The 57,671-nt window shown below is 34.1% G+C and carries 57 protein-coding genes, 2 tRNA genes and 1 riboswitch (2 of these 60 cut by a window edge); of the genes, 31 read left to right on the top strand and 28 right to left on the bottom strand.

Going from position 1 to position 57,671, the window contains the following annotated elements; translation table 11 throughout:
* Both ACHRWY_RS22570 and ACHRWY_RS22565 read left to right on the top strand, forming a co-directional pair.
* A protein-coding gene (locus ACHRWY_RS22570; protein ID WP_395357648.1) for an aldehyde dehydrogenase family protein crosses the window boundary here: on the top strand, positions 1-1,131 show its 3' portion. The gene continues 285 nt to the left of window position 1, outside the view; 1,131 of the gene's 1,416 nt are visible here — the last part of the coding sequence; the start codon falls outside the window, past its left edge; its stop codon occupies positions 1,129-1,131.
* A 64-nt stretch (positions 1,132-1,195) separates the two neighbouring features.
* Complete coding sequence (locus ACHRWY_RS22565; protein WP_395357647.1) at positions 1,196-2,005, top strand: helix-turn-helix domain-containing protein; 810 nt, start codon at positions 1,196-1,198, stop codon at positions 2,003-2,005.
* Positions 2,006-2,078: 73 nt separating this feature from the next.
* Here the strand turns inward: ACHRWY_RS22565 and ACHRWY_RS22560 are convergent.
* Positions 2,079-2,149 (bottom strand) — tRNA-Gln (locus ACHRWY_RS22560).
* A 96-nt stretch (positions 2,150-2,245) separates the two neighbouring features.
* Positions 2,246-2,316 (bottom strand) — tRNA-Gln (locus ACHRWY_RS22555).
* Positions 2,317-2,561: 245 nt separating this feature from the next.
* Here ACHRWY_RS22555 and ACHRWY_RS22550 point away from each other — a divergent pair.
* Together ACHRWY_RS22550 and ACHRWY_RS22545 are read left to right on the top strand one after the other, a co-directional pair.
* Complete coding sequence (locus ACHRWY_RS22550; RefSeq protein WP_395357646.1) at positions 2,562-5,843, top strand: DUF2723 domain-containing protein; 3,282 nt, start codon at positions 2,562-2,564, stop codon at positions 5,841-5,843.
* Between the two features lie 92 nt (positions 5,844-5,935).
* On the top strand, positions 5,936-6,571 hold the full coding sequence (locus ACHRWY_RS22545) for a polysaccharide deacetylase family protein (RefSeq protein ID WP_395357645.1): 636 nt from the start codon (positions 5,936-5,938) through the stop codon (positions 6,569-6,571).
* Between the two features lie 28 nt (positions 6,572-6,599).
* On the opposite strand, the gene ACHRWY_RS22540 is transcribed toward ACHRWY_RS22545, so the two are convergent.
* The 8 genes from ACHRWY_RS22540 to ACHRWY_RS22505 form a co-directional block, all read right to left on the bottom strand.
* Positions 6,600-6,902, bottom strand: a complete 303-nt coding sequence (locus ACHRWY_RS22540) for a co-chaperone YbbN (protein WP_068844990.1) — start codon at positions 6,900-6,902, stop codon at positions 6,600-6,602.
* A 74-nt stretch (positions 6,903-6,976) separates the two neighbouring features.
* The gene (locus tag ACHRWY_RS22535) at positions 6,977-8,212 is read right to left on the bottom strand and encodes a metallophosphoesterase (protein WP_395357644.1); all 1,236 of its coding nucleotides are present in this window, start codon (positions 8,210-8,212) and stop codon (positions 6,977-6,979) included.
* 176 nt (positions 8,213-8,388) lie between these two features.
* Positions 8,389-8,577 carry a hypothetical protein gene (locus tag ACHRWY_RS22530; RefSeq protein ID WP_395357643.1) on the bottom strand — a complete coding sequence of 63 codons (189 nt, stop codon included), beginning with the start codon at positions 8,575-8,577 and terminating at the stop codon, positions 8,389-8,391.
* A 100-nt stretch (positions 8,578-8,677) separates the two neighbouring features.
* Positions 8,678-10,021 (bottom strand): sensor histidine kinase, encoded by a 1,344-nt coding sequence (locus ACHRWY_RS22525; protein ID WP_395357642.1) that lies wholly within the window; start codon positions 10,019-10,021, stop codon positions 8,678-8,680.
* Positions 10,022-10,031: 10 nt separating this feature from the next.
* Positions 10,032-10,706 (bottom strand): response regulator transcription factor, encoded by a 675-nt coding sequence (locus ACHRWY_RS22520; protein WP_395357641.1) that lies wholly within the window; start codon positions 10,704-10,706, stop codon positions 10,032-10,034.
* A gap of 189 nt (positions 10,707-10,895) precedes the next feature.
* The gene (locus tag ACHRWY_RS22515) at positions 10,896-11,087 is read right to left on the bottom strand and encodes a hypothetical protein (protein ID WP_395357640.1); all 192 of its coding nucleotides are present in this window, start codon (positions 11,085-11,087) and stop codon (positions 10,896-10,898) included.
* A gap of 50 nt (positions 11,088-11,137) precedes the next feature.
* Positions 11,138-11,335 carry a hypothetical protein gene (locus ACHRWY_RS22510; RefSeq protein ID WP_395357639.1) on the bottom strand — a complete coding sequence of 66 codons (198 nt, stop codon included), beginning with the start codon at positions 11,333-11,335 and terminating at the stop codon, positions 11,138-11,140.
* A gap of 50 nt (positions 11,336-11,385) precedes the next feature.
* Positions 11,386-11,634 carry a hypothetical protein gene (locus tag ACHRWY_RS22505; RefSeq protein ID WP_395357638.1) on the bottom strand — a complete coding sequence of 83 codons (249 nt, stop codon included), beginning with the start codon at positions 11,632-11,634 and terminating at the stop codon, positions 11,386-11,388.
* Between the two features lie 293 nt (positions 11,635-11,927).
* Here ACHRWY_RS22505 and polA point away from each other — a divergent pair, with 293 nt between their 5' ends.
* The 3 genes from polA (at position 11,928) to ACHRWY_RS22490 (ending at position 18,071) form a co-directional block, all read left to right on the top strand.
* A complete protein-coding gene (gene polA, locus ACHRWY_RS22500) occupies positions 11,928-14,768 on the top strand; it encodes a DNA polymerase I (RefSeq protein ID WP_395357637.1) in 2,841 nt (946 codons plus the stop codon).
* Between the two features lie 208 nt (positions 14,769-14,976).
* The gene (locus ACHRWY_RS22495) at positions 14,977-16,110 is read left to right on the top strand and encodes a DUF2931 family protein (RefSeq protein ID WP_395357636.1); all 1,134 of its coding nucleotides are present in this window, start codon (positions 14,977-14,979) and stop codon (positions 16,108-16,110) included.
* 2 nt (positions 16,111-16,112) lie between these two features.
* Positions 16,113-18,071 carry a phospholipase effector Tle1 domain-containing protein gene (locus ACHRWY_RS22490; protein WP_395357635.1) on the top strand — a complete coding sequence of 653 codons (1,959 nt, stop codon included), beginning with the start codon at positions 16,113-16,115 and terminating at the stop codon, positions 18,069-18,071.
* A gap of 1,029 nt (positions 18,072-19,100) precedes the next feature.
* On the opposite strand, the gene ACHRWY_RS22485 is transcribed toward ACHRWY_RS22490, so the two are convergent.
* The gene (locus ACHRWY_RS22485) at positions 19,101-20,126 is read right to left on the bottom strand and encodes a LacI family DNA-binding transcriptional regulator (RefSeq protein ID WP_395357634.1); all 1,026 of its coding nucleotides are present in this window, start codon (positions 20,124-20,126) and stop codon (positions 19,101-19,103) included.
* A gap of 193 nt (positions 20,127-20,319) precedes the next feature.
* On the opposite strand from ACHRWY_RS22485, the gene ACHRWY_RS22480 reads away from it, so the two are divergent.
* The 6 genes from ACHRWY_RS22480 to tsf all read left to right on the top strand — a co-directional run bounded on the left by ACHRWY_RS22480 (position 20,320) and on the right by tsf (position 25,021).
* Positions 20,320-21,066: a ferritin-like domain-containing protein gene (locus ACHRWY_RS22480; protein WP_395357633.1), complete on the top strand. Its 747-nt coding sequence runs from the start codon at positions 20,320-20,322 to the stop codon at positions 21,064-21,066.
* 26 nt (positions 21,067-21,092) lie between these two features.
* On the top strand, positions 21,093-21,905 hold the full coding sequence (locus tag ACHRWY_RS22475; RefSeq protein WP_395357632.1) for a ferritin-like domain-containing protein: 813 nt from the start codon (positions 21,093-21,095) through the stop codon (positions 21,903-21,905).
* Positions 21,906-22,099: 194 nt separating this feature from the next.
* Positions 22,100-22,555 (top strand): 50S ribosomal protein L13, encoded by a 456-nt coding sequence (gene rplM, locus ACHRWY_RS22470; RefSeq protein ID WP_026983738.1) that lies wholly within the window; start codon positions 22,100-22,102, stop codon positions 22,553-22,555.
* The gene (rpsI, locus tag ACHRWY_RS22465) at positions 22,555-22,941 is read left to right on the top strand and encodes a 30S ribosomal protein S9 (RefSeq protein WP_099710716.1); all 387 of its coding nucleotides are present in this window, start codon (positions 22,555-22,557) and stop codon (positions 22,939-22,941) included. The genes rplM and rpsI overlap by 1 nt, the downstream gene beginning before the upstream one ends.
* Before the next feature lie 176 nt (positions 22,942-23,117).
* Positions 23,118-23,921 (top strand): 30S ribosomal protein S2, encoded by an 804-nt coding sequence (rpsB, locus tag ACHRWY_RS22460; protein ID WP_140507788.1) that lies wholly within the window; start codon positions 23,118-23,120, stop codon positions 23,919-23,921.
* 137 nt (positions 23,922-24,058) lie between these two features.
* The gene (gene tsf, locus ACHRWY_RS22455; protein WP_395357631.1) at positions 24,059-25,021 is read left to right on the top strand and encodes a translation elongation factor Ts; all 963 of its coding nucleotides are present in this window, start codon (positions 24,059-24,061) and stop codon (positions 25,019-25,021) included.
* Between the two features lie 303 nt (positions 25,022-25,324).
* On the opposite strand, the gene ACHRWY_RS22450 is transcribed toward tsf, so the two are convergent.
* Positions 25,325-27,442, bottom strand: a complete 2,118-nt coding sequence (locus ACHRWY_RS22450) for a M3 family metallopeptidase (RefSeq protein WP_395357630.1) — start codon at positions 27,440-27,442, stop codon at positions 25,325-25,327.
* 180 nt (positions 27,443-27,622) lie between these two features.
* Between ACHRWY_RS22450 and ACHRWY_RS22445 the strand changes: the two genes are divergently transcribed.
* The 11 genes from ACHRWY_RS22445 to ACHRWY_RS22395 all read left to right on the top strand — a co-directional run bounded on the left by ACHRWY_RS22445 (position 27,623) and on the right by ACHRWY_RS22395 (position 36,745).
* Positions 27,623-28,285 carry a queuosine precursor transporter gene (locus tag ACHRWY_RS22445; protein ID WP_395357664.1) on the top strand — a complete coding sequence of 221 codons (663 nt, stop codon included), beginning with the start codon at positions 27,623-27,625 and terminating at the stop codon, positions 28,283-28,285.
* 15 nt (positions 28,286-28,300) lie between these two features.
* The gene (locus tag ACHRWY_RS22440) at positions 28,301-28,978 is read left to right on the top strand and encodes a hypothetical protein (protein ID WP_395357629.1); all 678 of its coding nucleotides are present in this window, start codon (positions 28,301-28,303) and stop codon (positions 28,976-28,978) included.
* Positions 28,978-29,547 carry a DNA-3-methyladenine glycosylase I gene (locus tag ACHRWY_RS22435; protein WP_395357628.1) on the top strand — a complete coding sequence of 190 codons (570 nt, stop codon included), beginning with the start codon at positions 28,978-28,980 and terminating at the stop codon, positions 29,545-29,547. Before ACHRWY_RS22440 ends, ACHRWY_RS22435 begins: the two co-directional genes overlap by 1 nt.
* Positions 29,548-29,646: 99 nt before the next feature.
* A riboswitch (TPP riboswitch) is annotated at positions 29,647-29,743 on the top strand.
* A gap of 85 nt (positions 29,744-29,828) precedes the next feature.
* Positions 29,829-30,035, top strand: coding sequence for a sulfur carrier protein ThiS (thiS, locus tag ACHRWY_RS22430; protein ID WP_395357627.1), 207 nt, complete (start codon positions 29,829-29,831; stop codon positions 30,033-30,035).
* A 150-nt stretch (positions 30,036-30,185) separates the two neighbouring features.
* Positions 30,186-32,009, top strand: a complete 1,824-nt coding sequence (gene thiC, locus ACHRWY_RS22425; protein ID WP_395357626.1) for a phosphomethylpyrimidine synthase ThiC — start codon at positions 30,186-30,188, stop codon at positions 32,007-32,009.
* A gap of 40 nt (positions 32,010-32,049) precedes the next feature.
* The gene (locus ACHRWY_RS22420; protein ID WP_395357625.1) at positions 32,050-32,640 is read left to right on the top strand and encodes a thiamine phosphate synthase; all 591 of its coding nucleotides are present in this window, start codon (positions 32,050-32,052) and stop codon (positions 32,638-32,640) included.
* Positions 32,607-33,362 carry a hydroxymethylpyrimidine/phosphomethylpyrimidine kinase gene (locus tag ACHRWY_RS22415; RefSeq protein ID WP_395357624.1) on the top strand — a complete coding sequence of 252 codons (756 nt, stop codon included), beginning with the start codon at positions 32,607-32,609 and terminating at the stop codon, positions 33,360-33,362. Before ACHRWY_RS22420 ends, ACHRWY_RS22415 begins: the two co-directional genes overlap by 34 nt.
* Complete coding sequence (locus tag ACHRWY_RS22410; protein ID WP_395357623.1) at positions 33,352-33,990, top strand: thiamine phosphate synthase; 639 nt, start codon at positions 33,352-33,354, stop codon at positions 33,988-33,990. Before ACHRWY_RS22415 ends, ACHRWY_RS22410 begins: the two co-directional genes overlap by 11 nt.
* Positions 33,971-34,747: a thiazole synthase gene (locus ACHRWY_RS22405; RefSeq protein ID WP_395357622.1), complete on the top strand. Its 777-nt coding sequence runs from the start codon at positions 33,971-33,973 to the stop codon at positions 34,745-34,747. Before ACHRWY_RS22410 ends, ACHRWY_RS22405 begins: the two co-directional genes overlap by 20 nt.
* Positions 34,748-34,845: 98 nt before the next feature.
* Positions 34,846-35,967: a 2-iminoacetate synthase ThiH gene (gene thiH, locus ACHRWY_RS22400; RefSeq protein WP_395357621.1), complete on the top strand. Its 1,122-nt coding sequence runs from the start codon at positions 34,846-34,848 to the stop codon at positions 35,965-35,967.
* A 67-nt stretch (positions 35,968-36,034) separates the two neighbouring features.
* On the top strand, positions 36,035-36,745 hold the full coding sequence (locus ACHRWY_RS22395; RefSeq protein WP_395357620.1) for a HesA/MoeB/ThiF family protein: 711 nt from the start codon (positions 36,035-36,037) through the stop codon (positions 36,743-36,745).
* On the opposite strand, the gene ACHRWY_RS22390 is transcribed toward ACHRWY_RS22395, so the two are convergent.
* The 4 genes from ACHRWY_RS22390 to ACHRWY_RS22375 form a co-directional block, all read right to left on the bottom strand.
* Positions 36,726-37,535: an MOSC domain-containing protein gene (locus ACHRWY_RS22390; RefSeq protein WP_395357619.1), complete on the bottom strand. Its 810-nt coding sequence runs from the start codon at positions 37,533-37,535 to the stop codon at positions 36,726-36,728. The two genes, ACHRWY_RS22395 and ACHRWY_RS22390, sit on opposite strands and share 20 nt — an antisense overlap.
* Positions 37,535-38,176, bottom strand: a complete 642-nt coding sequence (gene aat / locus ACHRWY_RS22385; protein WP_395357618.1) for a leucyl/phenylalanyl-tRNA--protein transferase — start codon at positions 38,174-38,176, stop codon at positions 37,535-37,537. Before aat ends, ACHRWY_RS22390 begins: the two co-directional genes overlap by 1 nt.
* 178 nt (positions 38,177-38,354) lie before the next feature.
* Complete coding sequence (locus ACHRWY_RS22380; RefSeq protein ID WP_395357617.1) at positions 38,355-38,726, bottom strand: DUF3127 domain-containing protein; 372 nt, start codon at positions 38,724-38,726, stop codon at positions 38,355-38,357.
* Positions 38,727-38,741: 15 nt separating this feature from the next.
* Entirely contained in the window at positions 38,742-39,632 is an 891-nt protein-coding gene (locus ACHRWY_RS22375) for a flavin reductase family protein (RefSeq protein WP_395357616.1), read from the bottom strand.
* Between the two features lie 160 nt (positions 39,633-39,792).
* On the opposite strand from ACHRWY_RS22375, the gene ACHRWY_RS22370 reads away from it, so the two are divergent.
* Entirely contained in the window at positions 39,793-40,941 is a 1,149-nt protein-coding gene (locus ACHRWY_RS22370) for a sensor histidine kinase (protein ID WP_395357615.1), read from the top strand.
* 136 nt (positions 40,942-41,077) lie between these two features.
* On the opposite strand, the gene ACHRWY_RS22365 is transcribed toward ACHRWY_RS22370, so the two are convergent.
* Together ACHRWY_RS22365 and greA are read right to left on the bottom strand one after the other, a co-directional pair.
* Positions 41,078-41,464 carry an HIT family protein gene (locus tag ACHRWY_RS22365; RefSeq protein WP_395357614.1) on the bottom strand — a complete coding sequence of 129 codons (387 nt, stop codon included), beginning with the start codon at positions 41,462-41,464 and terminating at the stop codon, positions 41,078-41,080.
* A 68-nt stretch (positions 41,465-41,532) separates the two neighbouring features.
* Positions 41,533-42,009: a transcription elongation factor GreA gene (greA, locus tag ACHRWY_RS22360; RefSeq protein WP_017497969.1), complete on the bottom strand. Its 477-nt coding sequence runs from the start codon at positions 42,007-42,009 to the stop codon at positions 41,533-41,535.
* A 155-nt stretch (positions 42,010-42,164) separates the two neighbouring features.
* On the opposite strand from greA, the gene ACHRWY_RS22355 reads away from it, so the two are divergent.
* Positions 42,165-42,578 (top strand): Rieske (2Fe-2S) protein, encoded by a 414-nt coding sequence (locus ACHRWY_RS22355; RefSeq protein ID WP_395357613.1) that lies wholly within the window; start codon positions 42,165-42,167, stop codon positions 42,576-42,578.
* Positions 42,579-42,584: 6 nt separating this feature from the next.
* On the opposite strand, the gene ACHRWY_RS22350 is transcribed toward ACHRWY_RS22355, so the two are convergent.
* From ACHRWY_RS22350 to ACHRWY_RS22310, 9 genes are all read right to left on the bottom strand, one after another.
* Positions 42,585-45,254 carry a carboxypeptidase-like regulatory domain-containing protein gene (locus ACHRWY_RS22350; protein ID WP_395357612.1) on the bottom strand — a complete coding sequence of 890 codons (2,670 nt, stop codon included), beginning with the start codon at positions 45,252-45,254 and terminating at the stop codon, positions 42,585-42,587.
* A 1-nt stretch (position 45,255) separates the two neighbouring features.
* Positions 45,256-45,651, bottom strand: a complete 396-nt coding sequence (locus ACHRWY_RS22345) for a hypothetical protein (protein ID WP_395357611.1) — start codon at positions 45,649-45,651, stop codon at positions 45,256-45,258.
* Between the two features lie 117 nt (positions 45,652-45,768).
* Positions 45,769-46,470: a GLPGLI family protein gene (locus ACHRWY_RS22340; RefSeq protein WP_395357610.1), complete on the bottom strand. Its 702-nt coding sequence runs from the start codon at positions 46,468-46,470 to the stop codon at positions 45,769-45,771.
* A gap of 74 nt (positions 46,471-46,544) precedes the next feature.
* Positions 46,545-46,850 carry a hypothetical protein gene (locus ACHRWY_RS22335; RefSeq protein WP_395357609.1) on the bottom strand — a complete coding sequence of 102 codons (306 nt, stop codon included), beginning with the start codon at positions 46,848-46,850 and terminating at the stop codon, positions 46,545-46,547.
* A gap of 193 nt (positions 46,851-47,043) precedes the next feature.
* Positions 47,044-49,233 (bottom strand): TonB-dependent receptor, encoded by a 2,190-nt coding sequence (locus ACHRWY_RS22330; protein WP_395357608.1) that lies wholly within the window; start codon positions 49,231-49,233, stop codon positions 47,044-47,046.
* Between the two features lie 257 nt (positions 49,234-49,490).
* The gene (gene arfB / locus ACHRWY_RS22325) at positions 49,491-49,895 is read right to left on the bottom strand and encodes an alternative ribosome rescue aminoacyl-tRNA hydrolase ArfB (RefSeq protein WP_395357607.1); all 405 of its coding nucleotides are present in this window, start codon (positions 49,893-49,895) and stop codon (positions 49,491-49,493) included.
* Positions 49,895-52,009, bottom strand: coding sequence for a DUF4301 family protein (locus ACHRWY_RS22320; RefSeq protein WP_395357606.1), 2,115 nt, complete (start codon positions 52,007-52,009; stop codon positions 49,895-49,897). The genes arfB and ACHRWY_RS22320 overlap by 1 nt, the downstream gene beginning before the upstream one ends.
* Positions 51,970-52,593: a nicotinamide riboside transporter PnuC gene (gene pnuC / locus ACHRWY_RS22315; RefSeq protein WP_395357605.1), complete on the bottom strand. Its 624-nt coding sequence runs from the start codon at positions 52,591-52,593 to the stop codon at positions 51,970-51,972. Before pnuC ends, ACHRWY_RS22320 begins: the two co-directional genes overlap by 40 nt.
* Positions 52,594-52,629: 36 nt before the next feature.
* A complete protein-coding gene (locus ACHRWY_RS22310; RefSeq protein ID WP_395357604.1) occupies positions 52,630-53,358 on the bottom strand; it encodes a geranylgeranylglyceryl/heptaprenylglyceryl phosphate synthase in 729 nt (242 codons plus the stop codon).
* A 94-nt stretch (positions 53,359-53,452) separates the two neighbouring features.
* Between ACHRWY_RS22310 and ACHRWY_RS22305 the strand changes: the two genes are divergently transcribed.
* From ACHRWY_RS22305 to ACHRWY_RS22295, 3 genes are all read left to right on the top strand, one after another.
* Positions 53,453-54,049: a Crp/Fnr family transcriptional regulator gene (locus ACHRWY_RS22305; RefSeq protein WP_395357603.1), complete on the top strand. Its 597-nt coding sequence runs from the start codon at positions 53,453-53,455 to the stop codon at positions 54,047-54,049.
* Positions 54,050-54,130: 81 nt separating this feature from the next.
* The gene (locus ACHRWY_RS22300) at positions 54,131-54,418 is read left to right on the top strand and encodes a hypothetical protein (protein WP_395357602.1); all 288 of its coding nucleotides are present in this window, start codon (positions 54,131-54,133) and stop codon (positions 54,416-54,418) included.
* Complete coding sequence (locus ACHRWY_RS22295) at positions 54,415-54,822, top strand: group III truncated hemoglobin (RefSeq protein ID WP_395357601.1); 408 nt, start codon at positions 54,415-54,417, stop codon at positions 54,820-54,822. Before ACHRWY_RS22300 ends, ACHRWY_RS22295 begins: the two co-directional genes overlap by 4 nt.
* Positions 54,823-54,996: 174 nt before the next feature.
* Here ACHRWY_RS22295 and ACHRWY_RS22290 read toward each other — a convergent pair whose 3' ends face one another.
* Positions 54,997-55,647, bottom strand: coding sequence for a 4'-phosphopantetheinyl transferase family protein (locus ACHRWY_RS22290; protein WP_395357600.1), 651 nt, complete (start codon positions 55,645-55,647; stop codon positions 54,997-54,999).
* Positions 55,648-55,944: 297 nt separating this feature from the next.
* On the opposite strand from ACHRWY_RS22290, the gene ahcY reads away from it, so the two are divergent.
* Together ahcY and ACHRWY_RS22280 are read left to right on the top strand one after the other, a co-directional pair.
* On the top strand, positions 55,945-57,261 hold the full coding sequence (ahcY, locus tag ACHRWY_RS22285; protein ID WP_395357599.1) for an adenosylhomocysteinase: 1,317 nt from the start codon (positions 55,945-55,947) through the stop codon (positions 57,259-57,261).
* Positions 57,262-57,470: 209 nt separating this feature from the next.
* Positions 57,471-57,671: the 5' end (the start) of a patatin-like phospholipase family protein gene (locus tag ACHRWY_RS22280; protein WP_395357598.1), read on the top strand. 2,118 nt of this gene lie beyond the right edge of the window; the window shows 201 of its 2,319 coding nt (coding positions 1-201); its start codon is at positions 57,471-57,473; its stop codon lies off the right edge, out of view.

Raw genomic sequence — 57,671 nt, 5'->3', positions numbered from 1 at the left:
TTACAATTTGCCACTATCAGCTATGACTATATGCTAAAAAGCTTCGAATCGGCAATCAACCTGCTAAATACCTATGCCTTTACCAAAACAATGGGAAAATCCGAAGTTCAAATGACACCGCTTGGTGTAGTTGGAATCATCATTCCATGGAACTCAAGCAATGGTTTTATTTGCAGCAAATTATCAACTGCAATAGCCGCAGGATGCACCACCGTAATAAAACCCAGCGAGATGAGTGCACAACAAACACAATTAATTACCGAATGCCTTCACGAAGCAGGATTACCAAAAGGCGTTTTTAATATCGTTAACGGATTAGGAGAAATTGTCGGAGCAGAAATAAGCCATAATCCGGATATTGCAAAAATCTCTTTTACCGGATCTACTAATGTTGGTAAAATTATTGCAAAAGAAGCAGTAGAAACCATGAAACGCGTTACGCTCGAGCTTGGAGGAAAATCACCTAATATCATCCTTGACGATGCTAATTTTTCAGAAGCAATTCCGCTTGCTATAATCGCCGCTTACATGAATAGCGGACAAGCATGCATTGCAGGAACAAGATTATTAGTTCCCGAAAACCGACTGGAAGAAGCAAAAGACCTCATCATCAAAACGGCATCAAATACTATTGTTGGTGATCCAAAAAACGAAACAACTGCAGTCGGACCAATGGTCAGCGCAAAACAATACGAACGTGTTCAGAATTACATCCGGATCGGTCTTGATGAAGGGGCCGAAATTCTAATTGGGGGCTTAGGAAAACCCAAAGGCCTGGAAAAAGGAAACTTTGTAAAACCAACCGTTTTTATAAATGTAAACAATCAAATGCGAATCGCAAGGGAAGAAATTTTCGGTCCCGTTTTATCTATTATAACATACAAAACCGAAGAAGAAGCAATTGAGATCGCCAACGACACCACATACGGACTACAGGCCTATGTAAGCTCTTCAGATGAAAAAAGAGCCCACAAAGTCGCTTCTCAAATAAATGCCGGACGCGTGCAAATAAACGGAATCGGACACGATCCCATGGCTCCTTTTGGAGGATTTAAACAGTCAGGAATTGGAAGGGAATTTGGAACAATCGGCCTTGAAGCTTATCTTGAACCAAGAGCACTAATTCGTTAAACAAAAAGACAGGGATCCGAAAATCTTTACCCCAAAAGATTTCCGGATCTTTTAGTAACTTTACATGATGACAGCAAAAGCAACCACAAAACCCAAAATATTATACTCCTGCTACTTCGCGCGAAGCCGTGAAGGAGAACACTTTATACCGGAACATGTATTTAGCTATCAGATTGCAGGCGAAATGATCGCTTCAGACAGTAAAAAAACCTATCATTCAAAAGAAGGGGATTTTCGCTTTAGCAGAAGAAATCATTTAGCCAAATTTGTTAAAATTCCACCAGAAGGAGCAGAATTCAAAACAATATCCCTTTTCTTAGATCAGGAGATTTTACGAGAAATAAGCACTGAATACAATTTCAAAATTGACAAAAGATCAGATTTAGATGCAATGATTTCATTGTCCCCAAATTCACTTTACAAATCTTTCATGGAATCCCTTATTTCTTATCTGGAAGTAGAACAGGAAAACAATGAAACTTTATTTAACTTAAAAATCAAAGAAGCCATACATCTTTTACTAAAAGTAAACCCCGAATTAAAAGATATTCTGTTTGATTTTAACGAGCCCGGCAAAATTGACCTCGAAGCCTTTATGAACAAGAATTTCCATTTTAATGTACACCTCACCCGCTTTGCCTATCTCACAGGCAGAAGCTTAGCCACTTTTAAAAGAGATTTTCAAAAAGTTTTTCAGGAAACACCCGGGAAATGGCTTTTAAATAAAAGATTGCAAGAAGCTTATTATTTAATCAATCAGGGAAATCCGCCATCTGAAGTTTATACAGGAGTAGGCTTTGAAGATCTATCTCATTTTTCATTTTCATTTAAAAAGAAATTTGGAGTCGTTCCTTCTTCTTTACTTGCAAAATAAAAAAGCAAAGTAAAAACATCAATACGAAAGCTTATCACATAAAAAAAGCCTCCCGAATGAGAGGCTTTTTATGTTGGTCTACAAGGACTCGAACCTTGAAAGACTGCACCAAAAACAGTTGTGTTACCATTACACCATAGACCACTAAAAACGCTTAAGCGAGCGCAAATTTAAAGTTTTTTTTATTCTACGCAAACTTTTTAAAATAAAAAACCTCTCAAATGAGAGGCTTTTTTTTTGTTGGTCTACAAGGACTCGAACCTTGAAAGACTGCACCAAAAACAGTTGTGTTACCATTACACCATAGACCAGCAAAGCGTTTAAGCGAGTGCAAATTTAAAGCTTTTTTTAGTTTGCGCAAACTTTTTGATAAAAAAAATTCGTTTTTTTTCGTTTTTTCTTTTCCCGAAGTCATAATGATTTCACAAGTATTTCACAAACAACGCATTAATCCCAATAAATACTTTTGAAGAATTTTATGTTAATGCTCTTCTCTTTCAACAAAAAAACATTTTCTTTGTAAGATAGAAAACATACATAATTATAACACCTAAATATGGCACAATTCAATTTCAATAAATGGAATACAATTATTGGTTGGTTTGCATTTGCAATCGCTTTAATCACCTATACATTAACCGTTGAACCTACCATGAGCTTTTGGGATTGTGGCGAATACATTGCCACAGCCGCTAAATTAGAAGTTGGTCACCCACCCGGAGCACCTTTATTCCAGATGATGGGCGCCTTTTTTGCCATGTTTGCCATAGATGCGCAACATGTAGCTGTAATGGTAAACATGATGTCTGTTTTTTCAAGTGCCTTTACTATTCTATTTATGTTCTGGTCATCTTCTATTATTTTGAAAAAAATTATAGCTCAATTTTCTGAAATCAATCAAAACAATTCAATTGTTATATTAGGAAGCTCTTTTGTCGGAGCTCTTGCCTACACCTTCTCTGACAGTTTTTGGTTTAATGCTGTTGAAGCCGAAGTATATGCAATGGCCTCTTTATTAATCGCATTACTTTTCTGGCTAGGTCTTCGTTGGGAACAAGACATGGACAAACCTAAAGGAAACAAATGGTTATTGCTTATTTCGCTTGTTGTAGGTCTTTCTTTTGGAGTTCACTTTATGGCTTTACTGACGATTCCTTCAATAGGTTTTCTGTACTACTTTAAACATTATGAAAAAGTTACTCTTAAAAACTTCATCATTGCCAACCTTGTCGTAGTTGGAATTTTGTTGTTTATCTTTATTTTACTTTTACCACTAACCATGGCTTTCTTTGGTAAAACCGAAATTTTCATGGTAAACAGTCTTGGACTACCTTTTAACTCAGGAACTCTTTTTGTTGCTTTAGCCCTAATTGCATTCTTTTATTTTGGATTAAAATACACCAAGCAAAAAGGATTAATTTTCTATAACACTATCATTCTTTGCATCTTATTTATTTTTATTGGATTTTCAACCTGGATGATGCTGCCTATTCGCGCTAATGCGAATACCGTAATCAACGAAAACAAACCATCAGATGCCGCAGAGGTTTTAGCTTACTACAATCGTGAACAATATGGAGTAAACCCATTGTTCTACGGCCCTCAATACACGGAAGTTTTTGCAGGTCTTGATGCAAAAAACCCATATTCAGACAAAAAGCCTAACTACGAAAGAGATTATAAAACCGGTAAATATATTATTACCAATAATTATAAAAATGCAGAACAAAATTCTGATGACAATCAAAAAACGATCCTGCCAAGAATGTGGAGTACAGAAACAGGACACATTCAAAACTACATCAGTTTTACAAATCCTCCTAAATTCAGAATAAATCCTAACTACGATTATGAACAGGATTTAGGAAAATACGGAATTGATCCAAGTCAATTAAGCGAAGAGGAATATAACAAAGCCACTGCACAATTGCGTAATGAAGTTGAAAAAACAATTACAGAATTCAGACATGCCTATGCTCAGAAACAAATTGACAACGAAGGCTACGTTAAATTTCTAAATAGTTACAAGGATTATTTAATCATAGAAAAACCATCAACTGCAGACAATTTCAGCTTTATGTTCGAATATCAATTTGGATACATGTACTGGAGATATTTGATGTGGAATTTTGTTGGACGTCAGAGTGATGTTCAGGGAAAATATGACAACCTTGACGGAAACTGGATTAGCGGAATCAAAGCACTTGATTCACTACATCTTGGATCTCAGGACAATTTACCATCAGACGTTTTAAACAATAAAGGGCGAAATGTTTATTTCTTCTTACCATTTATTTTAGGCCTTATTGGGCTAATGTATCATGCAAACAAAGATCTTAAAAGTTTTTATGTGCTTTTAGCGTTATTCCTATTTACCGGAATTGCATTGAAAATCTATCTAAATGAGCGACCATTCGAACCCCGTGAAAGAGATTATGCACTTGTAGGCTCTTTTTATGTATTTGCGATCTGGATAGGTTTTGGAGTTTATTCGCTATACGAGAGCATTCAAAAATACATTGCACCTAAAATTGCAGGTCCAATTATCATTGGAGCAAGTTTACTGGCCGCTCCTTTTTTAATGGCGTCTCAAAACTGGGACGATCATGACAGATCAGGCAGATACACTGCAGTTGCAATGGCAAAAGCTTATCTAAACTCTTGCGACAAAGATGCTATATTGTTTACCATTGGAGACAATGATACTTTCCCATTATGGTACGCGCAGGAGATCGAACACATAAGAACCGACGTTAAAATTGTGAATACAAGTTTAATTAATACTGACTGGTATATTGATCAAATGAAAACAAAAGCTTACGAGTCTGATCCGTTACCAATATCTTTTACACACGATCAATATGTGGGTGATAAACTAGATTATGTCGCTTATATTCCAAAAATTGAAACCCGTTGGAATATTACTGATTTTATTAACTTTATCAAAAACCCAAAATCAACTGTAGGTTTGCAAAATGGACAAACTATTCATTTTTATCCAACAAATAAAATCAGGGTTAATGTTGATAAAAATATAATTATCAAAAACAAAGTTGTTAATCCTAAATACAACGATTCTATCGTGCCATATATGGATATCGACATCAAAGGAAATGCATTATACAAAAATCGTTTAATGATGCTGGACATCCTGGCTAACAACAATTGGAAAAGGCCAATTTACTTTAGCGGAGGTGCTTTTGATAACGAAGATTACTTATGGCTAAAAGATTACTTACAGCTAGATGGCATGGTTTACAAATTAGTTCCAATCAAAAACACACCATCAAAAGATGGAGGACCAATGGATATGGGGCAAATTGATGCCGATAAATCTTATGACATTATAATGAAATGGGACTGGGGAAATAGTGATAGTGATAAAATTTATCATGATCCTGAAACCAGAAGAAACAGCATCACTTACCGTACAAATTTATCACGTTTAATGACCCAGCTTATTGCTGAAGGTAAAATTGATAAAGCAAAAAACATTATCAACTTAGCGATGACAAAAATGCCAATTGACAAATATGGCTATTACTCATTGGTTGAGCCTTTTGCCGGAGGATATTATCAAGTTGGAGAAACCGAAAAAGCTCATGATTTGCTTAATAAACTTGTTCAGAAATACAAAGAAGAATTAAATTATTACGCAACATTATCACCTACAGACCAAACTGATTTGGCTATTGATATTATTACTGATATTGAACGCTACAGAAGCTTGTTGCAAGTAATGAAAGACAATAAAGATCTTGCATTCTATGAAAAGCATAAAGTAACTTTTAACACGTATGTAAATGTTTTCGAACGCTTTGGCAGAGAAAAAGAATAATATACGAAAAACATAGCAATTAAAAAAATGCAGCGCTGTTTGATTAATAGCGCTGCATTTTTTATTTTTACATATCTGTAAATCAATTTAAAATGAGCTTTTATTGGGTAAAAACAAATTCATTCATAAAAAGGGTATTTTCTAAATATTGTTGGGACATTCCAAACAACGAAAAGAAAATATACCTAACCTTTGATGACGGCCCAACTCCGGAGATTACCGACTGGGTTTTATCTGAATTGAAAAAGTTTGATGCAAAAGCCACTTTTTTCTGTATTGGAAAAAACATAAAGGCCAATCTCGCTTTATTTGAAAAACTAATTACCGAAGGACATTCCATAGGAAACCATACCATGAACCATGTTAATGGATGGAAAAGCAATAATAATGACTACATCGAAAATGTAAAAAATTGTGCGGCTGTTTTAGAAGAAGAGAAAACATGCAATCTGATATTTCGCCCTCCTTATGGAAAAATTAAAAAAGCACAATCTAAAATTTTACGCAAATTAGGGTACAAGATCATCATGTGGGATGTTTTAAGCGCTGATTTTGACCAGAGCATTACTCCTGAAAAATGTCTTGAAAATGTTACTAAAAATGTAAAATCCGGCAGTGTAATTGTATTCCATGACAGTATAAAAGCTTCGCCAAATTTAAAATTTGCGTTACCTAAGACTTTACACTTTTTAAAAGAAAACGGATATACTTTTGACATTATTCACTAAATAATGCCTATTAAAGAGAAGTAATATTTTATAGATTGAATTGCTCCTGGACAATTCCGATGATTGTATTGGCATCCAGTTCACCTGATTGCCTCCAGATCATTTGCCCTTCTTTATATATCATTAAAGTAGGAAGACCTTTAATACGTAGCGCTTCTGCTAATTCCTGATTTTTATCCACATCGATTTTAATAACTTTGGCTTTATCGCCTAGCGCAGCCGCAACATCCTTAATAACAGGATGCATCGATACAGATGATTCGTTCCAATCTGTGTAAAAATCAATTAACACTGGAACCTGAGCATTTATAAGTTCTCCAAATTTTGACATAAAACCAAAAATTTAATTCTTTTTTAATCTGTTAAAAAGAGATATTTATATACAAATGTAGCATTTTTAACGAATTAAGCCACATTGTTCCCTTTTTTTAGTTCAATCACTGTTATTTCGGGCATAATACCCACTCGCCCGGGATAAGCGTGAAAACCAAATCCACGATTTACATAAACGTATCGGCCAACATTTTCGTATAATCCTGCCCATTGTTTGTAAATGTATTGTGCCAGGCTCCATTTAAAATAACCCGGAATTTCAATTCCAAATTGCATACCATGTGTATGACCCGCTAAGGTCAAATGGAAGTTTTTAGGATGATTTTTAATCTCATATTCCCAATGACTAGGATCATGACTCATAAGGACCTTAAAATCGTCCTGATGTACATTTTGAGAAGCTTTATTCAGATCTCCCGCCTTTTTGAAATTCTGCCCCCAATTCTCTACTCCAATTAGTGCAATTTTATCATCGCCTTTTTGAATATAAGTGTGTTCGTTTAGCAAAAGCTTAAATCCAATTTGGCCGTAAAGATTTTTAATGGCCTCAAAATTCTCGTCTTTTTCTTTTTCAGAAGGCCAGGTTACATATTCACCATAATCATGATTTCCTAAAACTGAGAATTTACCGTATTTATAATTTTTTATTCTATTAAAAGTTTCCAGCCACGGATTCATTTCTTTAGCATGTGTATTCACAATATCACCCGTAAATAAAATCATATCTGCCTCCTGCTCGTTGATCAAATCGATTGCATAGCTGATCTTATCGGGATTATCAAAACTTCCGCTGTGTACATCTGAAATCTGAGTGATCTTAAATCCATCAAAAGCATCCGGTAAATCAGGAAAAAATACTGTTTGTTTAATTACTTTAAAATTATATTTTCCTTCAAAAATCCCATAAATCAATGACAAAAATGGTACAGCCGCTAATCCTAAAGCAATCTGACTAATAAACTTTCGTCTGTCCGGCATTATTTCTCCCCTTGGGGCATTATACATGAAATAATTTAAAATTCCCGCTCCTAATCTAAAGATATCTTCTCCTAATAAAACCAGCGTAATTACAATTTTTGGAACATAAACCAATAACATTAAACCCATTGTAAACATGGTTTGCCTGGTTTGTCCTACCGAACGATCAAATTGTGTAAAAGAATAAATGATAAAAATTAAAAGCAGTACACTTATAATCTGATAACTTACGAGAACCCATCTTAATTTGATTAAAGTACGGAAGGCCTGATAAGAATAGAACTCAATAAATAAGAAAAGAGCACATAGAATTACAAAACGTAGGATCATTATTTATAGTTTTAAGCAAAGTAACAAAGAAAGGAAATTTTATAGCTTTTTATTATCAAAAATTTAACTCAAAAATGACAAAAGCTGATAGATTTCTCTACCAGCTTTTTCTCTACCAAATTTTTTAAAACCTTTATAATCCACAACACGGTTTACATTTATAAACCTGCGTTGTTTTATTTTTTAGCTTCTGGTTTAGCTGCTTCTGTTTTAGCTTCTGCCTTTTTAGCTTTTTTGTCTGCTTTTTTGTCTTTTTTAGGAGCTTTAGCTTCTTTTGCCGGAGTTGTTTGTGCTGGAGTTGTTTGAGCGCTTACCATTGCAGTTGTTCCTAAAACAGCTACTGCTAACATCATTAATTTTTTCATGATTTTGAGTTTTTATGATTATTACTATTTTCATTTATTATACCCCAAAGATATATTCGTTAAATGAAGATGAAATGAAGATTGCTCTTACTAAAAAAAATTAACTTTTAATTGTGTTTTGTACCTCCGGAAACACCAGCATAAAGGTCGTCCCTATATTTATTTTAGACGTAACTTTTATTTCGATATGATGAAAAGAAGCAATACTATCAGCAATAGCAAGGCCTAAGCCCTGACCTTCCTGATCCGAACTAATTCTGGCAAACCTGTTGAATATGTTTTCAATTTGAAAATCAGTCATTCCAATGCCGGAATCTGTTATGGAAATAAAGTAACTATTTTCCAAAAAACCATCCGCAACCGCAATAGTCCCTTTTGGCTTATTGTATTTTAAAGCATTGGTAACTAAGTTATAGATTAGAATATGAATTAGTGTTTTATTGCCCCTAAAACTAAAGTGCTGTTGCATTTTATTTACGAACTCAATTTCCCTGTCCTCAATTCTATCTTCTAAATCTTCCTGAAGATCATTCACAATTTCATGAAAATTTATATCTTCATTTGCCTCATATTGATTGTTATCAATTCTCGAAATCAACAATAAATTATTGATGATTTTTTTTAGCATATCCAATGTTCTGAGAGAACCTGCAATTTTATCAAAAGTATGATCATCTAAGGAATCATTTTGCAGTAAATTTTCGAACTTATTTTTAAGTAAAGCAATTGGAGTAAGCAATTCATGAGAAACATTCGAAATAAATTGTTTTTCTTTTTTAAAAAGCTCTGCAATTCGATCCATCATTTGGTTTAAAACAAAATCAAGCTCTCTAAAATCCCTTGATCTTGCCTTTATAGGAGTATGATCAAAAGCTTCAGGTTCGTTGACCCGCCTTATTTTTGTGTCGATTATTTTATAGAAAGGTTTCAGTAAATATTCGATGTAAAAAGTATCTGCCAGAAAAGTAATAAAGAGTATCACAACAAAAACAATTATAATAAAAAACTTAATGATAAAGACAAGATCTTTTACCTCGTCAAGACTGCTTCCTATTTCTAACTGATATCCCTGATTGTCATAAATAAAATGATATTGCAGGATTCTGTATTCATTTTCTTCTCCTTCAATAACCCGATACTCATTAGTAAAAACAGCTTTCTTTTGATTTGTCTTTAGCGGAGTTCTGGAAAGCACCAAAAATTCGCTATGTAAAGTCGAAAATTGCGAATATGTTTCAGTCGAATCATCTGAGTTTTCAATAAAATCGTTAATTTCATTTCGATCTAAATGGTCGATAAATTTGTGTTTTTTCTCGAGTAGTCCATTATTAATATGTCTGTAAACAACACTTTCGACCAAAATTGGCAGCATAAGCCATAATACCAATATTACCAGCAATCTGGTTAATGCATTAAAAATGGCCAATTGGTGTTTTATCTTCACAGTACTTTATTTACTCATTAATGCGATAGCCCACATTTCGAACGGTTTCAAACCAATCGATAGCGGTATGTTTGTCTAATTTTTTTCGAAGATTTCGAACATGCACATCAATAAAATTAGAATCTGAATTTACTTCGAGAATATCTCCCCAAATATGCTCTGTTAATTGCAATCTGGTAATTACACGATTTTTATTCAGAACCATGTACTGAAAAATATCAAATTCTTTTTTGGTTAAATTAATGGGCACATCATTATAACTTACTTTATAATCCTGAAGCTGCAACAAAAATCCATGGATACTGAGATTATTCATGGTAAAACCATGAATCCTGCGAATAACGGCAAATAATCGGGCACTAAGTTCAGTCAGAGCAAATGGTTTCGTCAAATAATCATCGGCACCAAGATGTAAACCGTTAATTCTGTCGTCTAATTCCCCTCGGGCTGTAAGCACAATGACAGCAATTTTAGATTTTGTTTTTCGAACGGTTTTCAAAACTTCAAAACCATCTCCGTCAGGCAAACCTAAATCAAGAAGCATGGCATCATAATCGTTACTACTCACTTCCTCTAATGCATCACTGCAGTTATGGGCAATTTTGCAAACGTAGCCTGTATTGCACAAAAAATCGTAAACTTCGACAGCGAGTTCCTTATTATCTTCAACAATTAGAATATTCATAACACAGCGTTTAAGCGCAACTAAATTTAAGCAATTCCAAAAAATTTCATCACGCATTATTAAAAAATTAACGAATCAAAAAAAGCTGATAAATTTCTTTACCAGCTTTCTCCATCTGCATTCTCATAATCATTACTTCTGTTTTGCCTCCTTTGCACTTCTTTGAAAGCAAAACAAAAACAAATCTTATTATTTCATTTTAGTAGCATCTGCTTTTGGAGCTTCGCTTTTTTCTGATTTTGCTTTTTTATCTGCTTTATTTTTGTGATGTTTAGTTGCTTTAACCTCTTTGGCAGGAGCTGCCTGAGCCGGAGTTGTCTGAGCACTAACCATTACACTTGTTCCTAAAACTGCTGCTAATACGATAAATAAATTTTTCATGACTTTTAAATTTTAAATTAATGACCTTTTATATTATGATACCCTTTTTCTTATTTTTTTACTTTAGTAGTTTCTGCCTTTGGAGCTTCACTTTTTTCTGATTTTACTTTTTTATCCCCTTTATTTTTAGGGTGTTTTACAGCTTTAACTTCTTTTGCAGAAGCTGTTTTAACATTTTTTGCAGGGAATGCGCTTACCATTACACTTGTTCCTAAAACTGCGACTAATAACATCAATAAATTTCTCATGATTTCTATTCTTTTAAATTAATACCTTTTATTTTATAATACCTTTTATCTTATTTTTTAACTTTAGGAGCTTCTGCTTTTGAAGCTTCTGCTTTTGAAGCTTCTGCTTTTGAAGCTTCTGCTTTTGTTGATTTTACTTTTTTATTAGATTTGTTTTTAGAATGTTTGGTCGCTTTAACCTCTTTGGCAGGATTTACTTTAACTTCTTTGGCAGGACCAACTTTCACAATAACAGGAAATGCATTTACCATAGTACTTGTTCCTAAAACTGCAACTAATGCTATCCATAAATTTCTCATGATTTCTAATATTTAAATTAATACCTCTTATTTTACAGATCAAATGTACCCCTGTAATATGAAGAGAAAATGAAGAAAACCCCTTACATAAATATTTTAACGAGACATTAACGCTTTGCCGGTTTTCTGCTATATACGCTATATAGGTACATTTCAATACAGCGCAATGCAATGTCCTAAAATGTCACGCATATTCATAAAGAGTAAATGAACTTATTATGGTGAAAAAAAAATGTTGTTAGTCTAATTTTTGAGGACCCAATTGTTTATTTTTACAGACTAATATTTTTTTTATGTCAACTCAAAAACGTCTTTTTCTTCTCGATGCTTACGCTTTAATTTTTCGTGGTTATTATGCCTTTATAAAAAATCCCCGAATTAACTCTAAAGGAATGGATACATCAGCGATTATGGGATTTATGAATTCGCTTTTGGATGTCATTAAACGCGAAAAACCAGACCATTTGGCTGTCGCTTTTGATAAAGGCGGAAGTCATGTTAGAAGCGAAATGTTTACTGAATATAAAGCCAATCGTGATGCAACACCTGAAGCAATTAAAATTGCAATACCTTATATTCAGGATTTATTAAAAGCAATGCATATTCCGATTATTGAAATAGAAGGTTGCGAAGCCGATGATTTAATTGGAACAATTGCCAAACAAGCTGAAAAAGAGAATTACAAAGTCTACATGGTGACACCAGATAAGGATTTTGCACAATTAGTTTCTGAAAACATATTCATGTACAAACCAGCCCGAATGGGAAATGGTATTGAAATCTGGGGTGTTCCTGAAGTTTTGGCAAAATTTGAAATCGAAAAACCCGAACAGGTAATTGATTTTCTTGGCATGATGGGAGATGCTGTCGACAACATTCCCGGATTACCCGGAGTTGGTGAAGTTACGGCCAAAAAGTTCCTGAAAGAATTTGGATCGATGGAAAACCTTTTAGAAAACACCCATTTACTGAAAGGCAAAATGAAAGAAAATATCGAAGCCAATAAAGAAAAAGGAATTTTATCTAAAAAACTGGCTACTATTATATGTGACTGCGATGTTGTTTTTAACGAAGACGACTACGAACTTTCGCGTCCTGATATCGAAAAAACCGACGCTATTTTTCAGGAACTGGAATTTAGACGAATGGCGGAACAATTTGATAACTTATTTAAAGCAGGTGGCGGAAATGAATTAGCAAACAAAGGTGATGAAGCCAAATTATACAAAAAACCACAACCCAAAAACGAAGATCAGTTTGATCTTTTTGGAGGTGGCGCTACTACAGATGAAAGCTCAGAAGAAAGAACTTCGTTTTACAATACTTTAGAAAACACCCCTCACTCCTACCAGGCCGTTGAAGGCGATTTAGGAATTAAATTGCTTTTACAGAATTTACAAAAACAGACTTCGGTTTGTTTTGATACCGAAACTACAGGTTTAGATGCTTTGCATGCTGAATTGGTCGGAATGTCTTTTGCTTATGAAAAAGGAAAAGCATTTTATGTTCCGTTTCCGGAAAGCCAGGAAGAAGCTCAGACTTTAGTCGATAAATTTAAACCCTTTTTTGAGAATGAAAACATCGAAAAGATTGGTCAGAATTTAAAATACGATTTGAAAATCCTTTCTAATTACGGCGTTACTGTAAAAGGAAAACTTTTTGACACCATGATTGCGCATTATCTGATTAATCCGGATATGCGTCATAATATGGATATTTTAGCGGAAACATATTTGAAATATTCCCCAAAATCAATTGAAACTCTAATTGGTAAAAAAGGTAAAAATCAAATTACGATGCGCGATGTAGCCCTTGAAGATATTAAGGAATATGCTGCGGAAGATGCTGATATAACATTACAACTAAAAGAACTTTTCACCGCTGAATTAGACAAAACCGAAACTAAAAAATTATTTGACGAAATCGAAATTCCGTTAGTAAGCGTTTTAGCTGATATGGAAACAGAAGGAATTCGTTTAGATGTTGAGTTTTTGAGCGTAATGTCTAAAGAGATGGATATCGAAATCAAATCTTTAGAAGAAAAAATATACGAAACTGCCGGCGAGAAATTCAATCTTGCTTCTCCAAAACAATTGGGAGATATTTTATTTGATAAATTAAAAATTGGCGGGGCAAAACAAAAGAAAACCAAAACAGGTCAATATGCCACCGGTGAAGAAGTCCTAACATATTTAGCCAACGACAATCCAATTGTAAAACAAATTCTGGATTGGCGCCAGATGGTAAAATTACAAAGTACTTATATCCTGGCTCTGCCGGAACAAGTAGACAAAAAAACATTACGTGTTCATACCGATTATATGCAAACTGTTGCGGCTACAGGTCGTTTGAGTTCTAATAACCCAAACTTGCAAAACATCCCGATTCGTACCGAAAGAGGTCGTCAGATTCGTAAAGCATTTGTGGCACGCGATGAAAACCATACTTTAATCTCTGCCGATTACTCGCAAATAGAATTAAGAATTATAGCCGCTTTAAGTGGGGAAGAAAATATGATTGCCGCTTTTCAAAACGGAGAAGACATTCACAAAGCAACAGCAGCCAAAGTTTTTGATGTTCCTTTGGATGAAGTTTCCCGTGAACAAAGAAGTAACGCTAAAACGGTAAACTTTGGAATTATATATGGTGTTTCTGCTTTCGGATTGAGCAACCAGACTTCGCTATCCCGGAGTGAAAGCGCTGCTTTGATTGAAGCGTATTACAAAACATATCCGAGATTAAGATCTTATATTAACGAACAAATAGAATTTGCACGTGAAAAAGGATATGTACAGACTATTCTTGGCCGTCGTCGCTATTTAAAAGACATCAACTCGGCAAATGCCATAGTGAGAAGTGCTGCTGAACGAAATGCTGTAAATGCCCCAATTCAGGGAAGTGCAGCCGATGTGATTAAAATTGCGATGATCAACATTCATAGAAAACTAAAAGAAGAAAACTGGAAATCTAAAATGTTGCTGCAGGTTCATGATGAGCTTGTGTTCGATGTTCACAACGACGAACTCGAGAAAATTCAGCCTATGATCAAACATGAAATGGAAAATGCCTTTATGATGAGTGTCCCTTTAGATGTTGAACTCGGATTAGGTAAAGACTGGCTGGCAGCGCATTAATAATTTTAGATTTTAAAACTACTATTTAGATAAAAACTAACTACCGTATTTTCAAATGAGAATACGGTTTTTTTATATCATATTTAATTTACGTAAGAAATATAGTATATTACATCGCTAATTATAAGTTTTTTATTATATCTTTAATTTCAGCAATACCAACCTATTATAATTACTTAATTAAATTCAATATCGATTAAACAATTAGATGAAAAAAATAATATCAGCCTCGGTTTTAGCATTAATGCTATCCTTAATTATTTCATGCCAAAATAAACAACAAAATACTATGATACAAAATCAAACAAAATTACCAGAATTTGATTGGAAGGCAAACGTAAACTGCCCTCCTGGATACCCTGTAGAAGTATACAGAGGAGGATTGGAAGGAGATGGCTCCTATGCAAGCTTAGATTCTGGAACTGCGACCGGAAAAAATGGATGGGGAGCTTCAGGTGCAGATGTAAGCTATGGAGTAAAATCTTTGCCCAACCGCATCAACTGCATCTGGGTCTCATATGCCGAAGGCTGTTTCTATAGTATAGACAGTGCAATAGATTATGATAAAATGCTGCAATTGTTTAAAGAAGGCTATCAAAACAGTAGTTCTTTTTTTAATGATAACGGGGCATATAAAAACCGCACATTTACGACTATAATAGCAGGTTTTGCTCCTGGAGGCGTTGTAATAATTTGGATTATGGGCCCCGGCAGACAAGTAGAAATAGGACGCTATCAAGGCGAAAAATACGAAGTCCCTGAGGAAGAAATTGACAAATTAGACAATCATGACAGGCTTATGTTTCAGAAAGACTATCAGAAAGAAACCATGCTCAATACTCAAATAGTACCGCTTAAAATTCGTGAAGCCCATGCCGGTAAGTCAATACCTTATGGACTTTGGGACAGTTATAGAGCCAAATATACATGGAGACCCGTTTTTGCCATTAAAGAAGAAATGGAAATTACCTCTATTTTTTGTGAAATGCTAAATGGAGAATATGAAAAATTATTTGATAAGAATTTATTGGAAAATAAATTTAGTAAACGAGCCATACCAAGATCTGCCACTCTTACCTGGACAGATTGGAAAAAAGAAAGCTGGAAAGATACAATAGGACAGGGTCATGCTGCAGAAATTTTTTTTGATGAGCAGGAAATAATAAAAGCGTATGATGAAATACACAAAGACGACAAAGAAGGAAAAGTTGAAATACGCTTCTATATTAACTACACCAGCACGTTTGTAACAGTACAACTTACCAAAGGAGAAAAGGAAGTCAGGCTGATAAAAACCAAAGTTGAAGCGTATGACACTAAAAATTTAAGCTTAAGAAAATAATCATGGGAAAATCATTTGTATACAATAGCGGTTCTGCAGAAGACAACAAAAAGAAAGATGAATTATGGCTTGATTTTGGAATTTTTATAGACGGAACACTTAATAATAAAGAAAACACCAGACTTAGAAGAAAATACCGGAAAGAAGATGAAAACAGCATTTTGAATAAATGGAAAAAAGGTGCTGATTTAGAACGGGAACGATTAGATTATGAAGCCGTACAAAAAGGTGGCAAAGTAATGCCACCAACAGGCAAAAAAGAAGATGCACAGGAATATCATGATTACCTGTTGGGCATTTACCGCGATGATTTTGACAAAGCCGGCACTGATAACAGCTACAGTAACGACGATACCAACATAAGCCGTATGTGGAAATGCTGTACAGAAGACTATAGAATTTACATAGAAGGCATGGGTACTACTGACAAGGCTTATGACAGTCAGGATGGTTTTGCATTTGGTTCCGGGCAAACTGGGATACGTGCCAGAGTGCGATTAGCATGTGAAAGGATAGTTGATAAAATGAATATTGTAAAAGATAATAATGACACACAAAAAAGGATAACCCAAATCACGCTCGATGTATTTGGTTTTAGCCGTGGTGCGGCATCGGCACGCAATTTTGTACACGAGGTAAATGCGAAAAAGCCTTACAAACCTCATGAGATAGAGATTCCGGATGACTTTTATCCCATGGAGAAATACGAATCAAAAACCCAAATGCGTCGTCGCAAAACCAGAAAAGCACTTGGCGATGCAGATGGTATGGAAATAAATCCTAAATATCTTATAGATGGCAAAATGCCCAGATTAGGTCATTTAGGATATAGCTTATTAAAACAAGAGGTTATTACCCCAGAAGAATTAGAGGATCTTAAGCTCATTATACGTTTTGTAGGGATTTATGACACCGTATCCTCTTATTACGAAATAGGAGCCTTAGGGGCGTATGATGATGATGATGGCAAACCAGAAGATGATGAAAAATGGGGCAAATTAGCCCGAGAAGCTGCATCATCACATTTTACAGATGACGAAAAAGAGCTTAGTCTTCATGATTTAGGAGATGTAAGCAGGTTTCAGAAATTAGTACATTTTACGGCAAAAGATGAACACAGGCGAAACTTTTCACTTACCAGAATTAATCAAATACCTAATAAAGCCATCGAGAAAAATTTCCCTGGAGTCCACTGCGATATAGGCGGTGCTTATGAAAATGAGGAAGAGGAGTACATAGATGAAATAGGAACTAGTTTAATGGATAATGGATATGTAAATGAGAAAGAAAGTATACCATTAATTACATTGCCGTGGCAAAATTACACCAAACCTAAAATGGGTCTTGAAGTGCTAAAACAAGATTTAATCGATCAACATTGGTACAGAGATGAAGAACTTAAAATTATGCATGAGTATGATAGTTTCACATGGAAATTGGGAAAAAAAATACCCATCCCTACGTATCTAAAGTTAACCGGAACCCGTAAGCGTATTTTAAAAGAATATAGTTATATTTTTCTGCATTTTATGGAAGAATTTTGCAGAGACATTTGTATGGATAATTTTTTTAACCGAGAATCAGTAAAAGAATATCCTCTTAATAATTTTTTTCTCGAAGAGGTAAAATCATCATTACATAGATATGTTTTTGCTGATGCCCCAGAATGGGAATTTGTAAGTGATGCAGAATTACTAAAGGAAAAAAAACAAAGAGAAGAAATAGCTTTACAGATAAAAGAAGACGCAGAACCGGAAATAATATTACCTGAAATAGATATTAATGAAGATGAAACACCAACGATACTTATTGAGCTTCCAGAACTAAAAATAGATAATTTAAATAAACAAAATGCAATTCGAAGATTGCGTCATGATTATTTACATTGGTCTTCAACAAGAGATTGGTTTGGTATGGAGCCAAATGATGACAGAAAAAGAGTTTATTATCCTAAAGAATAATGTGTGAGGTATTACAAAAATTTAGAACTGACTTTTATTTACTGCCTATTTTTCATTAAACTAAAAAAGCCTGACAATTATAATCATCAGGCTTTTTAGTTTTAAACTTTTCCTATAGACTCTCTCTCTCTTTCAACTTTGTCTTGATGACAATGAACTCGAGAAAATTCAGCGTATGATTAAACATGAAATGAAAAACGCATTTATGATCACTGCTCCTTTAGACGTTGAACTTGGTTTGGGGAAAGATTGGTTAAAAGCGCATTAATAAAAAAAATGTTTGTTACATTTATTCCTCAATTGAGTTTTTTTATTAAAAAGCCAAAATAACAAATAGGAAAATTCGTATATTTATAAAACCGTAAAATAACAAGACTAATTTTCTCTAAAAAAAATGAAAAAGAACACTTTATTAGCAATAATATCAATTTGCCTACTTGCAGCAGTAAATTTATTTTGGGTTATACAATCTACCATATCAATAAATGAAGAAATATACTATCGGCTATCAAAAATCATGGGGTTTCTACAATTGTTAGCATATGCTGGATTGTTACCTTTTTTTGTGACATTATACAAAAAACAATAAATAAAAATTATCATGAATGAAGAATTAAACAAACTTTTCGAGATTAAAAATACTCACCTAGAAGAAGACACAGACTCGAATCTGTTCGATATAACTGTTCATCTAGTGATGAGAGTAATGATTCCGTTTTTTATTTTTTTTCTATTATACTCGATTGTAGATTATTCAGGCAACATAGGAATAGCATACATAGTTTTTTTCATTTCCCTTTTTATCCTTTCTTTAATAATTGTTACACTTTTAATTGAAGCTTCTAACCTTAATAAGAAGAATAAAATATATTTAAGAAATACCAATTATGTCATATTAGCTTTCTATACTCTCCCTTTTATATTGGGATTAATTATAATTGCCAGAAATTCTTAAATAAAATTCAACAAAATAATACATATAAAAAAAAAGACTGTCCTGGACAGTCTTTTTTTATAACCTATATAATATTATTTTTTTCTTGTCGATTCTCGTTCTTTCAGTTTTGTTTTGATTACGATAGTTTCATAATCTGAAGTTTCTTCTTCAGATTCTTCCAGACGTTTGATTAATTGTCTGGCAGCAACTTCTCCAATTTCAATTCCGTGTTGACTTACTGTTGTTAAACTTGGCGATAAACGTCTTGAAGCCAGGATTCCGTCAGCAAAACCTATAATAGATATATCTTCGGGAACTTTATATCCTTTTTTCAAACTAACCCTTAAAGCAGCAACCGAATCATTTTCGTCCAAAGCAAAAATCGCATCCACTTTATTGTCAAAAATCGCATCAATCTTCGCTTTCATATCTTCTTCAGAATCGGTACGAAGAATAATCTTTTCGTTTACCGGAATATTATTGTCTTTTAATGCTTTCAAATATCCATCGGCTCTTAATTTTCCAACGCTTAAATTATCCACAGAAGAAATTAAGGCAATGTTTTTACATCCCAAATTGATTAAATGCTGTGTTGAATTCAAAGCTGAGTCAAAATCATCAACGACCACTTTATCACATTCTACTTCATCTGCAATACGGTCAAACATTACAATAGGAGTTCCGTCATTTATAATAGCCGAAAAGTGATTGTAGTCCTGAAGCTTTTGGGCTTCTTCAGAAACCGAAAGAATAAATCCGTCGATTGTTCCGTTGCTCAGCATTTCAAGCGTATGAATTTCTTTTTCTAAAGATTCATTCGAAATACAGGTAATTACATTATATCCTTTTTTATCGGCTACTTTTTCAATACCACTAAAAACCTTTGCAAAAAAGGAGTTTAATATATTAGGTATAATTACACCAATTGTTTTAGTCTTACGATTCTTCAAATTCAGACCAATAACATTCGGTTTATAATTTTTGAGTTTGGCATACTCCTTAATCTTCACCTTCGTTTGCTCACTAATTTCGGGGCTATCGTTTAATGCCTTAGAAACAGTCGAAACAGAAACACCAAGTTCTTTCGCAATTTGTTTTAGAGTTGCTTTAGCTTTCATTTAAAAATATTTTATGTAATTAATACAAATATAGTAGAATTACCTAAAATAAAACAAAAAACACCTACCAGTATTTGAATTTATAAGGTCTTTTAAAAATAAAATTAAAATAGTGCGATTTTTCAAAACCGCATCTCATAAAATTTCGTTAATAACTTAATACATGTTATTAACCTTTTAAAAGACCTTGATTATGAAAAACGAAGTTAAAATTCATGAAGTCGACCCTTCATTGAATAACAGAAGGAGCTTTCTAAAGCTCAGCGGACTAACATTAGTGACTGCAGGTTTGGTTTTAGCTGGGTGCAGCAACAATGATGACGATAACGAGCCTGAAGATACCTCGTTACCAGGAATTAGAAATGGCGTCTTTGATTTAGGCTCAGGAGATTTTGGAGTATTAACATATGCTTATGCCCTGGAACAACTGGAAGCCGACTTTTATACTAAAGTTGTAAATTCTACAAGTTTTAATAGTGCCTTTAATGATACTGAACGTCAGGTATTAACTGATTTGTATCATCACGAAGTAATTCACAGGGATTTTTTCAAAGCTGCTTTGACCGGAGCACTTCCCAATCCAAGCACTCAATTACTTCCTACTTTAGCTTTTAATTATGGATCTCTGAATTTTAATAGCCGTACTGATGTTCTTGCAACAGCAAAAGCTCTTGAAGACACAGGTGTTGCTGCTTACAACGGAGCCGGGAAATTAATTAAAAGTGCCGATTATTTACTGTTAGCCGGAAAAATTGTTTCTGTAGAAGCAAGACATGCATCTGCTATCAGAAGTTTAATCAATCCTAATTCTAAGGATTTTGCCGGCGACGATATTATTAGTACATCAACTGGTTTAGATGTTGCCAAAGATCCTTCTAAAATTCTACCAATTGCCGGAGGCTTTATTACCACAAAATTTACTGCAAAATACTTACCTTAATCTTAACTAGCTAAAACTTAGAAATTATGAATATTTTAAAATTTATAGAAACATTTACTGATGATAGCTTAATGAGAAGCACTGGATCAAGAAGAGACAGTTTTAATCAGTTTGGAAACATAGGAAAAACACTGGCATATGCATCAATCCCGTTTGGATTATCTGCGATGGCCAATAAAGCATTAGCAAAAGATATTACTGCAACACCGGCAACCCCAATTGGAGCTTTACAATTTGCCTTAACATTAGAATATCTGGAAAACGAATTTTATGCCATGGCATTAGATTCAGGAGTAATTCCCGCATCAGAAAATGGTGGCCGTGATTTAAAAGTTTTCCAGCAAATAGCAGCACACGAATCTAATCATGTTAAATTTTTAATTGCAGGACTCGGCGGACCAGCAAGTGCTAATTTTGTTGCTAAACCTACTTTTGACTTTACTGTTGGAGGAGCATTTAACCCGTTTGGTGACTATCCAACCTTTTTAGCATTGGCACAAGCTTTTGAAGATACAGGTGTAAGAGCTTATAAAGGTCAGGCTGCAAATTTAATTTCGGCACCCGATTTATTAACTGCCGCATTACAAATTCACTCTGTAGAAGCACGTCACGCATCAGAAGTACGACGATTACGAACATTAAAAGGATGGATTTCGAATAGCGAAAGAGGCACCGGAATGCCCGCTGCAACACAAGCCGTTTACGATGGCGAAGGAGTTACGGTACAGGCCGGATTTAATACTGCTGCTGCATTTGGAGCTTCCGCAGGATCAGAAGCTTATGATGAGCCACTTACAACACAACAAGTGGTTGATATTGCAAATATTTTTATTGTTTGATAAAAAAAAATCTAAATAATGAACCACCTTCGCGTTATTGTGAAGGTGGTTTTTTTTTATTCTTTATAAATAGAAAACTGACACCCTGATTTTCAGCAGATAAAATATTCTTTTCAGGTATTTGGTTTTAAAATAATTAATTGTACTTTTGCATCCCCTTTATTGGGGATGGAATGTTTAATTAAAATAATATTATGGACGCATTAAGCTACAAGACAATTTCAGCTAGCAAAGCCACTGTAACTAAAGAGTGGATTGTTGTTGATGCTGAGGGTCATAACTTAGGTCGTCTTGCTTCAAAGGTTGCAATGATCTTAAGAGGTAAGTACAAGCCAAGTTACACACCGCACGTTGACTGTGGAGATAACGTAATTGTTATCAACTCAGAAAAAATTAACCTTACAGGTACAAAAATGAATGACAAAATTTACATGCGTCATACAGGTTACCCAGGAGGACAAAGAACTTTAACTGCTAAAGTATTGCAATCTAAAAACCCTGCATTATTAGTAGAAAAAGCTGTAAAAGGAATGTTGCCTAAAAACAAATTAGGTGCTGAACTTTTTAGAAATCTAAATGTTGTTGTAGGTGCTGAGCATACTCACGGAGCTCAAAAACCTAGAACTGTTAACCTAAACGATCTTAAGTAATGGGAGTTATTCACAAAATCGGTAGAAGAAAAACCGCTGTTGCACGTGTATATGTTTCTGAAGGAACAGGAAAAATCACTGTAAACAAAAAAGAATTCGCAACTTACTTTCCAACTGCAACTTTACAATACAAAGTTTTACAACCATTGTCTATGACAGAAAATGTAAACAACTTTGATGTAAAAGTAAACGTTTACGGAGGTGGTTCAACTGGTCAGGCAGAAGCTGTAAGAATGGCATTAGCACGTGTTATGTGTGAAGTAAATGCTGAAAACAGAGGTATCCTTAAACCAGAAGGTTTGTTAACAAGAGATCCAAGAATGGTTGAACGTAAGAAATTCGGTCAGAAGAAAGCTCGTAAGAGATTCCAATTCTCTAAACGTTAATATTACCTGTCTTGTTCAATTAGGACAAGACATGATCAATTATTTATTGAAATTAAAAAACACAGTTGTTGTTGCTCTCCTATCGAGGTAGGAAATAGTTTAGCATCTAAATGTATAAAGCCTGGGAAACCGCCATTTATACATTGCTAATCAACAGAACGTAAACTAGTACAAAAATGGCAAACAAAATAGAAGTAAAAGACTTACTAGAAGCAGGTGTTCACTTTGGACACATGACTAGAAAATGGGATCCAAACATGGCCCCTTACATTTATATGGAGCGTAATGGTATTCACATTATCAATCTATATAAAACTGCAGCTAAAATTGAAGAAGCTAACGAAGCTTTGAAAAAAATCGCTGCATCAGGTAGAAAAATCTTATTCGTAGCTACCAAAAAACAAGCAAAAGACATCGTTGCTGAAAAAGCAAAAGCTGCAAACATGCCTTACATCACTGAAAGATGGCCTGGTGGAATGCTAACTAACTTTGTAACTATCAGAAAGGCAGTTAAAAAAATGTCTTCTATTGATAAAATGAAGAAAGATGGTACTTTCATGACGTTATCTAAAAAAGAGCGTTTGCAAGTTGATCGTCTACGTGCGAAATTAGAGAAAAACTTAGGTTCAATCGCTGACATGTCAAGACTACCAGCTGCATTGTTCGTAGTAGATATCAAAGCTGAACATATCGCAATAAAAGAAGCACAAAAATTAAACATTCCAGTTTTCGCAATGGTTGATACGAATTCTGACCCAAGAGAGGTTGATTACGTTATTCCTGCAAATGATGATGCTTCTAAATCAATTGACAAAATTTTATCTTTAGTTACTGCTGCTGTAATCGACGGTCTTTCTGACAGAGGTTCTGACAAAGAAACTGAAGCTACAACAGAAGAAGCTGCGGCTCCTGCTGCTGTAGAAGCTGCTCCTGCGGCACCAGCTGTTGAGGCTGCTGCTCCTGCTGCAACTGAAGAATAAATCAAATTTAAATTCCAAATTTTAAATTCCAAATTCCAAATACAAAATTAAAAACGTTATGTTGATAATTTAATAAAATTGGAGTCTGGGATTTAGAAGATGGAATTTTTACTTTTAACATTAAAATTCAAAATATTATGGCAACAATTACTGCTGCAGACGTAAATAAATTAAGACAAACTACAGGTGCCGGAATGATGGACTGTAAAAAAGCTTTAGTTGAAGCTGATGGAGATTTCGATAAAGCGATACAAAACCTTAGAGAAAAAGGACAAAAAGTTGCTGCTAACCGTTCTGACCGTGAGTCTTCTGAAGGAGCTGCTGTTTCTTTTATCAATGCTGACAATACTAAAGGAGCTATCATCACTTTAAACTGCGAAACAGATTTCGTAGGTAAAAATGAGGCTTTCGTAACTTTAGCTAAAGAATTAGTAGAAAGAGCTATTAACTTCTCTACTAAAGAAGAATTCTTAGCTTCAGATTTCAACGGAATTACTGTTGCTGAAAAATTAATCGAGCAAACTGGAGTTATCGGTGAAAAAATCGAAATCGGTGGTTTTGAAATTTTAGAAGGTGCTTTTGTTGGATCTTATGTTCACGTTAACAAAATTGCTGCATTAACTGCAATTTCTGCTGCAATTCCTAACGCTGAAGTTTTAACTAAAGATGTTTCTATGCAAGTTGCTTCTATGGGAGCTGATACATTATCTTACAAAGATTTTGATCCTGCTTTCGTTGAATCTGAACTTGCTGCTCGTATTGCTGTAATCGAAAAGGATAATGAAGAAGCAAAACGTTTAGGAAAAACTTTAAAAAATGTTCCTAAATACATTTCTTTCTCTCAATTGACTGAAGAAGTTTTAAAACAAGCTGAAGAAGATGCTAAAGCTGAATTAAAAGCTGAAGGTAAACCAGAACAAATTTGGGATAAAATTATTCCAGGAAAAGTTCAACGTTTCATCTCTGACAACACTACTTTAGATCAGGAGAAAGCTTTATTAGATCAAAACTTCATCAAAGATGATAGTAAAAAAGTAGGTGATTACGTTAAAGGATTCAACGTTGAAATTACAGGTTTCAAAAGAGTTACCTTAGGTTAATATATTATTATTTCAATATAAAAAGCCCTGAATATTCATTTATTCAGGGCTTTTTTATTGGCTTTAAACCCGTAGATCTAATTAATCCGGCTGCTATTGGAAACGTTTGTCAAATAAACGAACACAGCATAAAGAATAGTAAAGGTCTTCCACCTACAGGGCTAAACTGCCAGCAAAATTCGCAAAGCTTTTCCTGTCCTTTAATCCCAAAATCTGTGGCTAAAAGAACCAACATATCGCTTCATTTACTATAAAAAAAATCCCCGAATATATATTCGGGGATTCTATCAGAATGTTGTCTTCTTATTTTTTATCCTTAATTGGAAAATTTCTGGCACGCATTAAAGCATCAGATTTAGGAGCCCTGCCTCTAAAGTTTTCATACGCTTTCTCCTGATCAATAGTATTTCCTACACTAAAAACATTATCATAAAGACGCTTAGCTACTTCTTTATCATAAGGGCCTTTTCCTTCTGTAAAAGCCTCCCAGGCATCTGCATTAATTACATCTGCCCATAAATAACTGTAATATCCGGCTGAATATCCATCACCTGAGAAGATATGTCCAAACTGAGGAATTCTGTGACGCATTACAATTTCTGATGGCATATGAAGCGCATCTAAAGTTTCTTTTTCAAATTTATGAGGATCAATAGTTGTTGTGGCTAAATGAAGTTTCATATCAATTAAAGAGCTTGAAATAGTCTCTACTGTCGAAAATCCTTCTCCAAAAGTACCTGCTCTCTCAATTCTGTCTACCAATGCCTTTGGCAGGGGCTGATTTGTTTTATAATGCAAAGCGAATTTATTCAACACTTCAGGAGTAGCCAACCAGTGCTCTAACAATTGCGAAGGAAATTCTACATAATCTCTCGCAACAGATGTTCCCGCTAAACTTGGATATGTTACATTAGAACAAAGTCCGTGTAGTGCATGTCCAAATTCATGAAATAAAGTCGAAGCATCCTCCCAGGAAATTAAAACCGGCTCATTTGCTGCTCCTTTAATAAAATTACAGTTATTAGATACAATGGTAAGCACATCACCGTCCATTTTTTGTTGGTCACGATACGCATTCATCCATGCCCCTGAACGTTTTCCTGCACGGGCATAAGGATCAAAATACCATAAACCAACAACTTTACCCGTAACTCTGTTACTTACTTCCCAAACACGTACATCAGGATGATAAACCGGAACTGTTGTAATTTGTTTGAAGCTAAGATTGAATAATTCTCCGGCAACCCAAAACATTCCTTCACGTAAGTTTTCTAATTGCAGGTAAGGCTTAACTTCATTTTGATCTAGATCATATTTTGCCTTTCTAACTTTCTCAGCATAATAACGATAATCCCAAGGCTGAATTTTAAATTTTCCGCCTTCAGCATCTACAATTTTTTGCATTTCTGCAACGTCCTGATGTACTTTTTCTACGGCAGGCTCCCACACAGATTCCATTAGAGCCAGTGTTTTCTTAGGGTCTTTTGCCATTTTATTAGACAAACTCCAATCAGCAAAAGTAGGAAAGCCTAGCAAATTTGTTTTTTTAGTACGCAATTGTAAAATAGATACAAGTGTCGCATTATTATCGTTTGCATTACCATTATCACCACGTTTCACAAAAATATCAAACGCTTTTTCTCTTAAGTCCCTGCGGGTCGAGAACGTTAAAAATGGCTCAATAGAAGAACGTGTATTTGCAATACAGCCTAAAACATTTAATTTTCTTTCTTTAGCTTCAGCAATAGCAGCATTTTTAACTTCTAATGGCAAACCATCAAAATCACTTTCTGTTTTCAGTTCCACATATTGATTGTGTTCTTCTGCCAGTAAATTTTGGCTAAAACGAGTAAAAAGTGTTGCTAATTCTTTATTAATTGCAGCTACTTTTTCCTTGTCTTTCTCATTTAATTTCGCTCCTTCACGAACGAAGTTTGTATAATACAACCAAATTAATCGCTGTTGTTCACTGGTTAACTTTTTACTCTCTTTTGAGTTGTATAAAGTTTCTACTCTTGTAAACAACTTTTTATTCTGATTAATTTTATCGGTAAATTCAGAAAACTTTGGAGACATTTCTCTGTCAATAGCACTAAACTCAGGGCTACTTAAATTAGATCTGTAAATTCCGTAAACCGTAGAAATCCTCTCGATTGTTTGTCCGGAACGTTCTAAAGCAGCGATCGTATTATCAAAAGTTGGCGCTTTTGGATTATTAGCAATAGCATCAATTTCATTCAGTTTTTCCTGAATAGCAAATTCTAATGCTGGTTTAAAGTCTGAAACCTTGTACTCATTAAAAGCAGGAACTCCTCCGTAAGGCCCTGTCCATTTTTTAAGCAATGGATTCTCAGAATTACTTTGTGCGTTGGCCGCAAATAAGGTTGTTCCCATGAGAAAAATTGTCATTAATTTTTTCATTATCATTAATTTGATTTAATATAAAATAAAATATGTTATTGTTCCAAATGTAACCAAAAATCACCATTCGAAGGAAAATTTTAACTTCTGATTATCTACACAGAATACCTTAATTTAAATTCTAATCTATTCTACTTATAGAGAAATAGTTTAAATTTGGAACTTCATTTACCACATCACATGTTTAAAACCCGAAAAGAAATTGTTTTTGTAGTTCTGGCAGGCATTTTTATAACGAATGCCGTTGTAGCAGAACTTATTGGAGGAAAATTAATTCAAGTTGGCCCATTTGTAATGAGCATTGGTATTTTGCCCTGGCCGGTAGTTTTTTTAACCACAGATTTGATTAATGAATATTTTGGAGAAAAAGGCGTAAAAAAACTCTCTTTCATAACGGCTTGCCTGATTGCTTATGCTTTTTTAATATTATTTATGGCCATTGTAATTCCCGCCGCAAAAGGAATCAGCCCTGTAAACGACGAACAATTTCAGGCAGTTTTTGGTCAAAGTATGTGGATCATTGTAGGTAGTTTAATTGCCTTTATGGCATCTCAATTAATTGATGTCTGGATATTCTGGTTTTTTAAAAGACGTACCGGAGAAAGAAAAATATGGCTCAGAACAACAGGATCAACAGTAATCTCACAATTATTTGATTCTTTTATTGTTCTTGGTATTGCTTTTTGGTTACCCGGAAAAATTAATTTTGACACCTTTCTTTCGTCTGCTTTAATTGGATATACTTTTAAATTATCGATCGCCGTTTTATTGACTCCGTTAATTTATGCCGGACATCATCTGATTAAAAAATACCTGGAAGAAGATCCTTCTGTTAAAGATTAAGATTATCTTGTAGTCATGAAAAAATTAATTGTCGTCTTACTTCTTTTAATGGCCTATTTTATGACAGGCTGTGGTAATGATGCAAAAAAACAACCTAAAAAAGAGAAAGTATATCCTGTAAATAAATTAAAGCCTGCTTCTGCGAAAATCATCAAAAAAGAATCATCAAAAATTGCCCTGGTTTCTAATTCCAAAAAAAAATCTATTCCTGATAAAAAGAATATTTTTTCAGTCAAAGAAAATGACTCAAAACCGCAGATTCAAAACCAACAGATTACAACAAACAGTAATAAATTAGATCTGAGCGAAGAGGCAAATAAAAACTTAATGACATTTGTTAATTTACGTAAAATACTTTACGGAAGTAAAATTGGACAAACTTTGACTCAGGAACAGCTAACTCAAAAATTCGAAATTCCGGAAGAAGCCGTTAAACTTGTAAAAAGCATTACAAAAACTGACGATGATGAAATTGCCGTAAAATGGCGTTCAACATGGTTGGTAGAAAAAATATCGGATGCAAAATTCAAAGACGGCCTTATGAAAATTACTTTTAAAGCCAATAAACTATACACTTCAGGGACTGCAATAGGCATCAAATACGACAAAAAGATCTACAATGAATTGGTCATAATTGGTCGTTCTGCTTATATTCCGGGTGTAAAAGGATATAGCTGGCAAATTGGAAAATAATGGAAAACAAAAATCTAGTTAGATGTGGCTGGTGTTCTGCCAGCGATTTATACAAAAAATACCATGACGAAGAATGGGGCGTTCCCGTTTATGAAGATTCCTCTTTGTTCGAATTTCTGATTTTAGAAACTTTTCAGGCAGGTCTGAGCTGGATTACTATTTTAAACAAAAGAGAAAACTTCAGAATTGCTTTTGACAATTTTGATTATAAAAAAATAGCCCATTATCCTGAAGAAAAAATTGAATCGTTATTACAGGATAGCGGAATCATTCGCAATAAGCTTAAAATTCGCGCTACAGTTTCAAACGCTCAGGCTTTTATGAAAGTTCAGGAAGAATTTGGGACTTTCTCTGAGTACATCTGGAAATTCACCAACGGCAAACCCATAAACAACAACCCCAAAACATTAAAAGACGTTCCCGCCACTACTCCGCTTTCTGATAAAATTAGTAAAGATTTAAAAAAACGCGGATTCAAATTCGTTGGTTCAACCGTGATTTATGCACACATGCAAGCTACCGGAATGGTCAATGATCATATAGAAGATTGCTGGACAAGGACTAAATAATCTTCAGTTTTAAGTCGCAGATTTAAGTGGTGCTTTTCCGTTTTTCAAAACTTGAAGCCTGAAACCTGAAACTTTTAAACAAAATTTACATATATTTGCTTCACACTTTAGGGGTGTCTACAACTTGTAGGCTGAGATTTTACCCTCTGAACCTGATCTAGTTCATACTAGCGTAGGGAAAAGTAAGATGACTTCTGCGCGCATTTTTATGCGTAATTGTAGCCATTCCTAGAGTAGAGACGCACAAAAGTGCCTTTCGATAATCTCTAAATCAAGAAGGAATGGAACTAAAAATCAACCAACAAATCAAACAATTCAATGCTGAATCGCTAAGCGTTCAATCATTGCTCGATCTCGAAATTCCACACAAACAAAACGGAATCGCCGTTGCTATTAATAATACCGTTGTTCCAAAAAGTAATTGGAGCCAACATCTCGTACACGAAACTGACGAAATTCTAATCATTTCTGCAACACAGGGAGGCTAGGAATCAAATTCCAATTGAAACCTAACCCAAAACGCACTACCGTATGCCTCTTTGGGAAACAACCCCAAAAAACCACAATCAAGATCCAAAACCTGAAAGCTGAAACCTGAAACTTGAAACAAAAAAAAAAACGAAATTAAACCCCTTCCTATGACTAACGAAGAAAAAATCTCCAGAACCCCTTTTCCAAACTCCAAAAAAGTATACGTAAAAGGCGAAATTCACCCAATAGAAGTAGCAATGCGCGAAGTAATCCTTAGCGACACAAAATTTTCTAATGGCGGAATCGAAAAAAATCCACCTGTAACAATTTACGATACTTCCGGCCCATACACCGATCCAAAGATCGAGATTGATATTCGTAAAGGATTGCCACGATTGAGAGAAGCATGGATTTTAAACAGAAACGATGTCGAAATCTTAAACGAAATCACTTCAGATTACGGACAAACACGATTGAAAGATGAAAGTTTAAATCATCTTCGTTTCGAATATTTACATCAGCCAAAACGTGCAAAAAAAGGAGCAAATGTAACACAACTCTATTACGCCAAACAAGGCATCATAACCCCTGAAATGGAATATATCGCGATTCGCGAAAACCAACGCATCGAACTTTTAAACGAGCAAACCAGCGCCATGAAATGTCAGCATAACGGACATAGTTTTGGAGCCAACACACCAAAAAGCAAAATCACGCCGGAATTTGTGCGTAGTGAAGTCGCTTGCGGAAGAGCCATAATCCCAAACAATATCAACCATCCCGAAAGTGAACCAATGATTGTTGGCCGCAATTTTTTAGTAAAAATAAACGCCAATATCGGGAACAGCGCCGTAACATCAAGCATTGAAGAAGAAGTTGAAAAAGCAGTCTGGGCTTGTCGTTGGGGAGCAGATACAATCATGGATTTATCGACAGGAAAAAACATCCACGAAACCAGAGAATGGATTATTCGTAATTCGCCAGTCCCTATTGGTACTGTTCCTATCTACCAGGCTTTAGAAAAAGTAAAAGGAATTGCCGAAGATTTAACCTGGGAAGTTTTCCGTGATACCCTGATCGAACAGGCAGAACAAGGTGTTTCGTATTTCACGATTCATGCCGGAGTTTTGTTGCGTTACATTCACTTAACTGCCGATCGTGTCACAGGAATCGTTTCGCGTGGCGGATCAATTATGGCAAAATGGTGTTTATTCCATCATAAAGAAAACTTCTTATATACTCATTTCGAGGAAATTTGCGAAATCATGAAACAATATGATGTTGCTTTTTCTTTAGGCGATGGTTTACGTCCGGGCTCTATTGCAGATGCCAATGATGCAGCTCAATTTGCAGAACTGGAAACATTAGGTGAACTGACAAAAATTGCCTGGAAACATGATGTTCAGGTTTTTATTGAGGGGCCTGGTCACGTACCCATGCACATGATTAAGGAAAACATGGACAAACAATTAGAACATTGTCATGAAGCCCCATTTTATACTTTGGGCCCGCTAACTACAGATATTGCACCAGGTTACGATCACATCACATCTGCAATTGGAGCTGCGATGATTGGATGGTATGGTTGTGCTATGCTATGTTATGTTACGCCAAAAGAACACCTTGGCTTACCCAACAAAAAAGATGTCAAAGACGGTGTGATTACTTATAAAATTTCAGCTCATGCTGCTGATTTGGCCAAAGGTCATCCGGGAGCACAATATCGTGATAATGCCTTAAGCAAAGCCCGCTTCGAATTCCGTTGGGAAGATCAGTTTAATTTATCATTAGACCCTGACACAGCCAGAGAATTTCACGATGAAACACTTCCTGCCGATGGTGCAAAAGTGGCCCATTTCTGTTCGATGTGTGGCCCAAAATTCTGTTCTATGAAAATATCTCAGGAAATTCGTGACGTTGCTGCTGCCGAAAAAGGCATGCAGGAAAAATCAGAAGAGTTTATCGAGCAAGGGAAAGAGATTTATATTTAATTTTTTTAGAATATAGAAAAAAGAGTAAAGAATACAGAGTATGATCGTAATTACAAATCCTTCTGTTATTGCAAATGAAATCAGCATTATTGATTCTTTATTTGAAGAGGGATTGTCTTTGCTTCATATCAGGAAACCCGATTTTTCTAAGATAGAAATGGCTCAATTTATTCATCAGATAAAACTGGAATATAGATCGAATTTGGTATTACACAATCATCATGATTTAGCTGAAGATTTTGGCATTAACCGAATTCATTTTTCTGAAAAGGAACGGAAAGATAGTTTTTCAATTAATCATGATCAAAGGATATTTTCAACATCAACACATGCTATCGAAGATTTCAATTCATTAGAAAATAATTTTGATTATGCATTTCTAAGTCCTGTTTATCAAAGTATTTCTAAAGAAGATTATCATCCAAAAGAGAACCTTTTTGAAGCTTTAAAATCAAGAACAAATCATAAAACAAAACTTGTCGCTCTTGGCGGAATTGATGCTAAAAACATCCCAAAAACTCTTGAAAATGGTTTTGACAATATAGCTCTTTTAGGAAGCATCTGGAATAACGAAAACCCAATAAAACAATTCAAATTATGTCAGCAAATCGCCCAATTGTACTTAGCATAGCAGGTTTTGACCCATCTGGCGGTGCTGGTGTTTTGGCTGATATCAAAACATTCGAACAGCATCAGGTTACCGGATTTGCCATAACAACCGCCAATACCATCCAGACTGAAAACGAGTTTTTTGAAATCGAATGGACAGATTTGAGTTTTGTAATTCGATCTATTGAAAAATTATTTAAAAACTATGAAATCAAAGCTGTCAAAATTGGAATTGTTCCCTCTTTACATTATCTAAACCAAATCCTGTCGACCATAAAAGTAGTATCACCAGCCACAAAAATTGTTTGGGATCCGGTTTTAAAATCAACTACAGCATTCGAATTTATGACGATTGAAGATCAATTGGATTTGAATAAAATGCTATCCAAAATCGACTTGATTACACCTAACTATAATGAAATAGAAATTTTGTTTCCGGGTTTTATTTCGAATAAACTTTGGCTTAAAAATGAAATCTCAACTTCTGTTTTATTAAAAGGCGGGCACAATCCTTCTGAAATTGGAACAGATCGATTATTTCTAAAAGATGAAATTATTGATTTGCTTCCATCTGCTAAAGAATGCTTCGGGAAACATGGTTCCGGTTGTGTTTTATCCTCTGCCATTGCCGCAAATTTAGCCCTAAATCAATTCAAAAAAGAAGCTTGCAAAAATGCTAAAACCTACATTGAAAAATACCTGAGTTCAACTTCAACCTTAATAGGCTATCATTATGTACCATAAACTACAATACATTTCACAAGGAAAAACCATAGAAGAACAATTGTACAATATTCATCGTGCATTAGATGCCGGTTGCGATTGGATACAAATGCGATTTAAGGATCAGACTACTAAAAACACTTTTGCTTTAGCGGAGGCTGTAAAGTTTTTATGCGAAGAGTATCTGGCCAATTTTATTGTAAACGACAATCTGTATCTCGCTCAACAAATAGCGGCAGACGGAGTACATTTAGGGCTGTCAGACATGAAAATTGATGAAGCCAGAGCTATTTTGGGTAATACAAAAATTATAGGCGGTACAGCAAATACTTTTGAAGATATTGAGAATCATGTGAAAAATGGCTGTGACTATATTGGCTTAGGTCCTTTTAGATTTACCCGTACAAAAGAAAAATTAAGCCCTGTTCTAGGTTTGTCAGGCTACTTTGAGATTCTTCAAAAAATGAAACGTACCGATCTCAAAATTCCGGTTTATGCTATTGGAGGAATCGAATTAGAGGATCTAAATTCCTTAATGGAAACCGGAATTCATGGTATCGCAGTTTCCGGAATGATCACAAATAGCGATCAGAAAAAGAAATTAATTCAACTACTAAACGAAAAGTTATATGCAAACGTCATTGTTTAAAATTGGAGATAAAACCCTAACCTCCCGCCTGTTTTTAGGAACCGGGAAATTTGGGTCGAACAGACAAATGGAAGAAGCCATTTTAGCATCAGGAAGCGAATTGGTTACTGTTGCCCTAAAACGCATTGATTTAGAAACAGAAACCGATGCTATTTTATCGCATTTACAACATCCGAATATTCATTTATTACCTAATACTTCGGGAGCCAGAAATGCCAAAGAAGCCGTTTTTGCTGCACAATTAGCAAGAGAAGCTTTAGAAACCAACTGGCTAAAACTAGAGATTCATCCGGATCCAAAATACTTAATGCCGGATCCGATAGAAACTCTAAAGGCAACAGAAGAATTGGCTAAACTTGGATTTTTTGTTTTGCCTTATATTCATGCAGATCCTGTTTTATGTAAACATTTAGAGAATGCCGGAACAACTGCCGTGATGCCTTTAGGTTCTCCTATTGGAAGCAATAAAGGTTTAAAGACAATCGATTTTCTGGAGATTATAATGGAGCAAAGCAATGTTCCGGTTATCATCGACGCCGGAATTGGTTCTCCGTCTGACGCTGCAAAAGCAATGGAAATTGGCGCTGATGCTGTTTTGGTGAATACCGCTATTGCCGTAGCAGGAAACCCAAAACTAATGGCAGAGGCTTTTCGAGAAGCTGTTATTGCAGGGCGAAAAGCTTTTGAGGCTAAAATTGCTCATCAGCAAAATTATGCAATTGCTTCTAGTCCGCTAACCTCTTTTTTATATGACTAATAAATAATTTAACCGCAAAGTCCGCAAAGAAAAGCGCTAAGAACGCAAAGCTTTGCAAACCTTGCGTAAATCTCCGCGCTCTTTGCGGTTAAAAAACTATGAAAACATTTAAGTCGGTTTTTGAACAATACGATTGGGATACCATCCAATCAAAAATATATCAAACCACATCAAAAGATGTAGAACGTTCTTTGGCCAAAACCAAACGACATCTCGATGATTTTCTAATTCTGATTTCTCCCGTTGCCCAAAACTATTTAGAGCAAATGGCGCAGGAATGCCATGAAATCACCAAAAAACGTTTTGGCAAGACTATTCAAATGTATGCACCACTTTATCTAAGTAACGAGTGTCAGAACATTTGTACCTACTGTGGGTTTAGTTTAGACAATAAAATCAAACGAAAAACCCTTTCTGATACCGAAATTAAACTTGAAGTGGAAGCATTAAAAAACACAGGTTTTGATCACGTCTTACTGGTTACAGGTGAAGCAAATTATACCGTGAATATTAATTATTTTCTGAATGCCATTACTTTAATCAGGAAAGAGTTTTCGATTATTTCTGTTGAAGTTCAGCCACTTTCCACAGAAGATTATGAGCGTTTGCATGAAGTCGGAGTTTATTCGGTTTTAGTGTATCAGGAAACCTATCATCAGGAAGTTTACAAAAAATACCATACCAAAGGCAAAAAATCAAATTTCGATTATAGACTGGAAACTCCTGACCGAATTGGAACCGCAGGAATTCATAAAATAGGCCTGGGCGTTTTATTAGGTTTGGAAGATTGGCGGACAGATAGTTTCTTTAATGCCCTGCATCTTGATTATCTTCAAAAGAAATACTGGCAGACTAAATATTCGGTTTCTTTTCCGAGATTACGTCCTGCGGAAGGGATTATCGAACCCAATTTCATTATGGATGATAAGGATTTAACACAACTTATTTGTGCGTACCGTTTATGGAATGAAGATCTTGAAATCTCAATTTCGACCCGGGAAAATGAAAAATTCAGAAACAACATTATCCCTATTGGAGTTACGAGTATGAGTGCAGGTTCTAAAACCAATCCGGGTGGTTATGTAGTTGACCCGCAATCTTTGGAACAATTCGAAATAAGTGATGAACGTTCAGCAAAAGAAATCGCGCAAATCATCACAAATTCAGGCTACGAAGCCGTTTGGAAAGATTGGGACAAAAATTTTAGTTATCAGGTTTAACATTTGAAGTTACAAGTTTCAGGTTTCAGGTTTTACAAATCACATTTTACCTTTTACAATTTACAAAATGAGTATCATAAAAGAATTTCTTCGTTACAACAGACAAACCATATTACCTGAAATTGGGGATGAAGGTCAGGAAAAACTAAAAAAAGCAAAAGTTTTGGTAATTGGAGCGGGCGGTCTAGGTTGTCCGATTCTGCAATATATTGCAACTGCAGGTGTTGGTTTTATTGGCATTATGGATTTTGATACAATCGAAATTCATAATTTACACAGACAGATTTTATATACTGAAAATGAAATTGGTCACGAAAAAGCTCTTGTTGCCAAAGAAGTAGTTTCAAAGCTAAATCCGTTGATCAAAGTCGTTGCAATTCCGGAAAAAATGACAATCGAAAACGCATCAAAAATTATTCAGCAATATGATATTGTCGTAGATGGTTCGGATAATTTTGCAACACGTTATTTAGTAAATGATACTTGCGTTGCTTTACAAAAAACATTGGTTTACGGTAGTATTTTAAAATTTGAAGGACAAATTGCAATTTTTAATCATAAAGGAAGTAAAAATTTGCGTGATTTATTTCCCGAAATGCCAGATCCAAAAGATGTTCCGAATTGTAATTTAAATGGTGTTCTGGGAACTTTACCCGGAATTATTGGCACTATGATGGCGCATGAAACGCTGAAGCTAATTTTAGGATTACCTACCTTAAAAAATGAATTAGTTCTCTTTAACACGTTGAATTACAGCTTCACAAAATTGAATTTCTAAAAACAATTTCATCTCCAACACTAATAACTCCCGAATTTAAACTCACAATATTGGTTCCAAATAAAACGGAATTATCCACTACTCGATATTTACTTAAGGTTTTGAGAGGTTCTTTTTTTAATTTACCATTTTCAGGATCATTATTCACCATGATACATCTTCCACAGGGTTTTACGTTTTTAAATTCTACTTCTCCTATTTTAAAAGTTGTAAAATCATCTTCTTCATGAGGAGTTTGGGAGCTTATTAGAATATTTGGGCGAAATCTTAAAATGGTAATTTTATCTGCTAATTTTTCATTTAAAAAATCTAAACTTTGACTTCCGATCATTAAATATGGGTAACCATCGGCAAGACTTACATTAAAGATTTCTTTTAATCGTGAACTTTCATGTTTACGATCTCCGGATTTAATGATTTTAACCAGCTTACATTCAAAACCCAAACGTTCGCTGAACCATTTAGAAGTTGAATGATTTACCTCAACTACTTCACTTTTATCATCCCAAACATTCACTTTTACAGGATCATCTAGGTGCTCCTTAATAGAAAATTCATGCTTATGCTCCTGAAAAACAATACTGATTTTCCCATCTGAAATTTGCGGGTAAAACTGACTTAAGATTCGATGTTCTCTTTGTGTTATAAATTGATTTTCAGAGTCAATCAACATCCATCTTCGATCATTTTCAAATCCCATTTCTTCTGCTAAAGCATTCTGGCAACTAATTCCCGCTAAGCTTTTTATCGGATAAATATAAATTTCTTTTACACTATAACTTGCACTCATTACGCTTTGTTTTCTAAAATAGACATAAATTCTTCACGATCAATTTCGCGACAACCTAAACTCTCCAAATGCGGATTATAAACCTGACAATCTAAAAGTTTGTAATTCTCTTTCTTTAAATAATTCACCAAAGCGATAAAAGCAACTTTTGATGCATTTGATACTTTAGAGAACATACTTTCACCACAAAAAACATGGCCTAAATCAATACCATACAAACCACCTACTAAAACCTCATCCTGCCAAACCTCAACAGATTTTGCAATTCCTTCTTCATTTAGTTTGCAATACGCATCAATCATGTCATTTGAGATCCAGGTCCCGTTTTGACCATCCCGTTTTATTTTTTGGCAATTGGAAATTACCGCTTTAAAATTTTGATTAAAAGTGACTTTAAACTGATTCCGGTTTATGATGTTTCGCATACTTTTAGACACAATCAATTCTTCTAAAAACAGGACCATTCGTGGATCCGGCGACCACCAAATAATTGGATCTCCTTCGTTAAACCAGGGAAATATGCCGCTTTTGTAAGCTAACTTTAATCTTTCCGGATCTAAATCGCCGCCAATTGCCAGAATGCCTTCTTCATCGGCTTCTGAAACTGGAGGAAAAAATAAGTCTTTGATTATATAATACATCTTTTAAATAAATTCTAATTTTTTAAATTCCAAACACCAAATTGAGCAGTTTCTTTGTCAAAGTTTCAAACTTTGACAAAGAACTAACACAAACTGAGCGTAAAAACAAAATTCCAAACTCCAATTACATATTTTATGAATTGGAATTTGGAATTTTGTTTTTGGAACTTAAACCTTTTTAGAAAGGTAAATCGTCTGGTTCGTCTTCGTTCAAATTAGTTGCTGGTGCAAAAGCTTCAGCAGCAGGCATTGGAGGAGTTTGCCCAGGTCCTTCTGGTGCTACTCTTTCGATTCTCCAACCTTGAATACTATTGAAATATCTGGTTTCTCCTTGTGGATTAACCCATTCTCTTCCTCTTAAATTGATAGAAACTTTTACTGCCTCTCCTTGTTTGTAGCTACTTAATAAATCGCATTTATCTTGTGTAAATTCGATCAAAATATGCTGTGGATACTGCTCATCTGTGGTAACAACCAACTCTCTTTTTTTAAATGCAGCACTAACTTGTTGCTCTGGGTTAACCACTTTTACTTTTCCTGTAACTTCCATCTTCTTCTATATTAATTATTGTTTCTTTTCTATTTTTTTTGCTAAAAGCACTTTCCATGCTGATAAAATATCATCATTATTAAGATATTTTTTCGCTTCTAAATGTATCTTTTCCTGATCATCGGAACTTAATACTCCTTTTACCGAAAAGTTTTCTTTCACAAATATACTAACTTCTTCTGTTGTAGGCAAGGCTTCTATGTTACCTAATTTTCCAAGATCATTTCCGCTAAAAACGGGGCTTTCTTTAATGAAATTTGGAATTACATCTACGCCAACCCCTAAAGTTGTTAGTGGTTTTGGCACTTCAAAAAGTCCTTCATTTGATCTTGAATACCAGTTACTTCCTAATCTCGAAACCAGATCAATTTTGTGTTGGTCAATAGCGCCGCTTTCGTCTAAAACAGCTTCATGAATATGCATTTTAACTACTTCACAAAGAATCAGATTTCCGGCTCCGCCCTGATCTCCTAACGAAATAATCTGCGTGACTTTACACTCAAACTGCACCGGAGACTCTTTTACACGGTAGGGTTTTACTAAATCTGACGAAATTTGTGTTAGCCCTGCTTTTATAAATTCATTTACTCCTTCAGCATATTCTGTACTGGCTAATGATGTTTGCTGTACTAAATCATAATTGACGACGTTGATCACAACTTCGCGAGTTGCTTCGGCATTGACCAGCGTATGCTTTACCGTATTGTCACGCACACGACGTGCCGGCGAAAAAATCAAAATAGGCGGATTGGCACTGAAAACATTAAAGAAACTAAATGGCGACAAATTGGGAATTCCCTTTGCACTTATTGTACTTGCAAAAGCGATTGGTCGTGGTCCTACGGCACTTTGTAAGTAACCATGTAATTTTGCCGTTGGTATCTCTTTTGGGTCGATGCTAATCATATTTCTTCTTTTTAACCGAATCTCATTCCGGCAACCACAAAAGTAGAGAAATCGTTTCTGCCAAAGAAATACTTTAGCCTTAAAAACAAAAAAATCTTTAAAGCTTTACAAAATATTACATGTGTTTATTTCGTTATATTTATACCTCAAAAATTAGTTTATGCGTTTTTCTGAAAGTAGAAATACAACTCGTTGGGTAATCATTTTCATTTCCTTTTCAATCATTTCTTTGATTCTTTGGAACACCTATACTTTTTTTCAAATTTTTAAAAATGAAGAAAGGCTAAAAATGAATCTTTGGGCAGATGCACAGAAGACATTGGTAAATGCAGATGAGAATACTGACCTGGATTTACCTCTTGAGATTATAAACAATAATACTTCTGTACCCGTTATGCTAACCATGTATGACAAAGTTATCAGTTCTGTAAATGTTCCGGAAGAAATTCTTCAAAACAAAGAAAAGTCTGTTTCGTACTTAAATAATTTAAAAAACGAAAATGATCCAATTGTCATTGAATACGCTCCCGGAAAGCATCAGGAACTATATTATGGTAATTCTGCTTTACTCAATAAACTTAAATATTATCCTGTTGCCCTGTTACTGATTATTTTTTTGTTTGGCGCTTTGATTTATAATTTTTACAAGAGTACCAAAATGGCGACTCAAAACAAACTATGGGCCGGAATGGCAAAAGAAACAGCGCATCAAATTGGAACGCCATTATCTTCTTTAATAGGTTGGGTGGAAATATTAAAAACCGAAGAAATTGACCCATCTATAACCTTAGAAATTGAAAAAGATATTGAACGGCTTCAAACTATTACAGATCGTTTTTCTAAAATAGGTTCTGTTCCTGTTTTAGAGGCACATGATATTGTGACTGAAACTTTGAATTCCTATGAATATTTACAATCTCGTTTTTCTAAACAAGTTACTTTTTCTTATCACGGGCCAAAAGAACCTATTTTAGGAATGATAAATCCGACTTTACATAGCTGGACTATCGAAAATCTCGTTAAAAATGCGATCGATGCCATGAAAGGAAAGGGGACTCTGGATCTGCAAATTGAACAAGATGCGCATCATGTAAAAATAAACGTGAAAGATTCCGGAACCGGAATTCAAAAAAAGCAATTCAAAAGGATTTTTGAACCTGGTTTTACGACTAAAAAACGCGGTTGGGGATTAGGGCTTTCTTTAACCAAAAGAATAGTCGAAGAATATCATAGCGGAAAAATAAAAGTTTTGCATTCTGAGATTGGAAAAGGAACTACTTTTCAGATTTCGCTAAATAAAAAAGTGTAGCAAATTACTTTACTACACTTTATCTTTTTATTTTGACTGTTAAACCTCGCTCGTACAAAATTCTTTTACATTCTAAAATGAGAGGTTTGTTTCGCTTTAGCCCAACCTGAATACCTCAAAAAAGCATTTCTGAATTTTACAAATTCGCCTGAATGCTTTTAGCCAATGCTCCAAATTCTTCTTTAGAAAGTGATACTTTATTGTGAAAACGCATTTCATCCATTTCGTTTAACGGAATTAAATGTACGTGTGCATGGGGAACTTCTAAACCTACCACTGCCATTCCGACTCTTTTGCAGGGAACCGTTTTTTCTAAAGCAATTGCAATTTTCTTAGAAAATTTCATCAATCCTAAATACAACTCATCTTCCATATCAAAAATCTTATCGATTTCTTGTTTTGGAATACATAGCGTGTGTCCCTTTGCATTTGGGTTTACATCTAAAAAAGCCAGATAATGATCATCTTCAGCAATTTTATATGAAGGAATTTCTCCGTTTACTATTTTGGTAAATATTGACATTGTTTATCCGTTTAATCATTTATCCGTTTAACCGATTAGAAAATAAACGGTTAAACTTTTAGAACTATTTAGTCTCTTGTAATTTCTAATATTTCGAATTTCAAAACTCCGTTTGGTACTGTAATTTCGGCTACTTCTCCAACAGATTTTCCCAGTAAACCTTTTCCAATAGGAGAGGTTACAGAGATTTTTCCGGTTTTTAAATCCGCTTCACTTTCAGCAACAAGTGTGTATTTCATTTCCATTCCGTTGCTTTGGTTTTTTATTTTCACATTAGAAAGCACCAATGCTTTAGAAACATCAAGTTGCGATTCGTCTATTAATCTTGCATTAGAGTACACTTCTTCGAGTTTAGCAATTCTCATTTCTAACAAACCCTGTGCTTCTTTTGCTGCATCATATTCGGCGTTTTCAGACAAATCACCTTTATCTCTTGCTTCTGCTATATCTTGAGATGCCTTAGGACGCATTACACTTTTTAAATGCTCCAACTCATCTTTTAATTTTTTTAATCCTTCTGCTGTATAATAAGATACTTTACTCATAACTTCATCGTTTATATAAATACAAAAAATCCCATTGGGATGGGATTTTGTATTACAAATATACTATTATTTTTTATAGTACATAATTATATGTTAATCATATAGATTTCAAATCTAAATATTTTATTTTTGTTTCACTAATTCTTATTAAAATAATGAAAAAATTCTGGGTCTTAATTGTATTTGTTTCTGTTCTTTTCTCTTGTAGTGATAATGGTATCAGCAACAAAAATCCTTACATTCCAAGTTATGCGGTCAATTTGTCTGTTGACATGAATTTGCCTGCTTATTCAAATCTTAAGTTTGTAAGTAATGGCGTTATAGTTCCTAACTACGGAGCAAAAGGAATTATTATTTTTAATGCCGGAAGCGGTTATAACGCATTTGATGCTGCCTGTCCCAATCAGGCCATCACTTCATGCAATGCCATGACCCTAAACGGCATCAATGCTGTTTGCTCGTGCGACAAAACAGAATATAGTTTGTTTACCGGACTTGGCGGAAAAGAATACCCACTAAAACAATATCGTGTTGAAGTAAGCGGAACTGTGATTCACGTTTATAATTAGAACTTACTACAATTTATAAGATATTGAAAACATAATAGCCCGAGGTAAAATATAAGTTGACTGTTCGCTAATTATATAATCTGAAAACTTATTAGTATATTTCTTTTTTAGATCCAGTAAATTAGTCACACTTAACTGAAAACCAAAGGGATTATTTTTTTTCTGATAAAACAATGAAGTATCTATCATATCATAGTAGTTAGATTGATTTCTGCTATCTTTATTTCTTAGGTAATCATAATTAATTTTATAGGTCAAAAATTTAAAAAAAGCAGCTTCGAATGCCCCTGTTAAAGCATCAGTCTGAAAGTGAGATTTTGTCAAACCTGAAAAACTGCTAAATCCTTTATTATAACCGACACTAATATCCGGCCACTTTTTATTTGCTGTTTTAAAAACCAAACCAATATTCTGATTATCCCTTCTATTAGTTGTGGTAATTTCATTTAAAGTTTGCGAATATTCAAACCATGATAACCTTGTATTCAATTTCAAATTAAATCGATAAATTCGCTTAGAAACTGAACCATTAAAACCAATACTAGTTTCGGGATTATCAGTCAAAACCGGAGTGTTAAATTGATTTATTCCATCTAATTGAATTTCATTTCGAATTACTTTTACTTTTTGAGAATAATTCAGCATCCCATTCCACATAATTCCTCTATAGGAATTCATTTTTGAATAACGCAAATTAGCTGAGTGATATTTTTCATTTTGTAATAATGCATTACCTTTAAATACAGCATTATAAAATTCTAAAGTGTATCTGTCTGCCAGCTGGTTTACCTCTGGAAATTTATTTTCTAATTTATAAGTAAAATTTAAGGTCTCTGATTTATTAAATTCATAATCACTATTCCATTGCGGCTGAAATAGCGTCTTTGAAACTGTATTATTACCTGTATTCTGATTAGTATTTAATTGATACCAATGCAAATAAAGACCAGGTTTGTTAACCCATTTACCTATTTTAAATTTATATTCTAAACCTACATAAGCATCATTTAGCTTATATTTAATATTGTTACCAAAACCGGCATCTGCAAAATCATTAATAGAACCATCTGTTAAAATCTGCTTTTCTGATGTTTTAAAATTAGAAGATTCATGGTTATTACCAATATGGGCGTATAAATGGTTGGAGTTATTTATAATCCAATAATATTTAAAAAGTGCATCGATACTATTTACCTCCGTTTTTTTTATCTGATTGAGTGTATAAGTATCATCTTTTTCTAAAGGTATTAATCCTTGTAAAAAGGATTCATTTGTAAACCAATTATTTATTGGTGTAATTTTAGTATAGGCCTGATTAATAACAAATGTTGTAGTATTATTTTTATTGTAATTTTTATGCCATTCAATATATTGCTTTACAGAAGCGTTATCGGATTTATTCATCGTTTCAAAAATACTGGAGCCTAAATTTGTTAGTGAATTCAGGGTGCTCATCAAATCATTTGTGCTTGATTGATACTGTCCATTGTAATACCATTTTTCTTTAGTAGAGGGCGAATAATCTAATTTTACATTTCCTATTCCTAATACTGAGGTATTTTCTGCATTTCTGTTTTTACTTTCAAAAGTAATTGTACTATTATTTAAATATTCATTCTTGCTGTCTATTCCTGAAGCCATTAAAACTTTAGAAAATATACTAAAACCTGAAACAGAAAGTTTAGAAGAAACATCATGACTAAAATTAACTGCCCCAAATTGCGATTTGTTCCTGACTACATCAGTATTATCATTAGAAAAAGAATATAAATTTGATAATGATTTTCTACCAGAAAGAAAACTACTTACTCCACCATCAAACCGCATTAAATCCTCAAACGTAAAAGTGCTTTTGCCAATGGTATTTGCATCGCCTATAAAACTTATATTTGTTTTTGGACTGTAATAAAACAAAGCTGCATGGGCAAGGTAAAACCCATTATCGCCTGCCCCAGCTTCGGCACTTGCCTCTATATCTCCAAAAACAAATTTCTTTTTATCTTCTTTAAGCTTTACATTCATTGCCAGGTCATCGCTATCTGAGACCTGTTTCATAAAACCTACTTCATTAAAATGATCTATAACTTCAATTTTATCTAAGGCATCTGCAGGGATATTTTCTACGGCCAGTTTAGAACCACCTCCAAAAAAGGACTTTCCTTCTACCAGCATTTTGGTTACTTTTTTACCCTGCACAGTAACCGTTCCGTTTTTATCGACCTCAACACCTGGCAGTTTTTCAAGGATTTCTTTCATCTTGCGTTCATTTCCATTCGCAAAACTATTAACATCGAACACTAAAGTATCTTTTTTAACAACAATAGGTTTAAACTCGTGTTTGATGACAATTTCTTTAAGGTTTTCGCCAGTTGCTTTAAGACGAAAATCGTGTATCGTTATGTCTGAAGAGGATTCAAGAATAAAAACCTCTTCAACATAACCAATATAGGAAACTGTAATTTCATATTTTACCTCTTTTTCAAGCTCCAATCGATAACGTCCTTTATTATCTGCAATAGCAAATTTTAAATTTGCTTTTTCCTGCAAAGGCTTAGCAATAACATTGGCAGATTCTAAAGGTTTTAGCGTTTCATCAGATACGATTCCTACGAAAGTTCTTGTTTGGGAATATGAAAGTGAGAAAATAAACAAAAAAAAGAACATAAAGTATTTCATATCAATATCTTTGTGCCATTATACTTTTTCGAAATTCTTCATAACATATTTTTTTTTGGCTATCTAGATTTAGATAATATTTATTACTAACAAGCGATGCGACTAAGACATAATAATCAAGATTTTCATAAGAAAGCGGTTTTTCAATAATAGTAAAAACACTTTTACTTTTTGTATAATAAAGCTCACATTCAACTCTTTCATAAGCCTGTTCAAATTTCAACATATCATCAATTTCCTCTTTATTGAATTCTTTATCTTTTACTCCTTCAGGAGGCCTAAGTCTATAAATAACTTTATTAATATCTAAATTTGATTGGCAGTATATTTTTTGAGTTATTAAAATATTTCCCAATAACAATACTGCAAAACTTAAAACAAACTTTATTTTATCCATTTCATATACAATTTAAAAATAATCAAATCAAAATTTGTTTAAGATTAAAGTTTAGCTTCATTGGAAACTATCACAATAACAGCTTTTGTTTACTAAGATGAGAGAAAAAACCTGATACTAATATTGTTGTACCAATGCACCTCTACGGTATTCCTCTTCCGTAATTGTCTTTCCTTTCGGAAAATCTATCTCTTTTTTTAAATCAATAATAGATATTTCAGTAGCATAAAAAATGATTTTCCCTTCTTGTAGCTCTAAAATTAATCCTGGTAGTCCATAAAACTCTTTAGGTCCATAACTATAGGGCAGTTCTGGCGAGAACCAAGCGGTCACCAGGCTATTTTTTTCTTCACCCTTCATATTCACATTTTTTTTATAGCATAATGCCTTATAACACAAATAATTATCAATCATTTTACTTTCTGTAAATATTTCCCAATCTAAAGACTTAAAAGGTTTCCGAACCAAGATTCCATCTTCAGTCTGCAAAATATAATTTTCAGCATTTTGATCAAAAAAACAGTTATAGGATATTGTGATAAGTCCAGAAGTAATTTTATCAATCATTTTTTCTTTGTCTGATAATAAGTTCAGTTTCATGCTTCTTTTAAAACTTGACTTATTTTTGTTAAACTCTAAAACAAAAGATTGATTTCTTGCATTTTCTATGATCAGTTTTTTCAACATAACAGATTTAGGGTCGTTTGATTTTGTATCAATATCTGGCGCCTGAATATTATATGTGATTTTTCCTGAAGAAACTTGACTATTCAAATTTAAACAACACAAAAAAATGATACTCGTTATGTATTTTTTCATTATATCTTATTTTAAAATTAAAAGGGCCTTGTCAATTCAAAGCCCTATATGCCAATTAAAAATTTAATAAATCGTTATGGTTGTATAACTTCTATTATTCCTCCTTCAATTCCTATGAAATTATCTTCTATAGGCTGAAGGTATTGACTCTCAAATGATTCACAAAACTCCACCATTGTTCTATAAGTATTATATGAATTAATACTATTATTGCTATGCCAGCCATTTATTTCCTCACAAAAATTCATTGCCCAAACATTACAATCCTGATAAGAAACTTTATCAATTTTCATCTTATCTTCAGTTTGTATAATTGAATTCGCCATCGAAATTCCATTAAACACTACTACTGCAAAAGCAGTAAAAATTATTTTTTTCATAATTTAAAAGGTTTAAAATTTATAAATATGTTTTGGTTAACCATTTCAAACATAAAAAACAAACAATAATAAATAAGAATAAACTTAATTTTTAACTTATGTTTAACAAATATTTATTTATAAAATTACCCGATAAACGCATAAAAAAGCCTGAAGATTTATGTCTTCAGGCTTTTTCATTTTTAACTTATTTCTAAAACTTCAATGTCAGTCCGGCCAGGAAATTAATCCCTGCCTGTGGATAATAGTATGGATAGATATCCCACATGGCTCCGTTTGACACATATTTTTTATCCAGAATATTATTTACTAAACCCGTAATCATAATAGATTTGAAAACCGATTTTGGTTTTATCTCGTAAGATACATTCAAATCATTTACAAAATAGTCTGCCAGCTTTGCTGCAGGCAATTCGATATTGTTCATATATTGCTCACCAACATATTTTTGTAATAATGAAACGTGTAAACTCTCTATTGGGCTGTACACAATAATATTTCCGGCAATAACATTTGGCGAATAAGCAATATCTGTTGTTCCGTAGTATTGTCCTTCAACAGCTAAGTCAACATTTTTATTGCTGCTTAAAGTGAAGTTTGGCCTAAGAAGGAATTTTTCTGAAAGCTTTATCGTAGCATCAACTTCAAATCCTAAACGGTAACTTTTTTCGGTATTGGCACGAATTGGCGCTCCAACATCATCTAATCTTCCGGTTAAGATTAATTGGTCTTTATACCCCATATAGTAGAAATTAGAATTCAATTGAAAATTCTCTGAATTGAATCTCCATCCTAATTCAAAATCATTTAATTTTTCAGGTTTCACATTTCCGCCTTCATAATCGGTTCTGTTAGGTTCACGATTAGCACGTGCGTACGAAAAGTAAAGAGTATTTTTCTCATTGATTTCGTAATTTAATCCTGCTTTTGGATTAAAGAAATTGAATGTGTCGTTCACCAGGCCTGTTTCGGCACTATTGGCTTTGTATTGTACTCGTCGGTATTGTAAGTCGCCATAGAAACTCAATTTTTCTGTAAACTGATAATTTGCTTTAGCGAAAATATTTCCATCCGTTTTTGTTGAATAATCATCGTAATAATGATCCCCTAATTCTGACTGCGCTGAATTTCTTGCCCAGATTACTTTTCCATAATGATCTCCTTCGTATTTATTCCTGCCTCCGCCAACAATAACATCCAGTTTTTCTTCTTTGTATTTTACCGAGAAAGTGGTCCCGTAAAAATCATTGTCTAACCATTTCTGACGTATTAGATCAGTTCCCGGAACTAGTTCGCCCATATCGTTTTCAACCATTTTTGTAGGCTGAATTGGCCCGTATCCGGCAATTGGTTCATCGTATTTATAATTTTCATAATACCCTAATCCTTTTGTATAATGCAAAGCTAAGTTACTGCTCCACTTATCAGACCATGATTCACTCCAATGCAATTGATAATGGTTTTGTTTGTAATTATCCGTTTCGTTGTCGTAGAAATGAACATTTCCTGCCTCATCTTTATACTTCCCTGCAGAATTGTAAGTACGGTCTGAATTTAATGTCTCAGCATCAATTCCGTTCCAGGACTGGTATGTTTTTTCGGTTCCGCCAAAAACTAACGCTTTAATTAAAGTCGTTTTTCCAACATACGTTCCTTGTAGAAAATACGATTTTAAATCAGAGCTCGCCCGATCTACATAACCATCCGATTTAATGGTAGACAAACGTCCGGCCAATTCAAAATGATCGTTTAATAAACCTGTGCTGAATTTCACCGTATTTTTATTTGAATTGAAACTCCCGAAAGAACTCGAAATTTCTCCGGTTGGTTTTGAAGCATAACTATCTGTAAGCATATTTAAACTCGCTCCAAAAGCTCCCGAACCATTTGTCGAGGTCCCTACACCGCGCTGCAACTGCAGACTTTCTACAGATGAGGCAAAATCAGGCATATTTACCCAGAAAGTTCCCTGGCTTTCAGAATCGTTATACGGAATTCCGTTGATGGTCACATTTACCCTTGTAGCGTCACTTCCGCGGACTCTGATACCGGTGTATCCTATTCCGCCTCCTGCGTCAGAAGTGGTAACTACAGATGGTAAATAATTCATTAAAACGGGAATATCCTGTCCCAGATTTCTGAATTTAATTTCTTTTTTATCCATATTACTAAAAGTAACCGGAGTTTTTGAAGTAACACGAACTGCTGAAACTAAAACGTCGTCGAGCTTATTGACTTTGGTTGAATCCTGCTCCTGCGAAATAGAAGAAAGAGAATAGAAGAAAGAGAATAGAAGAAAAAAAACAGATTTGGTTACGCTCATTTTATGAAACTTAGAACCTTTGTGCTTTTGTGCCTTAGCACCTAAAAAAAAAGTTTTCATCTGTAAAAGAATTACAAATAAAAGGGGGAATTATTCTTTTGTTAAATTAATAAATGTTTCACGACAAAATATAGTGTATACGCTAAAATTGTCGTTTTTTCCCTTAGCAACATTACTTGCTCAGGTTCTTTGGGTATGATCTCAGCTCGTTATTTAGAGCACCCCTTTGAGACAGGGCAAATTTAGGAAAGATTTTTAGATATTTAGATTGTTTGACTATTAGATTTTTTAAATTAATTAAAAACCAAAAACGTCCATTAATCCAAGTCCGGTTTTCTACGGGATTGCTTTCTCTCAGAAATATTCTTTTTGTCCCTGATTCTTTTTTTAATCACCGATTTTGGAATCTTCGTTGCTTTGCGAACTTTAGGAACGAATAATCCTTTTTTGATGATTTCTAAAAAACGTTTTACGACAATATCTTTATTTTTAAGCTGACTTCTGTCTTCGTCACAATTTAAAATCAAGATGTTTTCAGTAGTTAGACGAGATGAAATATTAATTAGCAAAAGCAATTTCTCTTCTTCAGACAAAGCCTGAGAAGAATTCAAATCAAAGTTTAAAACTACTTTTGAAGACACTTTATTAACGTTTTGCCCACCTGCACCACTACTTCGGACAGCTTTAAAACTTAACTCTGATATGATTTTTTCGATATCCATTATTGTGGTTGATGTGCGGCTTTTAATAAATCGTTTACTGTTTTTACAGGATTAAAAGTAATTAACGGCACAGCTACAAAAATGGTTAGCCAATTAGCCATTGCCCCATTCCATAATCCGGGCAATTCGTAGCTTTTAACTGTTTTTCCGTCAACACTTTTCTCTACAATAAAACCTGCTTTTTGATCTACAAATTGCAATAAATCAAACTTTTCATTTTTATAATTTTTGATTCCGCAAACTAAATCCACCGGGTTAAAATGAGTCGCTTCGGCTAAAATTTCCTGTTGCTTTTTGTTTAGTAAATCTACTTGTGACGTTTCTACAATTTGTAGCGAGATGGCTCCTTTCCCGTTCATTACCCAAAATGGCCCTCCTCCTGGTTCTCCTTCATTTTTTACCATTCCGCAAACCCTAATTGGCCTGTTTAATAAATCTTTAATTTTATTGACTTTATTTTCGAAAGTAAATTTATTAAAGTCATTACTTAACTCAATATTGAGATTCTGCATTATAAAAGCAACAATTTCTTTAATGTTTTCTTCTTTTATTTCGTGCCTTTCAATTGCAATTAAATACCCAAAAACTTTTTGCTGAACTTCTATTAAAATTCCGGCCAAAGCTTTTTTATACAATGCAATTTTATCAATATGGTTTTGAATTACATTATCAATATTTTTTATAAAGATTATATCGGAATCGAGTTCTTTTAAATTTTCAATTAAGGCACCATGTCCACCGGGTCTAAAAACCAAATTATTATTTTTATCCCGAATCGGAATATTTTTCGCATCTACACAAATAGAATCAGTGCTTTTATTTTGGTAAGAATAACCTATTTCAATTTTAACTCCGGAATCTTCTTCTACTTTCTCTTTTAGTACCTCAACTTCATTTTCAAATAAAGTCTGATGAATTTCAGAAACCGTAAAATGCAAATTAGAAACCTGATTTGAAGTGGCATAATGCACACATTCGCTCAAATGTTCTTCTATAGGGTTTGCTATATGTGTTTTATATTGATGAAATGGCAAAACTGCTTTGGGCTTGTTTGCAAAATCAAAATACTCAGGAGAGAGCAATGTTTTTATAAAATAATAGTTTTTATAATCCCTCTCTAAAGTTTCAAAATCAGGATAGATTTCTCTTAGCTTTTTATCCAGAGTGTCAAAAAACGGAAACTTATCCATTGCCACAATAAAAATAGACAAATCACTATCCTTTTTTCTGTTGATATAGGCGTTTATTGTTTCTTTTTTAATCTCAAAATCATTCAAAAAAGCAGTTAAAAATTTAAACATTCTGCTTGCTGCGCCCGAAGCCGGAACAAACTTTTTCAGTTTTAATTTTTCTTTCTGAAGATCAAAAAAACGAGCTTTTTCTTCAAATTCAGCTTCTGACAGACTTAAAATTCCGTTATTAATTGTTGCAGGACTAATTAAGTTGCTTTTTAAAATTCCGTTTTTAAAAATTTCCAACTGACTTAAAATCTTTTCAAAAGAAATTCCGTGATCATAAATCTGAACAAAATCATCTGATGAAATACCATGCTGTTTTGCCAATGCCAAATTATCTATAATTGCTGTGGCTTTTGCCAAGCGACTTTCTTTATTCCCTGAAAGTGTTATGAATGGCTTATTGGTTTCAATTAAAGTTTGTTTAAAAACTGAAAATACAGTTTCACGACCATTTGGAGTATCTCTGATATCGTCTTTCTCCCAGGGAACATCAATATCCGTAAGGAAAAACAAATCGTATTCATGTTCTAATGCGGCTTCATTTAAAAGCGGATCACAAAAGCCATAATACATTTCAGAAAAAACTTTTGTCACCATCAAATTGGTATCTGAGAACAAATACTTTTTTGCTGAGGCCAATTTTTTATTTTCTAATGCAACTTGTCCATAAGCAATAGGCATCATATCATCAGCAACACATATATGCTGATTCTCTTCCCATTTTCCCTGCAAATAGTCACGCGCAAATTCCGGAACCCATTGGGTTTCATAATATTCTGCGAGTTGTTTTGCTAAGGTGGTTTTTCCTGTGCTTTCAGGACCAAATAATGCAATTTTTATGATAGCTGTTTTTTGCTGTCTAAGATTTTTCTCCATTCTAAATAAGCTGAAATAGCCAAAATTGTAAAAATTAAATATTGTAGTGACAGCATTCCCAAGCCACGATAAGCGTAAAGAGGCACTACTATAATATCGCCAATGATCCAAAGTGTCCAGTTTTCGATCTTTTTCCTGGCCATATACCACATTCCGGCAAAAAATATTCCTGACGAAATCATGTCAACATAATTATCCGGATTTATTTTATAATCAAAATATTTATAAATCCCGAAAACTACAAAAACGGTAACAAAAAACAATAAAACACCAATTATTTTTTCATTAAGGCTTGTTCTGGTAATTGGCAAATTGTCTTCGACAGTTCCGCCTTTTGCCCAGACATACCAGCCATAGATACTCATAATCGAAAAGTATCCATTGATGATCATATCACCAATATATCCTGCAACATACAACAGATATACTGATATTACCGTAGCGATTAAACCTGTTGGATAAACCAATATGTTTTCTTTTTTAGCAAACCACACACTTAAAATTCCGAAAACAAAGACCAAAAACTCCAGGGCAATATGCCATAATGGTGCATTTTTATAACTTTCAAGAAAAAAATCAATCATTATTGTGGTATTTGTGGGCTGTTAAATTTGTTTTTTTTATGATTCGAAAAAATAACTGTCATTTTCAAAAGCAGTTCCAATAACTACTAAATCTGCACCGGCATTATAAGCCATTTTAATTCCCTGCAAATCTACAATTCCTCCTCCAACTATTATCGGGATTTCTATATTTTGAGCAATTAACGTGATCATTTCCAGTGGCACAGTTTGTTTTGCGCCACTTCCGGCTTCTAAATATATCAATTTATTGCCGAGCATTTCACCAGCCTGAGCCGTTGCTAATGCCAAATTAAAATTTTCGCGATTAAGAGGTTCTGTTTTACTAACGCGGGCAACAGCAGTTTCATTGCCGCTTTCTATCAAAATATATCCTGTTGAAATAACTTCAAGGTTTGTTTTTTTTAGAATTGGAGCTGCCTGGACCTGGTATTCTATAAGATAATCCGGGTTTCGTCCAGATAATAGGGACAAGAACAAAATAGCATCTGCTTGCGGGGAAATCTGTGAAGGATCACCCGGAAATATTATGACCGGTAAATTTGTGTTTTGTTTTAACTGAGCAATTAAATGTTCTAAAATAGTGCTTTGAACAATGCTTCCTCCCACAAAAATATGAGTTGCGGGGGATTCTTTTATTTTAAGTAATAGATGATCTAAATTTTCCAAAACAATTTTATCAGGATCTAAAAGTATGGCCAGTAATTTTTGTCCATTTTTCTTAGCTTCTAAAATTTGTTGATGAATCACGAGTAATTTTTGCTCCATAATGGCTGTAAAAGTAAAAAGTTTTTAACGTAGAAGAACTATTTTGAATGAATTATATTTGTACAATATCTCTTGACAAACTAAGAAACAAAATATGATTGCTTCTGAATTATTAGAAAAATACGGTGCATTAAAAAAGTCTTTTGGCAAAAGTGAAATCATTTTTGAAGAAGGAAGTCTGCCATCTCAGTACTATCAAATTGTTTCAGGCGAGATTAAAATGAGTAATTACAACGATGACGGACGCGAATTTATTCAGGGTATTTTTTATAAAAATCAGTCTTTTGGAGAACCTCCTTTATTCTTAAATCAAAAATATCCTGCTAACGCAATTGCTGTTGAAAGTTCAGAGATCTTTCTTCTTTCTAAAAATAATTTCATGAAATTGTTACAGGAAAACCCAAACATTAGCATCAAAATAATTGAAAATTTAGCGCAGCGATTGTATTACAAATCCGTTATGGCTGCAGAAATATCAACACACGAACCGGAGCATCGCGTTTTAAAACTAATGGATCACGGAATTGCCTATTTTAATTTTAGAAAAGATGTAAATGGTTACCTCATTGGTTTTACGAGACAACAAATAGGAGATTTGACCGGTTTGCGCGTAGAAACCGTCATTAGAGCTATAAAAGCGCTGGAGAAAAAAGGAGAATTGAAGATTATAAACAGAAAAGTATACCGATAAAAAAGTTCTTGTTTTATGATTTTAATCATAAATTGAAGACGTATAGTGCACGTACCTTTGTAGTATAAAAATCTCAATATCATGACACTATATCAAACAACATTCGAAAATTTCAATAAAAATTATATGGGTTCTGCTGCAATGGCTGTAATTGGTCAAAGCTGTTTAGGCGGTGCTGCAGCGATGTACGTTTTGGCTAACGGAACCTCAATATCTCAAATGATACAACTTGCTATTATCGTTCTGGCTTGCGTATTTGCAAACACATCTATATTAGCACAAATGAAACACAAAATGGTGTTTAACCTTATTATTACAAGCGCATTTTTAAGTGTATTTTTTATTTTCCTAAATAGTTTCATACTATGAGAAAATCAATAGAAAACAGAGCTGATATATCTTTTTTAGTACATCAGTTCTATACTAAGATAAGAGCTGATGAAGAAATCGGCTTTTATTTTAATACGATGATCAAAGACTGGGACGCGCATTTAGAAAAACTAACCGATTTTTGGGAAACCAATTTATTTGCGGTAAAAAAGTACAGAGGAAATCCTCATGCGGTACACAATGAAGTTGATGCACATTTTAACGGTCAAATTACTTCGAATGAATTCGGGATTTGGCTTAACTATTGGTTTCAGACCTTAGAAGAACATTTTGAAGGCGAAAATGTAGAAACACTAAAACGACGCGCCAGAAAAATGGGAACTTTTTTGTTTATGAGTATGTTTGAGCATCGTAAGAAGATAACGGAGAATTCTTTGGAATAACAAACCAGTCATTGTGTTTTTTGTCATTTCAAGAAACAAGAAATCACACTAGTAACCCGAGATAGAATGGTACTTTCAGGAGCGGAATTACGAGTGTGATTTCTCGTTCCTCGAAATGAAAGATCGTGGTTATTCCTGAATCAAACACGATTGAAATTTGGATTTTTATTAAAACTATTTCTCAAAAGCATAAACCAAAGTAAAGTCCTGCCCTGAAGTACTAGACTTAATTTCTTTATAATGCACATCAAAATCTACTACCAAATCATTAAAATGCAGACTAGCTTCTGTCATATTTTTATCTAACGAAAAAGCATTTACCCTAATGTGATCTTTAAAACTGATTCCTTTTTCGTTTCTAATTTTAAAAATGGCTTCTTTCGCACCCCATATTACAGTCAGTTCCTTGATATAATTGGTTGTATTTTGAGCATTTAGATAACTATTTTCAGTATCTACGAATTTATCGGCGATTCTAAGGATTTTTTCGCGTTGCAATTCCATGTCGATTCCTACTGTTTCATCACTGATTATAATGGCTGCAAAGTCATGCGAATGTGTAATCGAAATATGATTGTGACAATTAAAATACGGTTTTCCAAATTCGTCATAATGCATTTCCTGATCCGTAAACCCCATTTCCTGAATCAGCATCCGAACGCTCAAAAAAGCACGCTGGTGCATTTGAGATTTCATTCCGTTTAACCTTAACTGTGTTTTTTCTTTTAAGACTACTTTGCTCAATAACTCCTCAAATGATTCTGTTATGTGCCAAACTAAAATTTTGGTTGTTTCGTTAAATTGTATGGTTTGAAATAAAGGCATTATTTTCTAGTTATGAATTATGAGTTTTAAGTTATGAATTATTTTCCTGATTTGAAAACTGAACTTCTAATTTAACGTCTGGTCTCTTTAGCCCTGATGGAAACGGCATCCTTTTGTGGTGGGGTTCACCACAAAAGATATAGTGGACAGCAGGATTAGCTTCTAAAAATTACTATTGAACTAATACGCTATAAATTAAGAAATTAAACATTTCATAAATCTTATAGAAAGTAGTCAAAATTAAAAACCTATTCCGTAAATTTGCAAAAATTTTACAATATACAAATATACTATATAATGAGTACTACAACTACGCCTTTTGTGGCTTTCAAAGTAAAAGACATCTCTCTAGCGGCTTGGGGAAGAAAAGAAATTGAATTGGCTGAAGCTGAAATGCCAGGTTTAATGGCCCTTCGTGCTGAATATAAAGACGAACAACCTCTTGCAGGTGCTCGTATCGCCGGATGTTTACACATGACTATCCAGACTGCAGTTTTGATTGAAACTTTAATCGCTCTTGGTGCAGAGGTTACCTGGTCTTCTTGTAACATTTTCTCTACTCAGGATCAGGCTGCTGCTGCTATTGCTGCTGCCGGAATTCAGGTTTATGCATGGAAAGGTCTTGATGAGCAATCATTTGACTGGTGTATTGAACAAACTTTATTCTTTGGTGAAGACAGAAAACCACTAAACATGATCTTAGATGATGGTGGAGATTTAACTAACATGGTTATTGACCGTTTCCCTGAATTGGTTCCTGGAATCAAAGGATTGTCTGAAGAGACTACAACCGGAGTTCACAGACTTTACGAAAGAGTAAAAGCCGGAACTTTACCAATGCCTGCAATCAACATTAATGACTCTGTTACTAAATCTAAATTTGATAACAAATACGGTTGTAAAGAATCTGCAGTAGATGCTGTTCGTCGTGCAACTGACTTAATGTTAGCCGGTAAAAGAGTGATCGTTTGCGGATACGGTGATGTTGGAAAAGGAACTGCTGCTTCTTTCAGAGGTGCAGGATCTATTGTAACTGTTACTGAAATTGACCCAATTTGCGCTTTACAAGCTGCAATGGACGGTTATGAAGTTAAAAAATTAAATACTGTAATTGCTAATGCTGATATCATCATTACAACTACCGGAAATAAAGATATCGTTCTTGGAGAGCACTTCGAGCAAATGAAAGACAAAACTGTTGTTTGTAACATCGGACACTTTGATAACGAAATTGATATGGCCTGGTTAAACAAAAACCATGGTGCATCTAAAATCGAAATCAAACCTCAGGTTGATAAATATACAATCAACGGAAAAGATATCATCATTCTTGCTGAAGGTCGTTTGGTAAACCTGGGTTGTGCTACAGGTCACCCAAGTTTTGTAATGAGTAACTCATTCACCAACCAAACTTTGGCTCAAATCGAATTATGGAAAAACAGCGCTGCTTACAACAATGACGTTTATATGTTACCAAAACATTTAGATGAAAAAGTTGCTGCTTTGCACTTGGCTAAATTAGGAGTTGAATTGGAAACTTTACGTGACGATCAGGCTGCTTATATTGGTGTTCCGGTTGAAGGACCTTTCAAACCAGAGTATTACAGATATTAGTATTAAGTTTTTTTAGTACTAAGTATTAAGATTAAAACCCTTGCAGCAATGTGAGGGTTTTTTATTTCAAAGCATTTTCCAGCATAAATAAATCGTATTTTTTATGCACAAACACATTTCTTACAAAAAATTATATTTTTAAAAAATAAGTACTTAATTTTAAAAATAAAAATAAGTCCCTATTTATCAAATACATAAATGTTGTAATCTTGAAAAAAACATCTTATTTGTTCGTCTTCTTATTTTTAATTAGCCTCCCGCACACTATTTTTTCTCAGGAAAAGAAACCCAAAGTCGTATTGGTCTTAAGTGGTGGTGGTGCAAAAGGTATTGCACATATTCCGCTTTTACAAAAACTAGATTCTTTGCACATCGTACCGGATCTTATTGTTGGGAATAGTATGGGCAGC

Origin of the sequence: Flavobacterium sp. FlaQc-48, assembly GCF_044007335.1 — a bacterium.
In the GTDB taxonomy this organism is placed as follows: domain Bacteria; phylum Bacteroidota; class Bacteroidia; order Flavobacteriales; family Flavobacteriaceae; genus Flavobacterium.
This window is presented reverse-complemented; position numbering and strand designations above follow the sequence as displayed.

Excerpts from the sequence above, each read along its gene's own strand:
- ACHRWY_RS22350 (WP_395357612.1), bottom strand. The coding sequence starts at position 45,254 with ATGAAATACTTTATGTTCTTTTTTTTGTTTATTTTCTCACTTTCATAT.
- ACHRWY_RS22290 (WP_395357600.1), bottom strand. The coding sequence starts at position 55,647 with ATGCCTTTATTTCAAACCATACAATTTAACGAAACAACCAAAATTTTA.
- ACHRWY_RS22490 (WP_395357635.1), top strand. The coding sequence starts at position 16,113 with ATGGGAAAATCATTTGTATACAATAGCGGTTCTGCAGAAGACAACAAA.
- ACHRWY_RS22395 (WP_395357620.1), top strand. The coding sequence starts at position 36,035 with ATGAGTATCATAAAAGAATTTCTTCGTTACAACAGACAAACCATATTA.
- ACHRWY_RS22535 (WP_395357644.1), bottom strand. The coding sequence starts at position 8,212 with ATGATCCTACGTTTTGTAATTCTATGTGCTCTTTTCTTATTTATTGAG.
- ACHRWY_RS22475 (WP_395357632.1), top strand. The coding sequence starts at position 21,093 with ATGAATATTTTAAAATTTATAGAAACATTTACTGATGATAGCTTAATG.
- thiH (WP_395357621.1), top strand. The coding sequence starts at position 34,846 with ATGAAAACATTTAAGTCGGTTTTTGAACAATACGATTGGGATACCATC.
- ACHRWY_RS22305 (WP_395357603.1), top strand. The coding sequence starts at position 53,453 with ATGATTGCTTCTGAATTATTAGAAAAATACGGTGCATTAAAAAAGTCT.
- ACHRWY_RS22415 (WP_395357624.1), top strand. The coding sequence starts at position 32,607 with ATGTCAGCAAATCGCCCAATTGTACTTAGCATAGCAGGTTTTGACCCA.
- ACHRWY_RS22300 (WP_395357602.1), top strand. The coding sequence starts at position 54,131 with ATGACACTATATCAAACAACATTCGAAAATTTCAATAAAAATTATATG.
- tsf (WP_395357631.1), top strand. The coding sequence starts at position 24,059 with ATGGCAACAATTACTGCTGCAGACGTAAATAAATTAAGACAAACTACA.
- rpsB (WP_140507788.1), top strand. The coding sequence starts at position 23,118 with ATGGCAAACAAAATAGAAGTAAAAGACTTACTAGAAGCAGGTGTTCAC.
- ACHRWY_RS22540 (WP_068844990.1), bottom strand. The coding sequence starts at position 6,902 with ATGTCAAAATTTGGAGAACTTATAAATGCTCAGGTTCCAGTGTTAATT.
- ACHRWY_RS22485 (WP_395357634.1), bottom strand. The coding sequence starts at position 20,126 with ATGAAAGCTAAAGCAACTCTAAAACAAATTGCGAAAGAACTTGGTGTT.
- ahcY (WP_395357599.1), top strand. The coding sequence starts at position 55,945 with ATGAGTACTACAACTACGCCTTTTGTGGCTTTCAAAGTAAAAGACATC.
- ACHRWY_RS22310 (WP_395357604.1), bottom strand. The coding sequence starts at position 53,358 with ATGGAGCAAAAATTACTCGTGATTCATCAACAAATTTTAGAAGCTAAG.
- ACHRWY_RS22510 (WP_395357639.1), bottom strand. The coding sequence starts at position 11,335 with ATGAGAAATTTATTGATGTTATTAGTCGCAGTTTTAGGAACAAGTGTA.
- ACHRWY_RS22380 (WP_395357617.1), bottom strand. The coding sequence starts at position 38,726 with ATGGAAGTTACAGGAAAAGTAAAAGTGGTTAACCCAGAGCAACAAGTT.
- thiC (WP_395357626.1), top strand. The coding sequence starts at position 30,186 with ATGACTAACGAAGAAAAAATCTCCAGAACCCCTTTTCCAAACTCCAAA.
- ACHRWY_RS22405 (WP_395357622.1), top strand. The coding sequence starts at position 33,971 with ATGCAAACGTCATTGTTTAAAATTGGAGATAAAACCCTAACCTCCCGC.
- ACHRWY_RS22295 (WP_395357601.1), top strand. The coding sequence starts at position 54,415 with ATGAGAAAATCAATAGAAAACAGAGCTGATATATCTTTTTTAGTACAT.
- ACHRWY_RS22340 (WP_395357610.1), bottom strand. The coding sequence starts at position 46,470 with ATGAAAAAATACATAACGAGTATCATTTTTTTGTGTTGTTTAAATTTG.
- ACHRWY_RS22320 (WP_395357606.1), bottom strand. The coding sequence starts at position 52,009 with ATGGAGAAAAATCTTAGACAGCAAAAAACAGCTATCATAAAAATTGCA.
- arfB (WP_395357607.1), bottom strand. The coding sequence starts at position 49,895 with ATGGATATCGAAAAAATCATATCAGAGTTAAGTTTTAAAGCTGTCCGA.
- ACHRWY_RS22495 (WP_395357636.1), top strand. The coding sequence starts at position 14,977 with ATGAAAAAAATAATATCAGCCTCGGTTTTAGCATTAATGCTATCCTTA.
- rpsI (WP_099710716.1), top strand. The coding sequence starts at position 22,555 with ATGGGAGTTATTCACAAAATCGGTAGAAGAAAAACCGCTGTTGCACGT.
- ACHRWY_RS22440 (WP_395357629.1), top strand. The coding sequence starts at position 28,301 with ATGAAAAAATTAATTGTCGTCTTACTTCTTTTAATGGCCTATTTTATG.
- polA (WP_395357637.1), top strand. The coding sequence starts at position 11,928 with ATGTCAACTCAAAAACGTCTTTTTCTTCTCGATGCTTACGCTTTAATT.
- ACHRWY_RS22550 (WP_395357646.1), top strand. The coding sequence starts at position 2,562 with ATGGCACAATTCAATTTCAATAAATGGAATACAATTATTGGTTGGTTT.
- aat (WP_395357618.1), bottom strand. The coding sequence starts at position 38,176 with ATGTATTATATAATCAAAGACTTATTTTTTCCTCCAGTTTCAGAAGCC.
- ACHRWY_RS22450 (WP_395357630.1), bottom strand. The coding sequence starts at position 27,442 with ATGAAAAAATTAATGACAATTTTTCTCATGGGAACAACCTTATTTGCG.
- ACHRWY_RS22545 (WP_395357645.1), top strand. The coding sequence starts at position 5,936 with ATGAGCTTTTATTGGGTAAAAACAAATTCATTCATAAAAAGGGTATTT.
- thiS (WP_395357627.1), top strand. The coding sequence starts at position 29,829 with ATGGAACTAAAAATCAACCAACAAATCAAACAATTCAATGCTGAATCG.
- ACHRWY_RS22480 (WP_395357633.1), top strand. The coding sequence starts at position 20,320 with ATGAAAAACGAAGTTAAAATTCATGAAGTCGACCCTTCATTGAATAAC.
- ACHRWY_RS22565 (WP_395357647.1), top strand. The coding sequence starts at position 1,196 with ATGATGACAGCAAAAGCAACCACAAAACCCAAAATATTATACTCCTGC.
- ACHRWY_RS22375 (WP_395357616.1), bottom strand. The coding sequence starts at position 39,632 with ATGATTAGCATCGACCCAAAAGAGATACCAACGGCAAAATTACATGGT.
- ACHRWY_RS22335 (WP_395357609.1), bottom strand. The coding sequence starts at position 46,850 with ATGAAAAAAATAATTTTTACTGCTTTTGCAGTAGTAGTGTTTAATGGA.
- greA (WP_017497969.1), bottom strand. The coding sequence starts at position 42,009 with ATGAGTAAAGTATCTTATTATACAGCAGAAGGATTAAAAAAATTAAAA.
- ACHRWY_RS22435 (WP_395357628.1), top strand. The coding sequence starts at position 28,978 with ATGGAAAACAAAAATCTAGTTAGATGTGGCTGGTGTTCTGCCAGCGAT.
- rplM (WP_026983738.1), top strand. The coding sequence starts at position 22,100 with ATGGACGCATTAAGCTACAAGACAATTTCAGCTAGCAAAGCCACTGTA.
- ACHRWY_RS22390 (WP_395357619.1), bottom strand. The coding sequence starts at position 37,535 with ATGAGTGCAAGTTATAGTGTAAAAGAAATTTATATTTATCCGATAAAA.
- ACHRWY_RS22355 (WP_395357613.1), top strand. The coding sequence starts at position 42,165 with ATGAAAAAATTCTGGGTCTTAATTGTATTTGTTTCTGTTCTTTTCTCT.
- ACHRWY_RS22420 (WP_395357625.1), top strand. The coding sequence starts at position 32,050 with ATGATCGTAATTACAAATCCTTCTGTTATTGCAAATGAAATCAGCATT.
- ACHRWY_RS22370 (WP_395357615.1), top strand. The coding sequence starts at position 39,793 with ATGCGTTTTTCTGAAAGTAGAAATACAACTCGTTGGGTAATCATTTTC.
- ACHRWY_RS22515 (WP_395357640.1), bottom strand. The coding sequence starts at position 11,087 with ATGAAAAATTTATTTATCGTATTAGCAGCAGTTTTAGGAACAAGTGTA.
- ACHRWY_RS22330 (WP_395357608.1), bottom strand. The coding sequence starts at position 49,233 with ATGAAAACTTTTTTTTTAGGTGCTAAGGCACAAAAGCACAAAGGTTCT.
- ACHRWY_RS22505 (WP_395357638.1), bottom strand. The coding sequence starts at position 11,634 with ATGAGAAATTTATGGATAGCATTAGTTGCAGTTTTAGGAACAAGTACT.
- ACHRWY_RS22345 (WP_395357611.1), bottom strand. The coding sequence starts at position 45,651 with ATGGATAAAATAAAGTTTGTTTTAAGTTTTGCAGTATTGTTATTGGGA.
- ACHRWY_RS22410 (WP_395357623.1), top strand. The coding sequence starts at position 33,352 with ATGTACCATAAACTACAATACATTTCACAAGGAAAAACCATAGAAGAA.
- ACHRWY_RS22445 (WP_395357664.1), top strand. The coding sequence starts at position 27,623 with ATGTTTAAAACCCGAAAAGAAATTGTTTTTGTAGTTCTGGCAGGCATT.
- ACHRWY_RS22365 (WP_395357614.1), bottom strand. The coding sequence starts at position 41,464 with ATGTCAATATTTACCAAAATAGTAAACGGAGAAATTCCTTCATATAAA.
- pnuC (WP_395357605.1), bottom strand. The coding sequence starts at position 52,593 with ATGATTGATTTTTTTCTTGAAAGTTATAAAAATGCACCATTATGGCAT.
- ACHRWY_RS22520 (WP_395357641.1), bottom strand. The coding sequence starts at position 10,706 with ATGAATATTCTAATTGTTGAAGATAATAAGGAACTCGCTGTCGAAGTT.
- ACHRWY_RS22530 (WP_395357643.1), bottom strand. The coding sequence starts at position 8,577 with ATGAAAAAATTAATGATGTTAGCAGTAGCTGTTTTAGGAACAACTGCA.